The following is a 57,671-nucleotide window of genomic DNA, read 5'->3' as shown; positions in this document are numbered from 1 at the left end:
CGGCGGCGGTGCGCTGGCCGGGGATCAGGTTCGCCGCGGCGGGGGTCTCCGCGGTGGCGGCGGCGATCCACTGCACGGGCAGGGTGAAGGCGGCGACGATCCGTTCGGCCGGCATCAGCGGCGGGGGATCGCCGTCGACCATGAGGTCCTCCCACTCCATCAGGTCGAAGAGGAACTGGCCGCCCTTGTAGAAGGGCCAGGGCCTGACCGTGTCGAGGAGCAGGCGGGCGCGTTCGCCGTCGTCGCGGCGCAGCGCGACACCGTGTCGGGCCAGGGTGCACAGGCACTCGCGCAGGCAGGTGTTGACCCGGTCGAGGAAGGCGAGGGCCCGGTGGTCGGTCGTGGTCAGCGCGCCGGTGGCGGCGGGGCCGGGCGGCGGCGGTGAGGTCGTGGTGGTCACAGTGGCCTTGAGGTGACGTAGTGGGCGATCTGCCGCAGGACGGCCTTGCCTTCGTTCTCGGGGATGACCTGGAGGTCTTCCTCGAAGCGGGCGATGCCTTCGGCTGCGAGCCGGTCGGCGAGATCGGTGGCGTACTCGATGGAGCCGTGCCGCCGCATGGCGCCGAGGAGTTCCTCGGCGTGCTGCTGGGTCTTGTCGGTACGACGCCGGCACAGCACGTCGAGCAGCCGGGGGCGCTCGTAGGGCTGCGCGGTGCGGAAGAGGTGGATCAGCATCACGGTGCGCTTGCCTTCGAGCAGATCGCCGAGGGGCTCCTTGCCGTAGAGGGCCTCGTCGCCGACCAGGTTCAGGATGTCGTCCTGGATCTGGAAGGCGATGCCGATGAGGCGGAACGCCTCGTCGAACCGGCCCAGTACCGAAGGGTCGGTGACGCCTGCGCAGACCGCGCCGATGCGGCACGGGCTCATGCAGGTGTACCAGCCGGTCTTCTTGGTGCTCATGGTGAAGTAGGACGCGTCGGCCTCGGGGACGGTGTCGTGGCGGATCCAGCCCAGTTCCATGGCCTGCCCCTCGATGGACTCCCGGCACATGTGCACCGCCTCGTGGATGAGGCCGAGGGTGCGGGCCAGGCCGAGGGATTCGAGGTTGGACAGGACGGCGTCGACGGCGAGCAGGTTCAGGCCGTCGCCCACGTTCACGGCCAGGCCGAGGCCGTGTTCCTCGTGCATGGTCGGCAGGCCGCGTCGGTGCGTGGACTCGTCGGCGATGTCGTCGTGGACGAGGAAGCCGTTGTGGAACAACTCCAGCGCGGCCGCGGCGCGTACGGCGTCGTCGGGCCGTCCCCCGAGGGCGGCGCAGGCTGCGATGGTCAGGGTCGGCCGCAGGCCCTTGCCCTGCCGTGCCGGGTAGGAGCGCATGAGGTCGTACAGTTCGGCACGCGGTTCCCGGTCGGGCAGGAGCCGTTCGATCTCCTCGTTGGTACGGGCCCGGCACCGGTGCATGGTCTCCATCAGGTCCGCGTCGCGGACGGTGTACTCCAGCGACCAGTCGGTGCTGGTGCGGCCGTCCCACAGCAGGCGCGGCGCCTCGATGGTGGTGCCGCCGATCAGCGCGAGCGGCGCCGGGGCGTCGTCGGGCGTTCGTCGGGCGAGGAAGTCCAGCGCCGTCCAGTCGACCAGGTCGGCGGGGGGTTCCCCTGTGGCGGGGACCGTGGCTCCCCACAGCTGGGGCGCCTGTTCGCGGTAGGTGCCCCAGAGTTCCTGCATGCTGCGCAGGCCGGCCGCGCGCTGGGACAGCAGGGTGAAGGCTCGCCATACTGCGAGGCTGTCGTCGCGGGAGCCGCGGACGTCGAGGCTGTCGGGCAGGACCTGGTCGACCGGGGCGCGCTGGAGGTCGAAGAGCAGGTTCATGGCCCGGTCGTCGAAGGCGACCTCGACGTCCGGATCGGGGCAGCGGTCCTGGTCCACGACGATACGGCTGTGCCGGGCGGTGAGTGTGGCCTGGCTGCCGTCGTTGAAGTGCAGTCCGAGCCGGATGCCGCGCAGTTGGTCGGCCGCGGCGGCGAGGATCGCCGGTGCCCGGTCGGACAGGGCGGCGACGGTCTCGTCCAGCAGCCGGGCGCCGGTGAACGCGAGCGTGGTGTCAGTCATGGGCACCTCCGGCGAACTCCACGATGCCCTCGGTGCTGAAGCCGATACGGCGCCCGCCGACCCGGCCCTCGACGGTGCAGGGGCCGAGCGTTTCGTGCACGCTGAAGGGGTGCAGGCTGGTCTCGGAGGGGTTGGCGATCCGGCCTGCGGTGTGCGAGCGGAAGTCGAGGACGAGCCGGTCATCGCCGAGGCGGGCCGTGATCAGCAGCTGGCCGGGCACCGCGGCCATCGGCGGGGTTCCCAGTGTGTCCGCCAGCGGCGGTACGAGGGTGACCCGGTCGCGGTCCAGGCTGCCGCTGACCGCGACCCGCAGGTTGCGGCGCGGGAAGTGGCGGATCATGCGTCCGTCGCGCCACAGCATCACCGATCCGTTGGCTGCGTCCGCCGGGCGGGCGGGCTGGATCAGGGTGAAGACCACGGCCGAGGGCGGCGCGGCGTCGGCGGGCCCTGAGGGGTCGTTGACGAAGCCGAACACCCAGCCGCCGAGCGTGGGCCAGGACCACCGGCCCCGTACCCGTTCGTGATAGCCCAGCAGGTCCGTCTCCGTGGCCGTACCGTCGCTGTGCCGCAGGGTTCCGGTGCCCAGGACGCCGGGCTCTGACTGCCACCGCAGGTGTTCGTCCTCGCCGAACGGCGCGCACTGCGAGGTGCACGGCCTGCTGGTCCGGGTCAGCGTCACGTCCGCCGCGGGCACCCCTGACCCGGCCGCCACCCGGAACGCGCCGGGCTCGCCGTGCGGATGCGGCAAACGGAAGGCCGACCAGGGCAGTTCGGGCTGGTCGGCGTTGAACTGCGTCGCACTCCAGCCGTGCCCCTCCGCGTAGACCAGGAGGACGGCCATGTGCTGCCCCTCGGCGGCCGAACCGGTGCCGCTGCGGCGTCCGGTGGCCGGGGCGCCCGGATCCGCGAAGACGGTTCCGGTGGAGGACCCCAGGACGGACAGGTTGGCGATGAGGGCCTGCCGTCCGCTGCGGGACAGGAACGCGTAGTGCAACCACCTGCGGTCCAGCGGATGGGTGAGCGGAGCGCCCGGGAAGGGGCCCGGCGGACCGAGTTTCGGGAGGAGGGAAAGGGGAGGGGACACGTGACACACGGTAACTCACTGCAACTGATTGATTACAAATCGTCACGATCAGGCGGGTGACAGGGGAGTAAAGAAACGTTTAGTTACATGCTGAGGGTTTGAAAGCGCAAACAGCCGCCTATGGCGGATCATCCACATGCGGCTGGGTGGAGCCGCGCTGGTGCCGACCAGGCCGGGTCCGGCACCGCCTTAGTCGTCGTCCTCCAGAACGCTTGCCTTCAGGCGCACTTCGGGCTGCCCCGCGATGACGGCCAGTCCGTCGGTGAACCGGCCCGGCACGGCGTCCGTCAGGGCCTGGATGCCGAGCGTGTAGACCAGGGCCGCCGCCGGATGGTCCGCGGTGTTCAGGCGAGGCTCGTCCGTGACGGCCAGTTCCCTGCCACCGGCCCGTACCGCCGCCGTCGTCCTCCCGCCGGGCAGCACCGTACGATCCGCACGGTAGTACGCGCAGGTCGCCCGGCCGTCGAAGAGGAAGCCCGTCGGAGCCGTGAAACGGTGCTCCACCCGTCCCGGCACCCAGGGGTCGGTGGACGAGACGCGTACGTGGAGCAGCTCGCTGCCGCCGCGCGGTACTTCGACGCCGACCTCCTGGCGGACCAGGAGCTGTGCGGCCGCTGTGGCAGGGACGCTCGGGGCGTCGGCTTCGGGGCCCGTTTCGGGTTCCGCTTCCGGCTCTGGCTCCTGCTCTGGTTCGGGTTCCGGCCCCGCCTCCGCCTCGGGTTCCGGCCCCGTCTCAGGCTTCTGCTCCGGCTCGGCGGCCTGCGGGGTGTCGAGGGCGAGGGGCAAAGCTGCGATCCGGTGGTGGAAGTTGTCCGCCACGAGCAGCCGTCCGGCCGGGTCCACCGCCAGGCCGCAGGGATAGGCGAGCGACATGGCGGCCGCCTCGTCGCTGCCCGGGACCCCGGCTTCGTCCGTCGCCGGATCGGTCCCTGCGATGACCTCGGCGGCTCCCTCGGCCAGCCGCCACACCCGGTGTCCGTTCACATCGGCGACGTAGACGGCCCCTTGGGTGTCGACGGCGACCGCGCACGGCGCACTCCAGTCGACCCCCACCGCGCCGTCGCTCCCACCCGGCGGCCCCGCCAGCACCCGGAGCGTGCCGTCCCCGCCCAGGAGCAGCACCCGCCGGCCCGCGGGGTCGGCGATGTACAGCTGACCGGCGGCGTCGGTCGCCAGGCCTGCGGGCACGAACGTGGCGCCGGCGTCGGCCGCACCGGCGACGGCGGACGGTCCCGACGCCGCGACAACCGTACCGATGACGCCGTCGGGGCCGACTCCGCGCACCCGGGGGCTGCCCGCTTCGCCGATGTACAGCGATCCCGCGCCGTCCACGGCCAGGGCGCAGGGGGAGTTCAGCCGGGCGCGGTCGGCGGGGCCGCCGTCACCGTCGCCGCCCCTGATGCCGTCTCCCGCGACGGTGTCGATGACACCCGAGGGGTTGATCCGGCGGACCCGGTGGTTCATCTCGTCGGCGAAGTACACCGCGCCGTCCGGGCCGACCGCGAGGGCGCTCGGGAAGCCGAGCCGGGACCGTACCGCCTCCGCCCCGTCCCCGGCGAAGCCGCGCCATCCGTCCCCGGCGATCGTCGTCAGTGTGCCGTGCGCGTCGACCCGCCGGATCCGGTGGTTGGCGTGGTCGGCGACGAAGACCGACCCGCCCCCCACCGCCACGTCCGCGGGGAAGGCCAACCGTCCTTCCCGTGCGGGCCCGTCGTCCCCGGAGAACCCGGCCGCGCCGTTCCCCGCCACGGTGACAGGCCCGCCCGGCACGTCCGCGGGGACCGCCACGCGCCCCCGGAGCCGTGCGGTCGTCGCCGTCACGCGCTCACCACCCGGCGCCGCTGCGGCCGGGCTTCAGCGATGCCCGGCCCCTTCTGCTGCCACGCGCTCATCTCCCGCATGTCCGTCTCCTTCCGAGGCGTTGTCGACGTCGACGGTCCCCTGCATACCGGCCGGGTCGCCCGAGGAGGAGCAGCGCACCGCGCGCTCACCCGTACGAGGGCGGCACCGGGCGGCAGGGGTGTCGGCGCACTCAGGGCATGCGGGGCTGCCGCTTTCCGCACCCATGTGCCCCGATGCGCTTCAGTTCCACTCGAACAGGTGGTGCAGGATCGATCCCGCATTCGCATACGGGTGAATGACCGCATATCGCTCTGGATCCTGGCTCACGATGGAGAGTGAGGGCGGCCGGCGCGGGTCATGCCCCGCCCGAACGCCCCTTGCAGCCCCAGGAAGCGTCCCGCGTGCCGTTCTCCGGGCGCCGCCCCGGCGTTCGGTGACACCGCGGCCTTCTGGCGGTCGGCTTGCACGTCCGCCCCGCTTTTCGCCGCACGCCTTGCTCCCAAGCCAACAAGCGCACAGGTCCAGGAGGACATGGAGATGGCAACCGAGGTGCAGTCCAAGAAGGAAGCCTACAAACGAGGTGAGGACCAGGGGCGCGCCGACGCGCTCGCAGGGCTCCCGCACGCCGACCCGCCGCGCGACGGCAAGCGCGCCGAGAAGGACCAGTACGCGAACGGCTACGACTGGGGTTACGAGCAGGGCCGCGCGCAGAAGCTGGACCTCGTGGTGTGGCAGGAAGGTGGTGTCGAGGACGCCGCCGGCGGCCTCGGCACCACCATCAACATCTGCGTCCGGACACCGAACTGGACGGAGACCGTCGACGCGGGCGAACGCGAGCACGTCTTCGCCGCCCCTACAGGATTCCGCTGGAACGGCATGGTGGGCTCACAGTACAAGCGCATGGACCAGACGACGGGCGGCAACCTGCCTCCCGTACAGGCCAAGGTCAGCGACGACGGGCGCACCCTGACCTTCAACTACCACGTGCACCTGAACACGACCGGCGAGGACAAGGACTGCCTCGTCTACACCTGCGGCCTCGAAGCCGTCGACGGTGCCGGACCCGGCCGCTTCACCGACGGTTCCGCGCAGATCGGCACCGCGCCACCGGCCAAGCTCAAGGCCGAGGTCATCGAGGACGAGGACTGAGGGCCGGGGTCGAGGAGCCAGGACCCGAGGACTTTCGAGAGCAGGAGTAGGACATCATGACCACCGTCGTCACTTCCGGCGTCTTCCCGACCACCAACCCGAGCATCTCACCCGTCACCGGCCTGGGGGCCGCGGACGTCCGGTGGGGCAGCAGCGGTTCCCAGAGCGGGTACCAGTTCCGTGGCACGGCCGCGGACGTCGAACTCGACGGCACCGAGTTCGTCGTCGGTACCTTCATCCACCGCAACCTGCCCACGACCGTCAGCCCGAGCGAGTTCGACGTCCAACTCGCCATCAACGTCATGTTCGAGGACGGCAGCACCACCGATCTGAACTTCGCCTTCCACCACTTCGAGACGCCCAACACCACCGGCAGCAGCCCCATGGACGACGACCTGGTCGACCTGGAGACCTTCATCCACCCCCAGCCCGTCACCATCGGCGGCAAGGAGTACCGGGCGGTGCTGAGCGGGTTCAAGCGGGGCGGTCAGATCGTCCGGCAGTTCCGCAGTCCCGAGGGCGGAGTCAACTTCGCCGAGGTCGTCTGCATGTTCACCGCCGAGGAACCCGACGTGATCATCTCCGGCCTGCGCTACCTGGGCACCGGGCCGGGGCAGGCCGACGAATACGTCGAGATCTTCAACCAGGGCGGCGCGCCCCAGGACCTGACCGGCTGGATCGTGGAGTCCAAGCCCACCGGACGCGATTTCCCCTTCCCCGCCGGCACCGTCATCCAGCCCGGCCAGCGCTTCCGGATCTACACCAACGAAGCCCACCCGCAATTCGGCGGCTTCTCCTTCGGCTCCGCCCAGCAGATCTGGCGGGACAAGGGCGGCATCGCCCGCCTCGTCGCCGCCGACGGCCACGTTCCGGACCAGTACCCCTACCTCGACAGGGGGTTCAACACCACCAGCACCCCGTAAGGCGGTCTCCCCGGCCGTCAGCGACCGGTGAGGCCGCCGCGCCTCACCGGTCCGTACCTTCGATCTTCATGTGCGGGGCGCTCCTTGACAGGGGGCGAAGTCGTCGTCGGCCTCGTAGAGGTCGATGGGACGGATCGTCGGTCCATTACGGCACCAGTCTCACCGTGGCGGGGCAATGCTGGTGAGGCAGACGAGATGCATGGGCTGGTTAGGGAATGAGGTCGATAGACGCTGCGGGCCGTCGGCTCTATCGGGGGTCGCTGTCCAGCGCGGTGAGGATCCGCGGGCCGAGGTCGGAGATGTCGCCTGCGCCCATGGTGAGAACGAGATCGCCAGGCTTGGCCATGGCCGCGATCCTCTCGGTGGCACAGTCTTTGGACTCTCCGTACGTGACATCGGCGCCGGCCGCACGGGCGGCGTCGATGATGAGGGCGCTGGAGATTCCGGGGACCGGGTCCTCGCGGGCTGCGTAGATGTCCAACACCATGGAGGTGTCCGCGAGAGCTAGCGCCTGGCCCATCTCCGAACCCATTTCCTGGGTGCGGGAAAAGAGGTGGGGTTGGAACAGGACGATGATGCGGGAGTCCCTTGCGGCGGCGCGCATCGCTTCCAGATCGGCGGCCATCTCGGTGGGGTGGTGGGCGTAGGAGTCGATAACCTGGACTCCTGCGGCTTCACCCGTGAGCTGGAGACGGCGCTTGACGCCGGTGTATGAGCTCAAGGCCGTAGCCATATCGGAGGTGGGGACGCCCATGGCCACGCCCGCGGCGAGGGCGGCCACTGCGTTGTGCGCGTAATGACGGCCGGGTACCGAGATGGTGAAAGTAACGGGCTCGCCGTCGAGTAGGACAGTGATCTCGCTGGTCAGTCCTTGCGGCGTGACCATGTGAATGGGCACGTCGGCCGACTGGGCTTCGCCGTAGGTGATGACCTTCAGGGATGAGAGTGCGTTTTGCAGACGTCGTGTGAGTTCGGTAGCGCCCGACTGGTCGGCGTTGATGACCAGGGTACCGCCGGGGACGATCTTCTTGGCGAAGGCTTCGAAGGAGTCGTAAACCTCCTCCATCGACGCGTAGTTGGCGTGGTGATCCAGCTCGACGTTGAGGATGACCGCGACTTCGGGGGCGTACTTGTGGAAACTGCGGTCGGACTCGTCGGCCTCGGCGATAAAGTGCTCACCTTCGCCGTGGTGGGCATTGGAACCGGGGGCATCCAGGTCACCGCCGATGGCATACGACGGGTCGAGCCCCAGAGAGGAAAAGGACACCGCCAGCATCGAGGTGGTGGTCGTCTTGCCATGGGTGCCCGCCACCGCGACAGGGCGTAGCCCTTGCATCAGGGAGGCGAGCGCGTCGGAGCGGTGCACCACCGGAAGGCCGCGCGCGTGCGCGGCGGCCAGCTCGGGATTGTCGAGGCGGATCGCTGAGGACACCACGACCGCGGTGGTGTCCTCAGCAAGATGCGCGGCGGCGTGCCCGATGTGCACGATGGCGCCCTGAGCCCGTAGCGCCTTGGCCGTGGCAGAGTCCCGCGAGTCGCTGCCGGTGACCTTCGCTCCGCGCTGGGCGAGGATCTTGGCGATGCCGGACATTCCGGTGCCACCAATGCCGATGAAGTGCGGTCGGTCCAGGGCAGTGGGAACGCCGGGGCTCATGTCGGGTCCTTCTGTAGGGCTGAGCGGTGTGGGTGTCACAGGTCACGGGCTAGTTGTAAACACCATAGACCGCCATGTCGTTGCGGAAGCGGAGCTCGCCCAGGGGCCAGGGCTGATTCAAAGTCAATGCCGGAAAGTTAGGGCCGTGGGCAGGCTGTCAAGCGGTTCGGTGAAGTTGATGTAGAGGGACGGGGCTCCGCGTAGGACGGAAGTCGACCAAGACGCCGTACCCACGGGAGCCCCGTTGACCGCCAAGTCTGGCATGCCCATCCGCCCTGGTTCCGATCGAAGTGTCTTTGCGGCCGGGCATCTTGGCGAGCTGACCCAGCTCATCTCGCCGGACATGGTCGACGAGGTACTGCGAACCACGTGCCGGGTGGAGAGGCGGGTCCGCAAGCTGCCGTCGCGGGTGGTGGTGTACTTCGTGCTGGCGATGGCGCTGTTCCCTCGCGAGGGATATCGGGGTGTGTGGGCTTCGCTGGTCGCGGGCCTGCGGGGAACAGACGATGGCCCCTCTGTCGCCGCGTTGCGGCAGGCCCGGCGCCGGATCGGACCCGAGCCCCTCAGCTTGTTGTTCGACCGGCTCAAGGGCTGCACGGCGAGCACGGAAACTGTCGGTGCATGGTGGCGGGGACTGCGGACGGTCGCCTGGGACGGCACCACCCTTGAGGTGGCCGACAGCGCCGCCAACGCCGCGTTTTTCGGTTACTACCGGGCAGCGCGTGAGTCCACCTATCCGCTGGTACGGCTCACGGCGTTGGTGGAATGCGGGACCCGGGCCTTGGTGGACACGGTGATCGGCCCGGTGTCGGTCAGTGAGGTTTTCTCAGCGAAATGATCTTCGCGAAACGTCGTGAACCGCTCGCTCCGGGGTGGATCGGACGAACGCATCCTGGTCGTGGGCAGACGTAAAGCCCCTGGTAGGACAGGTCTCACCACAAGATCTTGTCCGAACCACCAGAGGCTTCACGTTGGTCACCTATGTTGCCACGCTCGATGTCCCGCGCCACGTCGTGGACCATCTGTCCCGTTTGCTGGCCGCCCATCGGCGGCGGCTTCGCACCCCGCGGGGATCTCGGGCGCTGGGCCCGTTCCGCCAGGCCGTGCTGGTCCTGCGCTGGTTCCGCGAGAGAGCTTGCGTGCACTGCCTGGCCCGCGGCGCGGGCATCTCCCAGGCCACCGGCTACCGCTACCTGCACGAAGGCATCGACGTCCTCGCCGACCAGGCTCCAGACCTGCCCGACGTCCTGAACCGCTGCCGACGGGACGGAATGTCGCACGTCATCCTGGACGGGACCCTCATCGAGTCCGACCGCCTCGCGGGCGTCCGCGACAACGGCAACGACCTGTGGTTCAGCCAGAAACACAAGGCATTCGGCGGCAACGTGCAGTTCCTGTCGTCCCCGGACGGCAGCCCGCTGTGGATCTCCGACGTCGAGCCCGGCTCCACCCCCGACATCACCGCCGCCCGTATCCACGCACTGCCCGCCCTCTACAAGGCCGCCACCGACGGCCTGCCGACACTCGCCGACAAGGGCTACATCGGCGCCGGCATCGGCATACACGTCCCGGTCCGCCGCCCCAAGGGCAAGTCCGAACAAGCCCTACACGCCGACACCTGCACCACGAACACCCTGATCAGAGACCTGCGGGCACTCGGCGAACGCGCAGCCGCCGAGCTCAAGGAACGCTGGCGCGCGCTCAAGCACGTCTCCCTCAGCCCCAGTCGGATCGGCGACATCGCCCGCGCCGCACTCGCCCTCAACGGAATCTGGAAATGACCTTCGATGAGAAAACGTCAGTGAGAAGAGCCAATCGCAGCAGCTCTGCGCGGCGCTGGTCCCGGGCATGCTCCACCTGGCCGACCGTGGGTCCGACGGTCTGGAACTGATGCGCCAGGCTGCCAGTACGGGCGCGGACCTGCTTTGGCGGGTCAGTACCGGCCGTCTCCTGCCGGCCGTTGAGGAGCTCGACGACGGGAGTTGGCTGTCCATGGTCTCCACTCCCACCGGTCGCAACCAGTTGGTGCGCTGGGTGCACCGTGACCGGCGCCGCGGCGTTCCTCCCCAGGTCCAGGGCGTGGCGGTGCGCGTCATCGAGGCCGACATCACCGTGACCGACCGGGCCACAGGAACCGTCCGCACGAGCAGTCTGCGCCTGGTCACCACGTTGCTGGATCCCCAGCGCTACCCGGCTCAGGAGCTGGCAGCGCTCTATCACGAGCGCTGGGCGGTGGAAACTGCCTACTACGGGCTGAAGGTCACCGCACTCGGATCGGGAACGGTCCTGCGCTCCCACCACCCCCGCGATGTCTTCCAGGAGCTGTTCGCCCTGTTCATCGTGCTCCAGGTGGCCCGGCGGATCGCCGCCGACGCAGCCACAGCGGCCTGTATCGACCCCGACCGAATCTCGCTGACCGTCACGCTCCGCACTGCCCGCCACACGGTGATCAATGCTGATCCGATGCCCTCGATTGAGCTGGGTAGGACCCCACGCATCAGCGCCGCCATCCTCAACCCTCGAGACCTGGGCCCCGAACAGCGGCGTTCCCGGATCATCCCCCGCCGCGTGAAACGCACTCTGTCCAAGTTCGCCTACCACAAGGCCCGGAACGACAAGCCACTACAGAAAGTAGCGACAACGATCACCATCCCGCCCGCAGCACTTGACAGCCTGCCCACGGCCCTAACTTCCCGGCATTGGATTCAAAGTCCTGGTGATCACTTGTCGGTGCAGGTCAAGCGAGTCCGATCGGGTCGAGCGGGTGCGTGAAGGGCACGTAGGAGGCTTGTCGTAGCCCGGCGGCGATGCTGCCGTAGCCGGCGTCGCGGAGTGTGTTGACTGCGAGGTTTCGCAGTGTGGCCATGTTCGCCGGGCCGTGCCCGGTGCGGACCTTGGAGGCGTCCTCGGCAAAGGTCGTGTCCCTCACGTGGTGGAGCGACTCGATGCCCCAGTGGCCGCGGGCGAGTTGCCCGAGACGCTGCGGAGATGCCTGATGGGAAGCCGTATCGGTGATCGCGTGGACGGTCTGCCGGGTGGTCTTGCCGCTCTTGGCGTCGGTGCGGTAGCGGTGGATCTTCACGGCCTGCGTGACGTGCGGGAAGTCCAGGCCGAGGCCGGTGACGGTCAGCACACGCACCGAGCGGGTTTCGCGTCGGCCGTGCCCCTGCTCGCGGTCGTAGCGCACCGTGGTGCACCCCTTCCACGGCAGGGCCCGCAGCGCGGCGTGCAGGCGCGGCTGGTTGCGCTTGACCACGAGGACGAAGTGGGCGTTCTTCTCCTCGACCAGGTAGCGGGCCTGTTCGCGGGTGGTGTGCAGCGCGTCGGCGGTGACCGTCACGCCGGTGAGGTCGAAGGGTGCCAGCAGCGCGGGCAGGGCGGTGACCTCGGTGGTCTTGCCGGGCACGGGCGGTCAGCAGATCAGTGGTTCGGGCCCCGTTGGCTGGTCGTGCCGGTGCCGTTCGGCGATCATCGTGACCTCGCCGTCCGCTGTGGTGACGGTGGCGCGGACCGCATCGGCGCTGCCGTCGTGCTGGTACTCAAGCCGTTCGTCGGCGGTCTGGCCCAGCAGCATGTGGAGTAGGTCCTCCAGGGTCTGCAGCGCGTCCTGGAAGCCGTCGAGGGGTTGTCCCAGCACCAGCTCCTCAGCCTCGTCCCACTCACCGCCGGTGCGGACGGCGACCATGGTGTCGGCGGTGCACAAGGCGAGCGCGATGCCGTCGACCTGGTAATACCCAAGCTCCGCTCGGGCAGCTTCTTCCCGAGCCTGCTGGAACGCCGCCGCCGGATCGACCAGGCCCTCTTCGCCGTGATCATGGAGGCCTACGTCCACGGCGTTTCCACACGCTCGGTCGACGAACTGGTCAAAGCCCTCGGAGCGGACAGTGGGATCTCCAAGAGCGAGGTCTCACGGATCTGCTCCGACCTGGACACCCAGCTCACCGCCTTCCGCGGCCGGCCCCTGGACCACCTCCGCTTCCCCTACATCTATCTGGACGCCACCTACTGCAAGGCCCGGGTCGCGCGGCGGGGCGGCCGTCGGCGGGGTCGACCAGGCGGGTGTCGGCAAGAGCGGCCTTGACCATCTTGCGGATGGTGCCGTGGCTGATTGCGCGACGCTCGGTGCGGAAGCGGCGCTGGAACGGTAGCGGAGCTGGCGGCATCCACATGCACTCGTGCCAGTCGTAGGCGGGGATCATCGGGACCGGGCCGGAGGACTCGCGGATTCTGCTGATGATCGTAGACAGCGCCTCGGCCAGTTCAGGGCTGACCACGAGCAGTCGTTCCGCATCGGTCTTGGAGGGGGCGATCTGCAACAGCGGTAGGATTTCGCCGGTGGTCGGCAGCCGGTATTGCACCAAACTGTGGTGGCTGATCTCCAGGAGTTCCTCGATGCGGACACTGGTGAGGCGGAGGACTTCCACCGTGGCCCAGGCCCAGAACGCGTACTCCTCTTCCTGCACGAGATCCCGGCGCTTTCCGCTGGCCGGTTCCTCGGCCCAGATCTTGCCCGTGGAGGTGCCCGGCCGCAGGAGGGGCCGGATCAGCGCCTGACCGTCGACGGTGAAGGCGGTTCCGGGCTCGGTCTCCCGGGCAGCCCGGAGGAGCGTCTCGGCCGTCCGGCGGCGCTGGTCGACCGTGCGGACAAGCACGGGGAGGACGGGGAGTCGCTCGCGGGTGCGGGCGTCGATGCGGGCCTTGAGCTGTCGCTTGTGCTTGCGTCGTCCGGTGTCCTCGCGGCCGACGGGGCACGGGGCGACCCAGCGCGCCCACCGCCCGGGCTCCTCGATCGCCCACTGGGACAGGTCCAGAAGGAACGCACCTTGCCCAGGCATTCGCGGAAGCTGATCCGGGGAACCGTGGCCACGGACGCCGGCCGCGACCAGGGTGGTGGCGGTGTCCTCGGCGGTGTTCCGCGACACCCCCGCCGCATCGGCCAGGCCACGCAAGGTCAGCTGGTCGGCGCCGTGCAGCGCCCTCAGCACCTCGACGGTGTTGATCCGTTGCCGCAGTAACGCATCGCCACCTGCCTCTCTCTTCGCCCCGCCCACCACCCTCTTGACAACCTTCAAGTGCGTGGGGAAACTTCAACCCAGTTAGTTCAGTCAATGACTCAAAAAAAAATCCCCAGCTCATGCTTCCATCTAGCACTGGGCTTTTCTGGCCACTGGGAGCCACGACCACAGGAGCTCGTCTTGAACCCTATAGCCAGCTCCGAGGCTGGCCCCTTCATCACCGGTGACTTGAGCGGTCCCATGCAGCGCCCGTTGACCTTGGTGATCCTGGGGGCCGGAGCCCGGGGCTCCGCCTATGCGGATTTGGCAACCAAGAGGCCGGACACGGCGCGCGTCGTCGCAGTGGCCGAGCCACGGCGCCATGTCCGGGCGGCGTTCGCGGCCAAGCACCACATCGAAACGGACCTCCAGCTCACCCATTGGCGTGACCTGCTCGACCGCCCGCGACTCGCCGACGTGGCCGTCATCCTGGACTCCGGCCATGTCGAGGCCGCCTTCGCGCTGGCCGACCGGGGGTATGAGCTGCTGCTGGAGAAGCCCATGGCCACCGACGAAGCCAGCTGCCTGGCGATCGCCGAGGCCGCGCGGCGCAACGGCACCGTGCTGGCCTTGGCGCATGTGTTGCGCTACACCCCCTACACCGTGAAGCTGAAGCAGCTGCTACTGGAAGGCGCGATCGGCGACATCGTGTCCTTGCAGCACTTGGAGCCGATCGGCTACTACCACTTCGCTCACTCCTTCGTCCGCGGCAACTGGCGCCGCGAAGCCGAGTCTTCCCCGCTGCTGCTGGCCAAGTCCTGCCATGACATCGACTGGATCGCCGATCTCGTCGAGGACGAGGTGGCCCGGGTCAGCTCCTTTGGCTCGCTGAGCCACATCCGGCCTGACGCGGCGCCGGAAGGGGCCGCTGACCGTTGCGTGAGCTGCCCGTTGCAGGACACGTGGCAGTACTCGGCGACGCGGCTGTACCGGACCGGCCTGCGCGACGACGGAACCAAGCAGTACCTCACGAAGATCATGACCGCCGGGCGTCTGACCGAAGCCGCCGTGACTGCCGAGCTGACCGACGGCCCGTACGGCAGGTGCGTCTACCACAGCGACAACGACGTCCCCGACCATCAGGTCGTGAACCTGGAGTTCGACGCCGGTGTCACCGCCTCGTTCACCCTGACCGCGTTTACGCCGTTGGAGAATCGCCACACCAAGATCTTCGGCACTCGCGGTCAGCTGGCCGGCGACGGCCAGTCCATCGAGGTGTACGACTTCTTCGGCGAGACCCGGACGTCCTGTTCGATCCCGGGGGCAAGGGGACCATGAGCACGTTCCTGGCCGCGTGGGACGACGCCGCCGCGGCGATCGACGGCGAAGGGCTGGTGGCCCTGCCGACCGCCAATCATGACTTCTCCCGCCTGACCTGCGGCCCGCGCCCCGAGACATGGTCGCCCCGGCCTGCGCCTTCCAGCTCACCTGGCCCTCGCTGCCGGTCATCCACTACGGCGACGAGATCGGCATGCGCTACGTCCCGGGGCCTACCGGACAAGGAAGGCAGGCAGCTCGACATCCAGGAGCGCCAAGGTTCACGGACTCCGATGCAGTGGAGCAGGGGTCCGAACGCCGGCTTCTCGACCGCCCCGGCAGATCGTGTCTATCTCCCGATCGACCCCGATCCCGATCGGCCAACAGTTGCGAAAGCGCAGGCAGATGAGGCCTCCCTGTTGCACCAAGTGCGAAGGCTGATCAAGCTGCGCCGACAGACTCCCGCGCTGGGAAGCGACGCCCCAGGGTGGGTCCTCCACCACGACGATCCTTCGTCTACCTGCGAGGGGACAGCCACGTCGTCGTCATCAACGGCCGACAAGACCCGGCCGACGCTCTGGTAGCCGGCCTTGACTGCGCCGTACCGCTCGTGGTTCACGGCGTCGAGCGGGCCGACGGCAAGATCCGGACCCGCGGGTTCAGCTTCGGAATCTTCGAACTTCACGGGTCCTGACCACCACCTCATCTCATCCATCACCAGCAGGAGCAGCAATGAGTTCACCAATGAGTCGTCGGGGGCACCAGAGCGACTTCGGGGCGGTGTTCGCCCTGATGTTCCTGGCCACCCTGCCGATCCTGATCTTCTATCTCGTCTTCCAGAAGCATTTCGTCAAGGGGCTCACCGGAGGGGGGGCGACCAAGGGATGAGTCACGATCTGTCAGCAGGGAGTGAGGCCCTGCCCCAGGACCTCGAACGGTACGGACCGCAGTTCACCGGCGCACAGGCCAAGGGCGACGATCCGCTTCCGCCGGCCTTGCCGTGGCGGGCCGGTGTCGAGTCGTCGGCTTGGTGGCGTGCGGCCAGGTTCGGGATGTTCGTGCACTTCGGCGTATCGTCCCGGCTCGGGTTCGAGCTGAGCTGGTCGCGCGATGTGCCGCGGCCCTCCGATCTGCAGGCGATCTTCCAGCGGGAGGGTCGTCCGGCGCAGCGAGTCCCGCACCAGGTATACGACAACCTCTACCGCGAATTCGACCCGACGGGCTTCGACGCGCAGCGCTGGGTGGATGTCGCGGCGGAGGCTGGCGCTGGCTATCTGGTGCTGACCGCCAAGCACCACGACGGATTCTGCCTGTGGGATACCGACGAGACCGACTACAAGGTCACCTCAGCTGAATGCCCGCTGGGCCGCGACATCGTGGCCGAAGTTGCGCAGGCCTGCCACCGCAGCGGGATGCGCTTCGGGATCTACTACTCGCAGCGCGACTGGCATCACCCGGAGTATCTGCGGGACGGCAACGCCGAATACCAGCGCTACATGAATGCTCAGCTGCGCGAGCTGCTCACCCGATACGGGACCGTGGACGTCCTGTGGTTCGACTCCTACGGCCAGAGCGATCTGCTCGCCGATTGGAACGCGGACGAGACCATCCGCATGGCACGTGATCTCCAGCCCGGCATCCTGATCAACAACCGGCTCGCGATCATGGCCGAGTACAACGCCGGGCCGCCGCAGCTGTGGGGCGACTTCGACACCCCGGAGGGACGTATAGGCGCCTTCCAAGACGGGCGCCCCTGGGAGAGCTGTCTCACGCTGGCCGGCGAGCAGTGGGGCTACTTGCCCGATGCCGAGATGCTGTCGCTGCGCGAATGCGTCCACGCCTTGGTGCGTTGCGCCGTCGGCGACGGCAACCTGCTGTTGAACGTCGGGCCTGACGCCCTGGGCGTCATCGACGACCGGCAGGCCGCACGGATGGCCGAGATCGGCGTGTGGCTGTCCGCTTACGGCTCCACCATCCGAGGAACCCGCGGCTACCAGGTGCCAGACGTGCGTTGGGGCGGTGCGACGCGGACCCCTGAGGCGGTCTACGTCCATGTGCTCGAGCGCTTCGAACCGCAGGTGAGCATCCCGGCCTTCGACGGTTGGGACGGCACGGCCGAGGTCCTGACCGGCGGGTCGACCTCAGTGATCGAGCGTGACAGCCATTTGCTCGTCGATATCTCGGCCATTGAGCCAGACGCGATCGACACCATCATCCGGCTCGGCCGCACCAGCTAGCCAGGCCGAGGCGATCAAGGCGTGGAGCTGAACGAGGAGCACCACATCGACCAAGGAGAGGGACACCGATGACACCGCACCTGAACGAGACAGAAGGACTGGACCGCCGGCGCTTCCTCCAAGCCGTCGGGGGCGCGACTCTGGCAGGAGCCCTGGGAGGGCCCCTGCTGAACGTCCTGAACGCTGCTCCGGCTGACGCTGCGGCGTGGGGGCCGGGCAATCCGCTGTTCGACGCCAGATGGGGGACCTTCATCCAGTTCCTGCCCAACCCCGGCGACACACTGGCCACGTGGAGCGCACGGGTGGACGCCTTCGACGTGGACGCTCACGCCGCCCAGGTCGCCACAGCCAACGTCGGATTCGTGCTGCTGATGCTGCGGCAGGGCCCGGATTACACCTGCTCCCCGAATCCGTCGTGGCCTTCGAGTACCCGCGATTTGCCGAACGACCTGTACACCGCGCTGAACGCCAAAGGGATCAAGCTCGTCCTGTATCACCCCGCCGACAAGTCCCAGAGTCTGGTGATCAACGCGCTCACCGCCTACTCGCAGCGCTACGGCACAAAGGTCTCCGGTTGGTATCTCGACGGCGCGGGTGGTGCCTCACCGTCCTACCTCGACCAGCTGGCCTCGGCGGTAAAAGCGGGCAACCCCAGCACACAGATCATGTTCAACGGCGGCGGGGGCGGCCACGGCGAGACGATCTCCCAGTTCGAGGGCTACGACCTGTTGCGTTCTGTCCACACCCAGTACCCACGCGGCGGAAACGTCAACGGCGAACAGGCCGGAGTCACGTCCTACATGTCCCAGTGGTACGGGCGCGACGGCTGGGAGCCGAACTACCCCGTGCCGGAACAGAACCAGGCCGGACCTCGCTACGCCACCGCCCAGATCGTCAAGGCCGTGACAGACTACGTCGGGGCCGGCGGTCTGGTGAACCTCGACGTCCCAGTCGACCCGAACAACGGCAAGATTCTCTCGGGCTACATTCCGCAGCTCAACACCCTCGGTGCAGCGATCGCGCAGGTCACCAACCGGAACTCGCCGGCCCGCATCGACGATGTCCTGGACGATCGGGCACCGGGCACCGTTTACTCCGGCAGTTGGACGACTTACGCGGGAACACTGCCGCTGAGCAACTACGGAACCACCGAACAGCGGTCGTCCACGGCCGGGGACACGGCGACGTACACCTTCTACGGCAACGCCATCAACCTGATCGGCCGAGTGTGGAACAACATGGGCAAAGCCGACGTGGCCATCGACGGGATCTGGGACGCCACCATCGACTTCTACTCGGCCCGTGAATATTATCAGCAGGTCGTCTACAGCAGGGCCGGCCTGGCACTGGGCAACCACACCTTGACCGTCACCGTTCGCACCGACCGCAGCCCCTCTTCGACCGGCAACTTGATCGCCGTCGATGCCTTCGAACCGGCCTCGGACCGCATCGAAGGCGAGAGCATGTGTCTGTTCGGCGGCGCGAAAGCTCAAACCTCTGCCAACGCCTCTCGCGGCATGGACGTCGGGTACATGACGGCCACCGGAGCTGGCCTGGAGTACCCCAGCCCGGCCAAGGCCACCAGCTTGACCCTCTCGTATTCCACGACGTCCAGCGGCACGTTCAGCCTGTACGTCAACGGGGTGAAGAGGGCGAGCGTCCCGGTGGCCTCGACCGGCTCGTACGCCACCTACGCGACCGTCACGGTTCCGGTCTCCATCAGTGCCGGGGACACCGTCACCCTTCAGAGGGACACCAGCGATGTGTCGATCAACGTCGACTATGTCGTGGACCGTTTGGAAGGTGAGTACGGCACGCTGCTCGGTGGAGCCCGCGTCGAGGCGCACAGCGGTGCGTCCAACGGGCAGAACGTCGGCTACATGGCAAGTACCGGCGACGGCGTCTCTTTCGCCGGTGTCGACGCGACCACCCGATTGCAGATCGGCTACGCCGCAGCCGTGGCGGGCACGTTCAGCCTCTACGTAAACGGCGGCAAATATCAGGCTGTTGCGTTTCCGGCGACGGGCGGCTGGAACAGTTTCTCCACGGCCGTTGTCAAAGTGCCCATCCCGGCCGGCGCGACCGTCACCCTGCAGCACGACGCCGGCGATACGCCGATCAACGTGGACTACATCAAGGTCACGCCGTCGGTGCGGGTGGCGGCCTACGGCACACTGCTCGGCGGCGCGCAGGTGGAGTGGCACCCCAACGCCTCCCACGGCCTTAGCGTCGGCTACCTGACCGGCATCGGCGACGGGGTCAGCCTGGGGAATATGAGTGCTTCCGGCTTCCTGCAGATCGGCTACGCCGCAGCCTCGGCAGGCACGTTCAGCCTGTACGTCAACGGCGTGAAGAACCAGGCCGCCGCGTTCCCGGCGACCGGTGGCTGGGGCAGCTTCGCCACCGTCACAGTTGCGGCCGCGATCTCGGCCGGAGCGACTGTTACTTTGCAGCACGACGCGGGCGACACGCCGATCAATATCGACTTCATCGCTCAGTAGGGGAGCCGGGGCTCTTGCAAAGTCGGGTCGATCTTGCATAGTGGCTGGTCGGAGGGTGTGTGACCGAACGACCTGAAGCTCCGTTGATGCGAGTGACCTAGGAGCGTGTCCCAGTAACGGGCATCTGTCCGGGCAGTGTGATCGGCGGGACCGGGCGTGATCGCCCGGTTCTCGCCTCCGGGTGCTCGGGAGCGTCGCGTCTTGTTGGTTCGTGGCTCGGTGGGGGCAAGGTGGTCCGGTGGTATGCCCGGTTGGTCAGCCGGTCGCCGCGGCGAGAGCGGCGGTCCCGGTGTGTCGGAAGATCTTGAGGAGGTTGTGGCAGGCGGCCAGTAGCTGCCATTCGCGGCGGGCGCCATCGTGGCCCCGCAGCAGGAGCTGGCGGCCGTTCTGGCAGGTCATGATCTGACCGAAGACGGGTTCGACGATGGCCTTGCGGCGGCTGTAGGTGGCATTGCCGGGCTTGGTCCGCAGCTTTCGGGCCATGCGTCCCTTCAGCGTGGCGTCCTTGGGGACGCGTCCGCGGGGTGCAGGCGGGACCTGTTCGTCGTGGCCGAGGCGGCCGGTGGCCATGAAAGTGTCGTTGCCGCAAACCAGTTGGCGTTCCTTCGCGGCCTCAAGGTTGGTCTCGGAGCAGTACCCGGCGTCGACCAGCGCCTGCTTGGGGTGGCAGCCGGTGTTCTGTGTGGACTGCGGCGGTGATGACCTGGTGTTCTTCGTCCACGACGGCTTGGGCGTTGTATGCCGGGATGGAGGCGCCGTCGCTGTTCTTCATGATCCGCGAGTCGGAGTCGGTGAAGTTGGCCTGAGCCTTCGGCTTGGGCCCGGCCTTGGCGGCAGCCTTCTGGCCGGTGTCGGTGACAGCCTGCTCTTTGCTGGCCCGGCACGTTCCTGGCGGCGTCTGAGTGGCGACGGGCCTTGTCGGCGGCCTCGGCTTCGATCTGCGCGCGGGCGGCCTGCACCTTCGCGAGCCGCTTCTCGCGGCGGTCCAGCTCGGCGGGCAGATCGGTGTCCTTGCCGTCGGGGCCGAAGGTCTGGGGCTTCGTCGGAGCCTGGTGGGAAGCTCCGCCATTGTCTTGTCCACCCGCTCGACCGGCGCGTGCCGTGGTTTGTGCCGTTGGCGGTGGCCCCACCGGTCACGTCCAGGCCACCGGAGGCCGCGCCGCTGATTTTGCCGGGGGATGCGTGCGTCTACCGCTGGGTTGAGGCTCCGGTGCAGGTCCACAAGATGACCGGCGTCCCGGCCGAGCTCCCGCCGCCACCGGCGTCCAGGCACAGTCCTGCGGTACGCAGGCTCTGCGTCGACGGGGTGTAGATCCATTTCTGATTGGCACGGCGCCGCCGCAGTCCCAGATGGTGACGCAGATGCCGGCGGTGGTGCTGCCTCCCGGGTCTTCCATGCACGGTTCGGAGGCCGCGCTAACCAGGGGGCCAGTGTCGGGCAGGCCGCTCGAGTCCGGCGCGAGCGGACGCGGCGTTGCCTGTCACCTGAGAGTAGCTCTCCGCGGAGACCCGACACGGACACCGGGTGAACCAGGTAGGTTCCGCCGCTGACCGTGGGGACTGTGAATGTGGCTGAGCTGGTGGGGGGTACCACGACGGCGCTCTCGTCACCGCCGTCGACACTTCGACTTGCTGGGCGGGCCAGGGGTTGCCTACGGCGATGCCGCCGGTGGAACCGGCGGTGATGCCCATAGTGGTGATCGTGCCGCCGTACGCCTGCACCGATACCTTGCTGCCGCCGTGGATGAATGCGGTGCTGCTGGCGTCCCAGCCCGGCGGGAGTGCCGCGGCGATGCGCAGTACCCCGTCGTAGTCCTGGACCAGTGCTTTGCTCAGCGCGGCCGCCGTTACGCCCTGCTGCTCGACGTAGGGTTCGTTGCCGAAGAAGGTCGCCAGTCCCGAGCGCAGCGTCTGGTGCTTCTCGATGAGTGGGGTGAGGGTCGAAGCGACCTCGCCGCCCAAGCCCAGGCGCACGGCCTGCAGCGGGTCGTTGTTCCAGTCGTTGATGTCCCTGTGCGGGTGGTTGGCGTAGGTGCGCTTGGCCAGGGCGTAGCGGGCGCTGGCATCGCCGATCTGTCCATAGGGCCACACCGGTTCCAGACCGATGTTCTCGGCGTTGCGCTTGGTGGAGGCCGGGTCGTACGAGGAAGCGATGACGCCAGCGCCGGCGGAGTCGGAGGCGGCCGTGAGCAGTTGCTGCCGTGGAGCGGTGGCAGTGCGCGAAGTCGGGCTGTTCGGCGGCGGCCGTGGTGAGCTGGGCGCTCAGAGCGGCGTCCTGGCCGAGGATGATCGCGGCCTGCGCGGTGGCGGGGGAAAGCTCCTTCATCGCAGCCAGGCACCGGCTCCGGAACCTTCGTCACAAAGTCGTCCTCGAGGTGTCTACGCAGGCAGGCTCTGTGCTGGTGATGGGTCTTCATCCACCGCGGCGGACCAATTGGGTCGTGCAGGATTTCTGCAAGGCCGGTGCAGGGCTTTTGTCATGAATCCCGGACACACCTGTCTGCGGGGCGGAACCGCTCCGATGGGCAGAGGTAGATCATTCGGGGGTTCGCATGTCACCGTTGGAGGCCGGGATGTCGTCGCCTGCGCTTGAGCGGCGGGAGTGGCAGACGTTACTCGGCTGCAAGAAGATCCTCGTCGTGGTGCACACGGTTGCCTACGGCAAGCGGCTCGTGGACGTGATTGCGTTGCTGGAGTCCGACTTTCGTGTCCAGGTGAGTTTCACGGCGCCTCCTCACGTGTTCGGGGACGGGGTTGCGGCGTTCCTGGCGCGCCTGGGTGCGACGGTGATCGCGTGGGACGAGGCCATACGGAGCCGTTTCGATCTGGTGCTGGCTGCAGGTCCCCGGGGTGTGGAGTTGCTGGATGCGCCGATTGTGACTCTTCCGCATGGGGCCAATTTCCTCAAGTGCGTGATCGGGACGGCGGACGATGGTGTTGCCGGGTTGCGTCGCCGCGACGTGGCTCCCGGGGGGAAGTCTCCGGCCGCCGTGGTGCTAGCCCACAGCGACGACTTGGCCGCGCTGAAGCGCAGTTGTCCGGAGGTGGGTTCCGTGGGGCACGTGGTGGGGGATCCGGTGTTCGACCGGATGACAGCCAGCCTTTCCGGCCGGCCCGAGTATCGGCGGGCGCTGGGGGTCGCCGAGGGGGAGAAGTTGGTGGCGGTTGTCTCGACGTGGGGGCCGCAGTCGTTGTTCGCGCAGTTCGAGTGGCTGATGCCCCGGCTGGCTCGTGAGCTCCCGGGTGAGTTCAAGGTCGCGGTGCTGCTGCACCCCAACATCTGGGCGATGCACGGTGTGCGGCAGGTGCGTGCCTGGTTGGCGCGGTGCCGTCAGATGGGGATGTATGTGATCGCGCCGGAGGGGGACTGGCGCAGTGTTCTCATCTCGGCGGACTGGATCCTTGGTGATCACGGTTCGGTGACCGTGTATGGGACGCTGACGGGTGCGCCGATCGTTCTGACGGGCGCGCCGCGGCAAGAGGTTGCCCCGGGCTCTCCGGCTGCGGATCTTTCCGTGGTTGCACCGGTGTTGTCGGCGATGCACGGGGTGGTGGAGCAGTTGGAGTACGCGGCTGCGCAGTACCGGCGCGTGGACTACCAGGCGATCGCGGCGCGGATTACCTCGTATCCGGGTGAGTTCGCCGGCCGGATGCGTCATCTGATGTACCGGATTCTAGGCGTGGGGCAGCCTGCCCATCCGCCGGCCACGTTGCGGTTGCCCTTGCCGCCTGCGTTGGCTTCGTGGGGTGCGGCTTGGGATGGGGTGTCGGCGTGATGGGGTGGATGATCGTTGAGGTTCGCCCGCTGAATGCGCCTGGCCTGCCACCTGTGCTGCGGGCGTCGCTGTTTGTGCGATCGCAGCGGTGTCAGGTCTCGGCTTACCCGAGCGGTGTGCGCGGTTGGGGTGAGGTCGTCGATGAGCATTTCGCGGTGGACGTCGACCAGTGCCGCCGGGAGCGGTTGCTGCAGTGTGCGGATGTGCTCTACGGGAACCGACCCCGGTCGTGGGATGAGGCTGTCGGGTGGCTGGGCCAGGTCACGGCGGAGTTTGAGGCATGCCGGGTGGTTGCGACCCCCGTGAGCGGGGGCTGGTGGGCGGCCCAATGCGGCACGGGTGGTCCGCCAGTTGGTATTGCGGCGGGGCCGGAGGACGTGGCGGTGGTCTCCTGCGTTCACGGCTGGATTACGTCGGGTGGTTTGCTGGACGAACTGGCACTGGATACATGTCCGCCGGTGCGAGGGGGACGCCCCGAATTCATCAGGGCGGCGGGTCCTCCTGGCCTTCCTCCAGTGTGGGGTTGAGCCTGCGGGCATCGCGGGGGCTGGTGACCGCGTAGCAGGCGATGGCGGCCGCGCGGAAGCGGGAGGCGTCGGCTGTGTCGCCGTGCGCCTGGGCGCTGTCGGCGAGCATTTCCAGGGTACGTGCCTGCCAGTGCGTCGCGCCGGAGGCGGTGAACGCGCTCAGGGCCGCTTCCATGGTGGCGCGACCCTGCCGGTAGCGGCCCTGCAAGGCTTGCGCGCTGCCGAGGAAGGCCAGGGCGCGGGTGGCGTCGTGCGGGTCGTTGGCCCGCACGAGTGCTTGGTGGGCTTGTTCGAATTGGGCTTCGGCCTGGTGCGGTTGGTGCTGGGCAAGGGCGATCTCGCCCAGCACGATGCGGGAGAGTGCGATGCCGCGGGGGTAGTGGCATCGCTGCCAGATGTCGATGGCCTGCAAAAGAAACCCGGCGGCCTGGGCGAGATCCCCGGTCTGCTGGTAGCAGGTGCCCAGGCCGTGGAGGGCTTGCCCTTCGTCGCGTGCGTCGCCGGCGTCCCGGGCAGCTTGGAGGGACCGGGCGTACCATCGTGCAGCTTCGGCGGGCTGTCCGGCGGCGACAAGACCGATGGCGCCGGAGTTGAGCATCTGTCGCTGCGCTGAAGGTTGTGCGATGTGTTCGGCGCTGCGCAGTCCGATGGTGTGGGCGGTGATCCACAGGTCGTAGTGGCGAAGTCGCAGGAAAAGTGGCCACATGGCGTCGACGAGTTGCCAGGCCGTGTCGTGCCAGGAGTTGTCAGCGGCGCACCGCAGCACGGCCATCAGGTCTTCGCGCCGTTCGTCCAGCCACCGCAGCGCACTGGTGTCGTCGTCGAACGGCAGCGGCAGATCCGGGGGGTAGGCGTAGGTGCGGTCCAGGGTGTATTGGACTGGGGTGATGCGTTGTTGGGCTGCGGTGGCGGTGTGCAGATGCCAGTCGCACATCCTGCGGAGGGCCTCCTGGCGTGAGGCGGGCGGGTCGTCGCTGTCGGCGCGTGCGCGGGCGTGGACGCGCACGAGATCATGGAACCGTACGGTGGTCGGCCCTGCCTCCTCCAGCAGGTTGGCGTCCCGCAGCTCGTCCAGGTATTGCTGCGCCCATGGCAGGGGACGGGCGCAGACCGCCGCGGCGCGGTGGGTGTCGAAGACCCGAAGCGGGAGCAGGCCGAGTGTGCGGTAGAGGGTCTTGGCCGGGTCGGACAGGACGTCGTAGGAGGCGTTGAGGGCGTGGCTCACCGTGGTCTCGCCTTCGATGTCGAGTGCGGTCAGGCGGCGGGAGTCGTCGGCCAGCGCGCGGGCCAGGGTCTGCAGGGGCTGGGCCGGTCGGGCGGCGAGCCGGGCGGAGGCGAGCGCGACTGCCAGCGGTAGGCCTGCGCAGAGGGTCACGATTTCGTTGGCCGAACTGCGCTGTGCGGAGATCCGGTCGCGTCCAATGGCATGGGCCAGGAGGGCGATGCTGTCGTCACTGTCGAGGGGCTGCACTTGGTGGAAGCGGCCTCCGTCCATGACGAGGCCGGTGAGGGAGCGGCGGCTGGTGATGACCACCAGACTTGACGGGTCGCCGGGAAGCATCGGGCGCACTTGCGCTGCGGTGAAGGCGTTGTCGAGCATCAGGGTGACTTTCCGCCCGGCGGCGTAGGTGCGCCACATCGCTGTTTGCTCGGCTCGGTCCACGGGCACGGTGGTGGCGCCCAGGCCGCGCAGGAAGTGGCCTAGTGCTTCGGAGGGCAGGGCGGGCCCGTCGGGTGTGTGCCCGCGTAAGTCGGCGTACAGGTGCCCGCCGGGGAAGCGGGAGCCGAGCCCGCGCAGCCACTTGGACACCAGGCTGGTCTTCCCCACACCTGCGGGGCCGGTGACGACGATCAGCGGCTGCGCTGACTGGTTCTCGGCGGCCTGCGTCAGCAGCGCATCCAATGCGGCTAAATCCTGGGTGCGGTTGACGAACGAGGACGGCACCGCGAGCAGTTGGCGTGGAGGCGGCAGGGCAGATGGTGGGGGAGCGGTGTGGAGATGGACGCCGCCGTGAACGTCGCGGGCCTGGATGGTCGGGCCGTGCAACTGCGCAGCACCGGAAATGATGTTGTCATGGCGCCGGTCTGATTCCGCCACTCTTCCGCCCCCAGTCGGTGGTTTTCGCTCGCGAACCCCTTTCGTCCTACCCCAGAGCTGGCGGTTGGGATGTGTCGCGGCGTCGACCGATGGTGTGACGTGCCTCATTTTGAGCCAGCCTCAGGAGGAGCTCTGGCAAGGAGGCTGAAAGTGCTGTCATCCTCAAAGAAATTGGACCGACCAGCGGGGAGGGGCGCTGGTGGAGATCCTCATACTGGGCCCGGTACGGTTGCGCATAAATGCACAACTTGTGGAGCTCGGATCTGACAAAGAGCGGACTATCCTTGCCGCTCTCGCCGTTGATGCCGGCCGTCCGGTATCGATCGAGAATCTGATCGTCCGCTTATGGGACGACGCGCCGCCTGATCATGCGCGTGACAGCGTCCACTCCTATATCTCCCGGCTGCGCGGCCGCCTGCGCCAAGCGGAACCTGACGCGCCGATCATCGACCGTCGCGCCCACACCTATGTCCTGCACGGCGCTGAGGAGCGCACCGACTGGCACCGGTTCCAGCAGCTGATGCGTTCGCGGCCCGTCGAGAACGACGCGGCGACGGTGCAGACTCTCCAGAACGCTGAGAGTCTCTGGCACGGCGAGCCTCTGGCGGGGCTCGGCGGGGCGTGGGCGGCCAGTACCCGCCACGCCATGCTGGAGCAGCGGTTGCGGTCGGCCGTGCTGCGGATCACCGCCACTATGCGCATGGGCAACTTCAGCGACGTCATCAGCGAGCTGTCGGGCCTGGCAGACCAGCGGCCGACCGACGAGACCGTGCAGAGCCTGCTGATGCTCGCCTACCACGGCAGCAATCGCTCGACCGAGGCACTGCACGTCCACCAGCGGCTACGGCAAACCCTGACAGTGGAATACGGCACCCGCCCGGGCACCGAGATCAGCCGCCTCCACCAGGGCATCCTCGCCCGCACCCCCGCAGCGGATCTCCTGCACATCCGCACCGCCAACAACGTCCCCGTCACCGCTGTGACCACCGTGATCACACCAAGGAATCTCCCGCACCAGCCTCCGCTGGTCGGACGCACCAGCGAACTGCGTGCCCTCACCGAAGAATCGGCCTTCAGCGAGACGGCGTCCGTCATCTCCCTGGAATCCGTGACCGGCATGGCCGGAGTAGGGAAGACCGCGCTGGCGGTACACACCGCCCACCGCCTGGCCGCCCGCTATCCCGACGCACAGCTCTACCTCAACCTTCGAGCCCACGCCGCCGGACAAGCGCCGCTCACTCCCACCGAGGCCCTCGCAGCACTCCTGCGCCTCCTGGGCGCCGCGGCCGACCAGATTCCCACCGACCTCGATGAGCAGACGTCCCTGTGGCGCCACATGCTCACCGGACGCAGGGCAGTGATCGTCCTGGACGACGCCGCCCACGCCAACCAGATTTCTCCCTTGGTGCCCGACAGCGCGTCGTGCCTTGTCATCATCACCAGCCGGCGCCACCTCGCCGGCATCCCGCACGCTAGGACCATCCCGCTCGACCAGATGCCCACACCTGACGCCATCGCGCTATTCCGCAGCTTCGCCGGACACCAGCGCACGGCGGACATCAGAGCCGTGCGCACCATCGTCCACCTCGTCGCCCGCCTGCCACTGGCTATCGAAGTGGTCGCCACCCGCTTCAAAGCACACACGTCGTGGACCTTGACCACCATGGCCGACCGCCTGTCCCGGGAGCCCGGACGACTGGCCGAACTGCACACCGCCGACAAGAGCGTCCAGCGGGCATTCGATCTGTCCTACCGAGCACTCGCCCCCCAGCAGCGCCGCGCCTTCCGCGTACTGAGCCTGCACCCCGGTGGTGACTTCACCGCAGCGGCTGCCGCGGCCATGCTCGACCTGCCCGGCCCCGACACCGAACAGGTCCTCGAGGAACTTCTGTCGTACCACCTGATCACCGAACCTACGGCAGACCGCTTTCGCTATCACGACCTGTTGCGCGAGTACGCCCGATCACTGGCGGCCGCAGACCACGACAGCAGCCATGCCCTGCACCGCATGATGGTCTACTACCACCGCACCGCGGCCGCCGCCGACCGTTGCGCCTACCCCCACCGCCTGCGCCCCGCCCCGCCTGTCCAGCAACCGCCGCACGAGCCGTTCATCGACCCGGCACAGGCAAAGGCGTGGCTCCAGGCCGAACGCGACAACCTCCTGGCCGCCATCGACCATGCGCACACCGCCCGCGACACCGAGCTGGCGGCACAACTTGCCTACAACCTGACAGGATTCCTCGAAGCAGACTGCCACTGGCAAGAAGCAGAAACCCTCCTGCAGCGCATCACTGCCCACTTGCATCACAGCCCCCCGCAAGACCCTGACTTCCCAGGCCTTGCCCAACTGGCCCTCAGCGCCGTTCAGTCGAGCACCGGCGCATACACCGAAGCCGCGGCCAACCTTCAGCACGTCCTGGCCTACTCGCGCTCGGCCCACCGGCGGCACATTGAAGCCGAGGCACTGCGCGTTGAGGGAATGCGACGGTGGCACCTGGGGGAGCACCACAACGCACTCGCTGCATTCCGCGGCTGCCTGCTGATCCACCAAGAAAACAAGGACTACTGGAATCAGGCGAGGGTGACCAACAACATTGCCGTCGTTAACCTTTTTCGTCAGCGTCCCGACGAGGCCATGAGGGACTTCCAAGCCGCGCTGGCAGGATTCGCGGCCACTGGCGACGAACTGTCGTCCGCGCGGATTCTCAACAATATGGGGGACATGTATCTGAGGAAGGGAGAACTCCATGCGGCCAAGCAGTCATTCGAGGACTCGCTCGCGTTCCTCACCGAGGTGGGCAACCGCTTCGACCAGGCGACAGCCCGCTCAGGCCTCGCAGACACCCTCACCGCAATGGGAAACCCGGCAGGCGCACTGACACTGTATGACCAGTCACTCCTGGAATTCACGTCACTCAACGACGACAAGAGTTGCGCCCAAACGCTCATCGGCCTGGGCGAGGCCCGCCACAAACTCGGTGACCCTGAGGAAGCCATACGTTGCCAGACCGAGGGCCTGCAGTTCGCCAACCGCATCGGTGCCCTGCCCCTCGTCGCGGAGGCCCACCTCAGGCTCGGCTACTATCACCGAACACGCGACTCCCTCGAACTAGCAGCCCAGCACTGGGTATCGGCGACGGATGCAGCAGCGCGCGCCCACGATGTCGAGCGAGTCATCGCCGCCCAAACCGCCCTGCTGACCCTGCAGGCCACCATCACGACCCGAGGCGACCTCACCACGCTGCCGAACGCAGCGCACGCTAGCCTGATGCGGCTCGATCCGGACGAGAGGGCAACAGTCAAGGAAAAGCTGCGCATATGCGCGAAAGACATCCAAAATACCTCGGGCTGATAGGCTCCAGGGTGCCGGGCGGTACCCGGTCCCGATGGTGAGGGCAAGTGAATTTGGGAGAAGATCGTTAGGTCAGTAGGATCTTGAGGGTGAACCTTCGTGGCCTACTACTGCTACGCCGCCCTGTTATGGTGGGCGTCTTTGCCGTCTGCGTGCTCGCAATCGGCCCAGTTGTGCAGGCGGCAACCCCGCCTGAGAATGTCATGTCCACGGGTGTGGCTGTCGTGGCAGGGATATCCGCAACTACTGACAGCGGGGGCGCGTTCATGATCCCCGCGCACTGCATCATGTTGCTTACGCCTGTCCGTGAGACGGGGGGTACGGTCTCCATCTAGGATCGCCGATTCAAACTGCCATTGCGGCTGGCGGTCTGCGAGCGCGGCACGAGGTGCCAGCGAGAATCCTATTTGGTCGAACACTACTAACTTTGTCTTTTTCGATTCTGGTGGCGGCTGGCCGCGCTGCTGCCATCAGACTCACCTCCGCTGAGGGCTGCACGCCGTACGCACCAGCGTCCCGCTGGCGAGCAATCCTCGAAAGCTGTGGATCACAGCCAGGGGGGCGCACCTTCCGGGTGATCGATTGAAGGTCATCGAGTGGGCCGATCGTTTCCGCGTCGGTCGGGAAGGTGCGCCCGTGCTCACCGTAGTCAACGCCGACGGGATCACCGACAACGATGCCGCGCTCATCGACGAGATCGTCGGTGGGGGCTGGTCGGATGCTGGCCGCCGCGCTGGAAGCCGAAGCCAACGCCTACCTGGCCGAGTTGGATGGCCCAGCAAGGGCAGCCCGACCATGCCGCGTTTGTGGACCGTGATCTGTCCGGCGTCCCACGTTGGCCTGATCTGCTCCTGCCAGGTGGTGCATGTCTGCGCCGAGTGGTGTATTAGGCGGCGGCAATCACCAGGTTGTTGGCAGATCCTGTTTCGGCATCGGGAGCGCTGTGGATCCGGTTTCCATGGAGGCACTGGCGGCCTTGGCCGGCGGTGCAGGCGGGGAGTTGGGCCGGGAGGCATGGGCGGCTCTCATCGCTCTCGTGCGGCGCCCTCGCAATCGTACAGGAGTCGATCATTCTGGACCGTCAGGCGGCGGCGAGTCGGAGCTGCTCCGCTTGGCCGACGCTCCTGGCGACCAGGCTGCTGCGGAAGCTCTCAGCGCGGCGCTTACACAGCGGGCGCGTTCTGACCCTGCTTTTGGGGTCGACCTTGCTCAGTGGGGCCAGCGGATTGCTCCGCTGACCGCAGAGTGGGGGGCAGTGCACAACAGCGTCAGCGGAGGGACCTTCCATGGTCCTGTGATCCAGACCCGGGACATATCAGGTCTGACCTTCAACGGCCCGTCAACTGCGGATGCGCAACCGCGGAATGACCCGCGGGAGGAGAACGGGACGTAGCAACCGCGCCCTGCCAGGCCCCCCGGCGGACGCCCGGTGCAAGATCCGGTCGCACACCAGGTGGTGATCGACCGATCTGGCGGTCAAATAAGAGGCCCATGGACGGCTTGTGGGAGAAGCACCCAAGAGAACCTCAGCTGCGGGGGGGCGTCAGAAGAGCGCATTCGGTAGATCAATATATGTTAAATCGGTCACATATTAGCTAGTGTGTCCTGTTGTTGGAGGGCGGTGACGGCGCGGCGGAGTTGTTCGAGTTTGGGTGGGAGGAGGTGGGCGGGGTCGTAGCGGTGGCGTCCGTCGGCGTAGCTGCGGAGCAGTCCGCGTAGTTCTAGTGGCATCCCGGCTGGCCGGGCGAAGCCGGGGCTGTCGGTGGTGGGTTGGCCGGAGTGGTTGGGGCGCAGCGAGACCCATAGTCGGCTGGTGCCGTGCGCGTTCTGCAGCAGTTGCTCGCGGACCGGGAGCCAGTCGGCCAGGGCCGCCAGCGACATCGCCGTGAGGGGGGCGTGCTCAGGCGTGGCTGGGGTGGCGCTGCCGTGCTGGGGCTGGCGGACCAGGCGAAGTGTCCGGCGGTGTAGGTCGAGGTCGGTGATGCGGCACTGGTGGAGTTCACCGGCCCGGGCTGCCGTGTCGAGGACGAGGGCGATCAGTGCGTTGAACCGGGCATGCCCGGCACTTCGTACCCGCCCGCACTGGTCAGTGACCTGTTTGCGCAGCGCGGCGACCGTTCCGGCGTGCGGTATCGCACGGGCTTCGACGGTGATCGTGCCGTTCGTGGCCGGGGAGTGGACTCCTTTGGCCTGGCGCAGGGCTTCCAGGCAGGACAGCCGTGCTGCGTTCGTTGCGAGGGAGGTGTGGGGGCGGTGTCCGTCGACCATCCGTGCGCGCAGGGCTCCGCTGGCCGCGAGTGTGACGTAGGAGTCGAGGACCTCCGGCTGCAGGAGACCGTGCAGGGACGTTTCGGAGCCGGCTGGCAATGCGCCGTTGTCCAGGGCTTGGGCTAGTTCGGAGCGAACCATGCCGAACTGGAACCTGCGAGACCGGCTCACTTGGAGTCGCTCCAGCACGGCGTCGAGTTCCAGGAGAGCGGGAAACGCCGGCACGGTCATACCCCCGATTCTTCACCAACAGGCCGTACGCCGTCATGGGACCGGGCTGCGGGGGACCAACCCCCGCTCGCGTGGGACGACTCGGGGCGCACCGCGGTGCGTAGGATTTAGCCTGGACCACCGCCGCTTGCGCGGCGTGGAACGCGGCCAAACGGTGCTGTATCCCGGCTCTACGTGGGCCTGCCCCCCGCGGGTGCGGGGAGCAGCAACCTCACCTTCTGCACCTACCGAACTACCGGCGAAGTCCGGGTCGCGAGGCGACGTTGGTCGTGAGCCAGCGGTGCGGAGTGCCAGCCCGACTTCGCGACAGGGCACGGTTGTGCAACCCCGGCTCCTGGCATCTGAGTGCCAGCGCTATGACGGCGGCCGGGCAGCAAGCGCACACCGGAGCCCAACGGGGACGTCTTGCTGGCATGCCCGTTTCTCGCATCCTTGCTGAAACAAGCATTGTCGTTTGACGAAACTGCAGGTCGATCAGTCCGCTCCCCGCGCCTGCGGGGATGAGCCCTCGCAGTCGCAGGGAGACCGGTGGGCAGTCGTCGTGCGTGCCCGGGAACAGAACGTCTCCGTTCGAGATGGTCACGCCCAATAGCCTCCAGCGCTAGAGGCGGGCCCTGCTGCAGCCTGACCCGGGAAACTGCCCCGGTCGGCGGGTGTGTCAGCGGTTGCGGACTCGCTTCGCGGCGTACATCTGCTCGGTGGTGGTGCGGAGGATCTCGTCGGCGCCGATGCCGCAGCTCGCCCAGCTGATGCCGAAGCTGACCCCGACCCGGAGGGCGCGGCCCTCGAAGCGGATTGGGGAGATGACGGCATTGCGCAGGTGTTTCATCATGTCCTGGGCTTGCCGGAGGCTGAGGCCGTCGGCGAGGACGGCGAATTCGTCGCCCCGCAGCCGGGCGACGGTGTCGCCGTCGCGGACGGCACTGGTGAGGCGGCGGGCGACCTCGATGAGGGCGGCGTCTCCGGTCCGTGTGCCGAACCGGTCGTTGATCGACTTGAAGGTGTCTAGGCCCAGGATGATGACGGCGAGCCCCTTCCGGCGCGCCGGGTGGTTCTCCTCGGGCGCGGCGGTGTGGACATGGGTGTCGTAGCCGATGGCGTCGAGCGGCGAGGCCAGTTCCTCGGGGCCGTAGCCGTAGCTGAAGGCGAACTCGTCGGGCCCTTCGGCCTCGGCGGCGAGCGCGGCGTCGCGGTCCTGGGGGCGGGCGCACAGCCGGGCGGAGAGCCGGGCGCGCAGCTCGGTGCTGTTGGGCAGGCCGGTGAGCGGATCGTGGCTGGCGCGGTGGGCGAGCTGCAACTCGCGGTTCTTGCGCTCCTCGATGTCCTCGACGTGGGTGAGCAGGTAGCGCGGCCCGTCGGGGTTGTCGGCGACGACGGAGTTGCGCAGCGAGGTCCACACGTAGGTGCCGTCCCTGCGGGCGAGTCGCAGTTCCGCGCGGCCGCCCTCGGCGGAGGTGCGCAGCAGCAGTCCGATGTGCTCGGGGTGGACCAGGTCGGAGAAGGAGTAGCGGCGCATCGTGGAGGCGGATCTGCCCAGCAGGCGGCAGAGCGCGTCGTTGGCGCGCAGCAGCTTGCCGTGCTGGTCGCCGCCCATCTCGGCGATGGCCATGCCGCTGGGCGCGTAGTCGAACGCCTGCCGGAAGCTCTCCTCGCTGGCCCGTAGCGTCGATTGGTCGCGTTCCAGGCGGACCAGGGCGTGCTGCATGTTGGCGCGCAGCCGGGTGTGGTGGATCGCGATCGCGGCATGGAGAGCGTAGGCCTCCAGGTTCTCCCGCTCCTTCGCCCCGAGGGCAGGGCCGTATGGAGGCAGGCCTAGGCACAGGACCCCCGCCAGCAGATGGCCGGGAAGGTTCAAGGGTTCGCCGGGAGGGTTCAGGGGAGCCAGCACACAGTTCGCCGGCATGGGAAGTTTCTGGGCGGGGTTGTCGGCACGGATATCCCTCTGTGGCAGCGTTTCGCCTGGATCAATCGGTCGCAGCAATAGGCCGAATGGTTCGCTGGCGGCCAGGCACTCCTCCCAGGCAGAGCGCGGGCTTACCTCGCCGGGGTCGATGGTCACGGGGTTGGTCGGGCCGGCGACGGCGGCGACAACGAGATCGCCGTCCGGCCGGACCAGATGAAGCTGACACGACAGCGCCCCCAGATGGAGGGCGCCCTCGGCGATGGCTTGCGACGCCTCGGCGAGGTTGTGTGCCCTGTGGAGGTCGTTCACTACCCTCTGAGCCGAGCCTCCCGCGTCGGTCGGGGCTCGGTATGCCGGGTTGCGGGTGAAGGCCGTCCTGCCGACCTGGTTGCGGTCCAGACTCTGCGGGTCAGGTCGGCCCTGCCGCCTGAGCAGGGACTGGACGTTGAGATAGACGGTCTCCAAGTCGAGCATTTCGGCGGCGTCGGGGACTCCGTCCTGGAGCAGTTTCACCAATGCGCCGGTGAAGGCGGTGTAGGGCTCGCCGGGAGGAGCCAGTGCCACCGCGGTTTCGGCGGCTGCGGCCAGGACGTACGTCCCTTCGACCTCGGCCAGATCGACGATGCTCGAGGATTGCGTTCCCATGGCACGGGCGCTGTAACAGCAGTCGAGCACGATGATCCGCCGAGCGGCGGGGCTCGACTCGACTGCACGCCGTACCCAGTCGTAGGGGACGGCGGTGTCGTAGACGGAGCGTTGATCACTGTCCTGCACAGCCAGGTGCAGAAACCCCTTGTTGTCGAGAAGGCCGTGGCCGGCGTAGTAGACGAGCAGGGTGTCCGTCGCCTCTTCCGCTGCCTGCCGGATCTCCTGTGACGCAACGCGTGGCGAGATCGGATCCAGCAGCTGCCTGCAGTGCCCCGGAGGCAGGTCCCACAGGCTGCCCGTCAGCAAGTCCGTGAGCGTGGACAGGTTGTTGGCCACTGAAGGCAGGTCGTCCAGACTGTCGAACCTGCTTGCCCCGACCAGCACCGCACGGGATGCCGCAGGCGACGGAAGTCCTGTCATGACGGCCGCTACGGCTGCTGGTCCAACAGGTGTTGCACCAGTTGTCGTACCTCTTCTGGCGACGCGTCGGAGATCGTCACCTTCACTCCGTCCGGCCGCTGCACCGTCACTGACGGCCGGTTGGGGCGGGTCAAGCGCCATTGGACGACCGCCACGGCCAGAGAGGCGGCGCTGAAACCGCTGCCGAGGACCAGGGAGACGATGTCGACAGCGGAGCCCTGCGCCCCCTGCTCAGGCGGATGAGCGGCGGACAGTTCTATACGGGCACTTCGCAGGATAGCGCGGTCGGCCCGCAGCCACTCACTGAGCGATCGTGCTTCCTCCTCAGCGGCTGTACCGCTGACGCCGAGCGTTAATTGCATGCTTCCCCCGGTCCGGATTCCTCGGTGTCACTCTAACGAGTTCGCGCCGCGCACGCGCGGGAACCGGTCCGCGTCGGAGAGGAGCCGCCAGGCTGGTCCATCACGCCGAAGAAACGCGGCAGGCTGCGGCTCGCACAGTGCCCGCCCCGCACTCGGCTGATGGTCCGAATCACCGGACGTGCTGTTCGGAGCGGCTAGTTGATGACCACCGAGTGCACGGCCATCGACCGGGCCGCGCTGTGCGCTTGAGCACGCACAATGGGCGTATGAGGCCGCTGCGGCGATTGCGTCGACGCAGGCGTCGTCGGCGAGCCAGCTCCGCGAGGCCGGAAGGACCTCGGCGGTCCTGGGGGTGAGGTTCAGCCGCAGTCTTCGTACTCCTCGTCCCATTCGTACGGGTCGCGGCCGGACCAGGTGGATAGGGCCGGTGTTGTGGTGAAACCCTGTCGTGTCCCAGGGCCCAGCGGAGTGATGCGGCGGGTGCGTCGGGGAGCGCTGCGGGGACGTTGCCGGCTGACTCGCGCACGACACTGTGATAGCCGACGGCTCGCTTGGGTGGTCGAGTGATCAGGGAGTCGGCCAACGGTCCGCGACCGTAACATGCGAGGCAACGGTCCGCGTTCAGCGAGCCCAGGAGCACTGTCAGTCGGTTGTGCGGATCCTGCGGGTGGGGCAGGGCAGCTGGCTCTATCGTGGTTGTCGCGCCGCAGATGGGGAGGGACCTATGGGCGGCGGGCATAGGGCCGATCGGGTGGGGACGGTACGTGGATCAGCAGTACGTCGTCGGTGTGCACGGCATCAAGCAGGGCAATGTCTCGCAAGCGAGACTGCACAGAGATTGGGACAGGGCACTTGCCCGCGGCGTCGATGCGTTGAGGAAGACAGCCAGTCCAGGGGCGGGCCCCCCCATTATGGCTCCCGTCCTTTCGGTGCCGCACTGGTCTCGGCTGCTATCGCGTGGGGTGAATCGGCTGGGGCCCGTCGATCGGCCATTGGACGACGCCGTGCCGTTCGACGCGGATGAGGAAGCCTTCGTCGTGGAGGCCATGGACGAACTCCTGCGACCCGAAGACCTCGCCTACGCACAGCAATTGGACCTCTCGACGCTCGGCCCCCCGAAGCTGTGGCCCGTCAGCGTCACCCGACGCGTTGTCGCCTACGACCGGCGTTCGCCGCAGGGAGTTGGTAGCAAGCTCGTCACGTTCCTGCGCGAGGTGCGCTACTACCTCAGGGAGCCGGGCCTCGCCGCCGAGGTGCGCAAGGTGGTGGGCGGCGCGTTCACCGACACGACCTCCGTCGTTATCGGCCACTCCCTGGGGAGCGTGATCGCCTACGACCTGCTGCGGGGGGAGCTGAGCGAAAGTACTTCGGCTGGCAACTCGATTCACACCTTCGTCACCTGCGGATCACCCCTCGGCATCGCCGCCATACGGCGGGCCATGGGCATTCCCGACCGGGAACTGCTCGCGATGCCAGCCGGGATCCGGTGGATCAACATCTTCGATCCGGACGACATCGTCACCGGGGCCGCAGGACTTTCCCTGACGGCACGCAACATCACTGACATCGAGGTGGACACCGGCAACTTCGACCCGCACAGTGCCCTGAAGTACCTGCGGACCGTGCCGGTGGCCCGTGCGGCTACCAACTGCTGGATATGAACGACTACCGCGCGCCGGTGACGTGCACGCGCCGGCTGGTGCTGATCGCCGTCGGCGACTACGAGGATGGCACGGCCAAGGACCAGGCGAGGTTTCGTGACGGCATTGCCGCCCAGGTCGCCGTAGTCGAGGACTGGTGGGCGGGCGCAGATCTGGAAGGCGAGCGGCGCTTCGCCGTCTGTGCTGCGCCCAAGCCCCTGCGCAGCGTCCACGACCTGCGGACCTTCCTGATCGACGAGGACCTTGCCGAGGCGTGCGACGATGAGGCGCTGGTCATCTATATCACCGGCCACGGCCTTGACCCTGGTTCGGGCCAGCACTTCCTGCGGCTGACGGACACCGACGAGGATCGGCCTTTGGGCACCGCGTTCCCGACGGCGGAGGTCATCGTCACAGCACTGGACTCCCGAGCCGGGCACGTCCTGGTCATGGTTGACTCGTGCTTCTCCGGACTGCTCAAGCAGGAACTGGGGAAGAGCCTCAAGGCATTGGGGCCCGAGCGCCGGGCGTTGCTGTCGCTGGTCGTACTCACCGCAGGCCACGATGAGAGCAGGCCGCGCGTTGGCGCGTTCGCATCGTTGCTAGCCGCCATTCGCGCCCACTGCGAGGATGAGGCCAACGGCTTTGCCCGTCCTCACCTGAACTGGGAGGAGTGGCTTGCCATCGCGGGGAGGGTATGGGACAGCAGCACCATGGCCAATGCCCAACGGATTTGGCCTGACCACTCCCTGACTCAGTACCAGGCCGATCAGGAACCGAGCCCATGCCTGCCCAACCCGGGCTACCGGGACACGCCTCTGGTCGAGGACGCCCGGGCCCAGGTCGGATGGAGCCGGGCCGACTTTGACGGACACTGGGTTGCTCGGGCCACCGGTCAGATGTCGCCGCAGGACACGGGTTGGTACTTCACCGGCCGCGCCGACCTCATCCGGCGCATGATCGGCTTCCTCAACGGAGACGGCGGCGCGCTGATCGTCACCGGGCAGGCTGGGTCAGGTAAATCCGCTCTCCTCGCCCGGCTGGTCACCCTCAGTGATCCGCGTTTCTGCGCCGACGAAGTCTACCGACCCGTCCTGGAGCGCATACCGCAGGAACTGCAAGTCCCGCAGGCCGCGGTCGACGCGGCGGTCCTCGCGCGCAACACCGATTCCCAGGAGCTGTCCGCTGCTCTGTACGAAGCCCTCACCGGCGCCACCGCTGCCCCCGGCCTGGACATCATCCCAATGCTGCGGGCTGAGGCACTCGAGATCGCCCGCCGTTTGTCGCGACCGCTCATGCTGGTTGTGGACGGGATCGACGAAGCCAGAACCCCCCGGCGGATCATTACCGACGTCCTACGGCCGCTGGCTGATCTGCGAACTGATGGCGGGCGAGCGGTGCGACTCGTTCTGGGCATCCGCAGCTCCCTCGACCGCGAGGACACCAGTAACTCGCCCGAGGCCGCGGACAACAGCCTCGTGTCCTTGCTGCAGCGTGCCACAAATGCTGGCCCGCTGCTGCGCACTGACGACAGCACAGCCCGTCAAGATGTCGCCGCCTACGCCGCTGCGCTGCTGCGCGCCGAACCTGACGGCGGCACACGTCTCCTGAGCCGGAGCGATGCCGACGTCAGGCGCATCGCGGCGGTCGTGGCTGAGGAAGTGTCGCCGTCCTTCCTTGAGGCACGCCTTGCCGTTCAGCAACTGCACAGCCAGTACTTCCTCCCGGACTCCGGTGGGCACGTGTGGCGGCGGCGGCTTCGGCAGGGCGCTCAGGAGCTCTTGCGGCAGGATCTGCTCGATGTCGCCGAGCACACCGCGCAGCGCGTCGAGGACCTGCTTGCCGTACTGCGGGCGACCGCCTTCGCGCAAGGCGCGGGACTTGCCTGGGGCGAGGTGTGGCCTGCAGCCGTGCGCGCTGTGGCCATGACCGCGGGCGGCGCTGCACGCGGCGACATCGATGGTGAGGCGCTGATCGGCTACGTGCGCGACAGCAGACTGATCGGCTACCTCACCACTGCCGTCGAAGACGGCAGGACTGTCTATCGCCCCGTCCACGAGCGCATCAGCGAGGCCTTGCGAGCGGAGCCTGAGGTCCTTATGTCGGCGCAGGCCGACGACGCCGAGGATGACATCTACGAGGCGTACGAGACATACGACTCTGATGACTCCATCTTCTTGTTTGGCCGCCCGGCTGAACCGGGCCCGGACGAGAGCGACGTCAAGGGTGTCCATGCTGCGCTGGCCAGAGCATTCGCCGCGCTGCTGGAGGACGCACCCGACCGGACCCCCCACCCCTACCTCCGCCGTCATCTGATCGCCCACGCTGCCATCGGGGGCGTGCTGGACGATAGGCACATTCCTGCGTCGTTCCTGCCCTTCGAAGCCCGAGGTGATGTCCGTAGCCGCCTCGGGCTGCCGCCCGACCTCACCGCTGGCCGGCAGCGGCTCGCCGCATGGGCCCGTATCGAACCCTTCTTCGCCGATGCGCCGCCCTCAACACGCTCCGACAGCCTAGCTCTGGCACAAACCCGCGGCAGTGCTTCGCCCCCTCCCGGCCAGGCGGTGAGTCGACCATCGGGCTTGGAGCCGCTATGGAACCTGCTCGACTTGCCTGCGAACATCCTGGGCAGCACCACCAGCGACATCTACCAGCTGGTTGCCTTCCATACCTCAGATGGAGCTGTCGCCTTGGCGGCGGGAGACGCTGGGGGGACGGTCACCATGTGGGACCCGGTTGCGGGAACCCAGTTCGGACTTCCCTTCTCAGGGCTGGGCCGTCATCTGCGCGCGATGACCGCGACCGCTATCGGTTGGGGGACCGATCCCGTCCTCGCCGTGGGCAGCGACGCGGGCTTGTGGCTCTGCGATCCCCAGACGGGTGCCACTGGTCGTGAACTGGGCGACGGGGTACGGGCCTTGGCCGGCTTCACAGCTCCCGATGGCTCAGCACGCCTCGCCGTCGGCACGTCCTCGGCCTTGCTGGTATTCGACCCCCGCACTCATGAAGTTTGCGGGGAATGGGCAGGGGACGAGACGTCAAGCCCACGGCATTCCAGTGGCATGCAGCGCCGGGACCCAGTAGTCAATGCACTGGCGGCGATCCCCCTGCCCGACGGTCGCACCCTGCTCGCTGTGGGCCGGGAGAGCAATTACGTGCAGCTGCTGGACGCCGAGACACTCCAGCCCATCGGCGTTCTACACGGCCAGGGCCGGGGCGTATCCGCCCTTCACGCCTTCACCCACCACGATGGCGAAGTCCGACTGGTGACCGCTTCTCGTTCCCTCGCCCGCGTGCGGATCTGGGACCCTCTCACGTGCACCGAAGTAGACAGTGCCAGGCCCATCCGTGAACCGGCCGCCGCCATCACCAGCTACCAGGGGAGGAACGACCAAACCCTGCTCGTCACCGGAAGCAGCCGCGACGGATCCATCAAAGTCTGGGATGCCCGCGACGGTGGCCTGGAGTATCAGCTGCCCGCAGAGCACACCAAGAGGGTACGCGGCCTGGCCGTCTTTGACGGGCCAGCATGGGTGCCCATTGTCGCCTCCGGATCGTTTGACCGCACCGTCCGACTGTGGAACCCCGCCGACTTCCCTGCAGATCATCGAGCGGATGGCCGCACTCGTGCGGTAGGTGAAAGCAGCATGCGGTCGGCGGTGCCCGCGACGTCGCACCTGGCGGTACTGCCCGGACCCTCCCAATCTCCCGCACTGATCACAGCGGGCAGCAACGGACAACTCGACCTACGTTCCGCAAGCACAGGCGAGGTCCTCCGCACGTTCACCGACGCAACAGACAACCATGGCACGCAGGTGACAGCGCTGGCCCTTCCCCCGACATGGCCCACACCCGACGTCCCCGTCATCGTCGGATACAGCGACGGCCGCGTGCTGAAGGTTTCCCAGGACGGTCGGACGCAGGAGCTACCCGGACGTGAGTGGCGCAGCGGACGAGCACGCGCCCTGGCGTTTATATCTCACGCCGATCCTGAACAAACCGTCCTGGTAGCGGGATTCAGCAGCTCGCTGGTGGCTTACAGGGCGTTCGGTAACCGGCGCGATGCCACGCTTGCTGTCCCTGCCGACGGGTATGCCGACGGACCCGTGCGGGCTCTTGCGGTACTGCCGCAGTCCCACGGGCCGCTGCTAGCCGTGGCAACGCATGCTGTCCGGCTCCAACGCCCTGGGTACGATCCGCACACGAGGCTGCCCCAACGCATCAAGGGCATCACGACACTGGCCTGCTTCACCCCTTCCCCAGGCGAGGAACCCCTGCTGGCCACCGGCGGCGCCGACGGTACGGTGCGACTGTGGGACCCGCAGGCCCCCCGGCGCGAGGCGTACCCGCCGCTGACAGGACATCGCGGCCGCGTCACGGCCATCGCTACCCTCAACACCCGGGAACTGGCACACCCACTATTGGTAACAGCGTCCTCCGACGACACCACCATTCGGCTCTGGCACCATGAGACGGGAGAGGAAGTGCTGCGCCTGGTTACCGCAGCACCCGTGACATCATTGGCCGTCTTCCCGCCGCGCTCCCCGTCCGATACCACGGCGCCGCTCATCGCCTTCGGCAGCCTCAGAGGTCTGGCCGCAGTCACCGTGCACCTGTGAGGCATGCGCATTTCCCTCAAACAGCCTTGCCTGGCAGCAGCTCGCGCTTCCGCTCCGGCAGTTCCGGCTGGGCGATTGTTACGGGGCCGTCCACAACACCGGAGCGGTCGGTTCAGGGACTACCTGTCAACGGACGCGCCCAAGACGAACAGCGGCAGCAACAACCACGCCTCAGACGCGCAGGCGGTTTCGCGGCTTCTCCTCCGCTGCCATGAGGGCAGCACCGCGCTGACCGCCGCGCCGAACTGCTCCAGCGCCGTGCTCAGGCCGGGTGCTCCGGCGGCCTCCCTCCTCGGATGACTGCTTTGATTACCGAAGGTGGTCGCGCGGATACTGACGTTCGGGGGCCTCAGCAGTGGCACGGCGGCGGTCGCCAGGCCGGCGAGGTCCGTGGTCAGTCCGGCCCTCGCGCTCTTCGCTGCGGTTCGATCCTGGGCCGTGATCTGGCTGGCGCCAGCGCGAGTTGGTCCCGCAGCCCGGACACCGCGCGGCCTCGCACCGCCGTCAATGTGGGCCCAATCGCCTGCAGCCAGACCTCGGTACCTACAACTCGTACCTGTCGAATTCTGGTACCCCGACCAGCGACTTCGACGGCATCAACTCGGGTGTCACCGGAAGTCGTCGGCATCGTTCCTCTGCCTGCGGCAAGCGCTGACCGTGGCGGTGGCCGTGCATGTCGCAAAGTGTTCGTCTGCCGCAGAGCCTGCGCATGCGCGCTTCGCCGTCGGAGAAGGAAACGGGAAACACTATCGATCGCCTTGTCCGTCCGGAGGGATCTGCCGCACTCTTTCGTGCAGGGCTCCTCAATCCTGGACGGACGGTCTTGGGAGGTTTTTCGTGCCGCAACCGTCCGCGCGTTTCGGTGAAGAGCTGAGGAAACGACGTCTCGATGCCGGGATGAGCCTCACGGCATTGTCCCGGGTCGTGCATTACAGCAAGGCACAGCTCAGCAAGGTCGAACGAGGCATCAAGACGCCGAGCGGTGACCTCGCCCGTCTGTGCGACGCCTCCCTCGGTGCCGACGGATCCCTGATCGCCCTGATCGCTACGAACTCGTCGAGCCCATCGGGTGAACCGGCCTCGGGCGAGGTGAACGAGGAGGAGTGGATCATGAATTTGTCGCCGCACGGCCCCAGCTCGTTCCACCCGGGCCGACGGACAGTGATGGGCGCTGGCGTTGCGTCTTTGGTGACGTGGCGGTCCGACGACAGCCAAGCTCTCGCCCCCAATGCGGCGGCCGGGATGTTGGAGGCGTCCAGCTCGCTGTTCACGCACTACCGTAGACTCGGGCAGAGTGTGGAGCCCGGTCTGCTCCTCCCAGCCCTGATCGCCCAGACGCACACGTTGCGGGAGCTGTCAGTTCATGCCGCTGGCGGTACACGCCAGGAGTTGCTGGCGCTCGGCTCCCGCTATGCCGAGTATGTGGGCTGGCTGGTGCAGGAAACCGGGAACGACCAAGCAGCCCTGTGGTGGACCCAACGGGCGGTCGAGCTTGCGGCCGCCGGCGGTGACCGTGCGCTGGCCGGGTATGCCTTGGTTCGGCGGGCTCTGGTGACGCTGTATCAAGAGGATGCCGCGCAGACCATTGCGCTGTCTGCCCGGGCGCAGAGCAGTAGCCTGCCTGCGCGGATACGCGGCTTGGCCGCGCAGCGTGAAGCGCAGGGGCATGCGCTCGCGGGCGACGGTAGTGCCTGCATGCGAGCTCTGGACCGGGCACGGGAGCTTCTGGACCAGGAGAACGCTTCGGACGGGCCGGTTATCGGCAGCATGCACCTTCCTGATCCCGTCGGCATGGTGACGGGGTGGTGTCTGGTCGACCTCGGTCGGCCGGGGGAGGCGAGCGAGCGCCTGGACCAGCAACTGGCGCTGGTGAGTCAGGACGCGGTACGTACTCAGGTGAGGTACGGGGTGCGCCGGGCGCTGGCGTATGCCGCGCACGGCGAGATCGATCACGCCTGCGCGCTGGCGACCCCGCTGCTCGACGGCGTCGCGGCGGTTCGCTCGGCAACCGTCACCACTGACCTTCGGCGTTTGGCTCGAGTCCTGTCCCGCTATGGCGATCACCCCTCGGTGCGCCGTCTGGCTCCCCGGCTCGGCACGTTGGCCCGTTCACCCATGCCTGGAGAAGAGGGATGACTGTGGAAGAGATATTCATCAACTACCGTACCGGCGACGGGGAGAAGACCGCTGCCCTGATCGATCAGGAGCTGGTGCGCCGCTTCGGCCGAGACCACGTGTTTCGCGCATCGCGGTCCATCGCGCCAGGTCAAGCCTATCCGGCCGCTTTGCTGAGGGCGCTGCGGGGCAGCTGCGTGCTCCTGGCCGTGATCGGTCCGGAGTGGGTGAACTCGCAGACCCGGTTGCGCGACCCGCAGGACTGGGTCCGCAAGGAAATCGAGGAGGCGTTCGCCTGCGCCCTGCCGGTCGTGCCCGTCCTGGACGGCCGCAGGATGGGCCGGTTGAACAAGGCCCAACTGCCGCCGGAACTTGCCCTCTTAGCTGATATTCAGTCGATTCCCTTCGATACGGCCGACCCCGAGTCGGGCTTTGGCCGCATCGTTGACGCGGTGGCCGACATCGTCCCGGTCCTGACAGACCTGACACGAGCCGAGCCACAGGATCCCGCACCGGACTCGGTGAACAACTCCATCGATGACGTGTCGGGAACAGCCGTCCAGGCCCGGGACTTCGCCGGGGACGTCGGGCGCTTCGTTATCAAGGACACCCGAGCAAGCACCATCCACACGGGCACGGGTGACATCTACCAGCACTCTCGCCATGTATCGGGCGACCGTCACTTCTCCGGCAATGGGATGACGTACTTCGAAGGAGACAACCACGGCGGTGTCCGGAACCAGTTCGGCGAGGCAGACCCGCACAAGGACGAGGGTCGGTGACTGAATCCTTCCGCACCCGCGTGGAGAACCCGGGCGGCCCCACCCACACCGGAAGCGGCAACATCTACATCAACGCCGATTCCCGACCGCACGGTTCCAGCGGGTCGGCCTTCCGCGGCATCGCCGAGGACCAACTCCGCTGGCATCGCCGGGTACTGGTCCCTCCGGTGAACTTGGGACAGGCCCGTAGCCTGCTGGCGGACACCGGCACCGTCATCCTGGACGGCCCACCAGGTTCCGGCCGCTCCTGCGCCGCCCGCGTCCTGCTGCGCGAGCACCACCAGGACACAGGCGCCCTCCACGAGCTGCAGCCAGATGAGGAGGAGGAACTCCCTCTGCACGACCCGGACCTGGTCGGAGCAGGCGACCAGCTCCTGTTGGACCTGTCCACGGCCGACGACGCCCAATGGGCCCGGGCCTGCAAGGACTTACCCGCGCTGCGGAAGACCGTGCACGACCAGCAGGCCCACCTGGTGGTCGTCATGCCACACGACCGCCCACTCGATTCGGACCTCCAGCACTATCGCGTGGTGGTCAGCGCACCGGGGGCCCTGACCGTCCTCCACCGGCACCTGCGCGTCCACGGCCTGCCGTACGGGGACTACCTGCAGGCTGACGGCGCGATCACCGAGTTTCTGCAGGAACGACCGATGAGGGAGATCGCAGCCTTCGCCGACCTGGTACGCCGCGCGCGCGAGGCCGCACCGGACCAAGGATTCGCGCAGTGGTGCGAGCAAGCAAAGAACGCGCGCGGCGATCACCGGAAGGACGTCGCACAATCGGTCGCCCGATTGCGCGAGGTGCAGCAGCGGGCCCTGCTGGTCACGGTGGCCATGCTGCACGGCGCCCACGCGGACGTCATCCACCGCGCCGCCCAGGTCCTGCTGCGCATCATCGGCTCTGCATCGGAGCAGCTGCCGGTACTTGAGGACAAGGACCTCTCCGAACGCTTCACGGAGATCGCGGCCGCGAGCGATACCGGCGGTCGCGTGCGGTTCACCGACCTCGATTACGACGCGGCCGTCCGAGCCCACTTTTGGGACCACGTCCCCGATCTGCGTCCGCACCTGGGCATCTGGACTGCCCAGCTCATGGATCTGAGCGACCCTCACATGACCGCTGATGTCCGCAGCGACCTGGTGGCACGGCTGGCTGGCCAATACCTGCGGACGGGGCGCGGGGAGGGCCTGGTGCTTCTGGCTGAGGGCTGGAGTTCAACCTCAGCGAGCAACCTGTCACGGCAAGCCGCTGTTCAGGCACTCGCCTGGGGTCTGAGCGACCCCCGCCAGGGCGCCCGTCTGCGGAACCTGATCCGCCACTGGTGTGCGGAGCGGCGACTCAAAGGCGAGTTCGCACAGGTCCTTGTCCAGATCTGCGCCGAAGTCATCGCCGCCAGCCACCCCGACCAGGCGCTGATCCGGTTGTACCACCTGGCACGGCGTGAGCCTGACACCGATGCCCTGCACGCGTTGAGCGAACTGGTGTCGGGCAGCCGCCGCTTACGGCGCCGGCTCTTCGACCGCCTCGCACGATACGAACTCACGCCGGCCACCCTCACCATTTTTCTACGGACCTGCGACCCGCAAGCCCTGACAGGCCCCAGCCAGGCTCCTGGGCCGCTCGTGCGCGAGGAGGACGTCCAGCGTTCCCTGACCGTCTGCTGGCACGCGGTCCTGTCCGCTCTTCCGCGGACGCAATGGCATCCGCAGGTCGAACACTGGCTCCACAGCGCCGCAAGCGAAGAACAGGTGAGCGGTGAGCTGCTCCTTGACATTCTCGTCGTCGCGGCGCAGCGATGCGGCAGCCGGCGCGGGAGCGTGTTCGCCGCCCTATACGCCAGCGCACGCGAGGCCGAGCGCTCCACCGACGCCGACCCCAAGCGCGCGGTCGCCACCACCGAACTGCTGCTCAGCAAGATCCGTGCCGTCCAGGGCCTCGGCCCGACCGCCTCAGCGACAGCCAGGGGGACTCGACAGTGACCACCGGACGCAAGACGACCACCGTCTTCCTCACGGTTTTGAGCGGCTTGCTGCTGACCATCCTCGGCCTCACGCAACGATGGCCCGCGTGGGCATGGCCCCCTCTGGCCGTGCTGCTCGTCGCCATCCCGGCCCTGACATTCAAAGCCGCCTCGCGGCGCCGCGGCTCCATGCCCGTCAGCTTCGAAGAGCAGCTCACCACCGCCCCCGTGCAGCGCAACGAACACTGTGTCCGCCAAGTAGCGCTCCCCAGCCAATGGGCCGACTACGACTTCGTGTTCTCGGCAACTGTGCGGTGGTATCTCCTGTCGCCTTCGGGAGGCGATCCCGTTCTCAACCCCGCGGGCCTGGCCGTCGAAGCCGTCCTCGACCGTGCCCGTGCCATCACTGAGAAACGCGAGCCGAGCCGGGCGTCACTCGTCCAGCACGAACTCAGCGGAGCGCTCAGCATCATGCTCCCGGACCTCACCAGCCATCTCCAGGCCATGGCCGACAACGTCACCATCACCCTGCTCCAGCCGGACCAGGAGCGCCTGGACAAGCTCGCCGACGTACGCAAGGACAAGGCGGTGTGGGAGCACCAACGCAAATACGAGCAGAGCAAGCGGCAGTACCTTGGCGAGGACGTGTTGAAGGACACCGGCAGCGCCGTGGTCTGGTGGCTCGCCAAGCACGACGAGCACGTGGAGAAAGCGGTGACCGACCTGGGCCTGCTCGCGCAACTCACGTCAGCCGCCAACGACAGCGACATCCCCGAACGACTCCAGCACCTCTTGGCGCAGCCACCGGGCCAGGTAGATCCGCTCCCACGGGTCATATCCCCGCCCACCGAACCGGAACGACAGCCTGCCGACCACATCGCAGACTTCTTCGACTCGATGGGCTTCACACAAGGCGACGTCCGACGATCGTTCCTGGCCAAGCAGTTCGCCGACATCATCAGAGCCCAGGACCGGCACGAGGCGGCCGACAACGTGCTGCACCGATTCGACCAGCCGGCGGCATTCGCCGCTGATGATCCCGAACGGACGCACGGCAGCAACGACGAGCCTGACCACGGGTCCGAATCCTGATCGAGGAGAGCGCAATGGACACCCAGCTCACCGCCCTCGCGGTGTCGGGAGCAACCACACTGGTCTCCCTCATGGCCACAGACTCCTGGGCCTACGCACGGGAGCTTGCCGCCCGGATTCTCACGCACAGCAACTCGGGCCACACCACGCTCGCGGACTTGGACCACGCGCAAAGACAACTGGTCGGTTCGGACGCCGCCCACGCTCACGAGACCGCCAGTCAACTCATTGGTCATTGGGCCGCCCAACTGCAGCACATGCTGGCATCAGACCCTGTCACCAGCAACGAAATCCGCGCTCTCCTGCGCGCGTTCGAGCAACTCGCCAGCACAGCACCCACGTCTGCGGTCACTGTGCACAACGAAGTCAACGGCGGCGTCCACAACGCGCCCGTCGTCCAAGCCGGGCGTATCAGCGGGCTCACCTTCCACACCCACCCGCAGGCCCCCCAATCTGATACCTGTTGAACCCCGGAATTCGCGCGTAGTGCTGCTAAAGGGCCTGACAACAGCCTGCACCTGGGCCACTTTCGGATCGATGCCTGGCAGTGCGGATGTGCAGGCGCCGCCGTCCGCGGGAGGACTCCGATCGACCCGGGTGACCCGCTGCTGATCGACCCGCGGGTACGGACAGCCGTACTGGTCGGGCCGGTTGCATTCCTGCCCGTGGGGAACAGCCCCGCGGATGCGGGGAGCAGGAGGCCGGGGACATCACCACGGCTACTGGCGTAGGAACAGCCCCGCGGGCGCGGGGATGAGCCCCTGACGGCAACGTCGATAGTCTTGCAAGGTGACCACTCCCCGCACCCCGCGGGGATGAGCCCATGATGCGCTTCTCGAAATAGTCGTAGATGCCTCGCTCCCCGCGCCTGCGGGGATGAGCCCTCCACCCGGATCCGCGTGGAGTACCAGGACCGCTGCTCCCCGCGCCTGTAAGGGGGGTCTTCAAAGTTGAGCGGTGCGGAGGTGTCCTCGGGCTCGGCGGGTGGTGACGCAGCGTGTGCGTAGGCGTTGGTTGTCTGCGTTGCGGAAGCCGAACGCGGCGCGGGCGACGAGCTTGATGACACGGTTGATGCCCTCGCTCTTGGCGTTGCTGTGACCGGTGTCGATGAACGCCTCGATCTCGGGCCACCAGCGGTCGACGGTGGTGGCGAGCTGTCGCACCTCGGGGATGTCGGAGTCCGCGCACCAGGTGAGGAACTTCCAGCGGGCGTGGCCGATGCGGTGGCGGTCGGCGCCGGTGCGGGCCAGGCCGAGCAGGGTGCGCAGGTTCTCCTTGGCGATCCACGAGACCAGCAGCGTCTGACCGATCTTCCCCTCGCCCAGCAGTGGGTTCCACATACCCGCGAACTGTTCGTCGGTGAGGTCTTCGCGGTTGCGCAGTAGCCGGCGGCGGGCCTTCCACTCCGGGTCGGTGGCGCGGCCGCGCCGTCCGCGCAGCTCGGCGGTGGTGCGGCGCCGCACCAGGGACAGCATCTTGTTCGCAAGCTGCACGACGTGGAAGTGGTCGACCAGGACGATGGCGTGTGGGAGGCCGGTGCGGATCGCGGCGCGATAGGTGGCCGACATGTCGATGGCGACGTGGCGGATGCTCTTCCTCCAGGTCGGCTCGGTGGTGGACAGCCAGGCCAGCACGTCGGCGACGGTGCGGCCCTCGACCTGGCCGAGGAGTCCGCCGGTGCCGAGGGCGTCGACGAACCCGGTGTGCCACCGGTCGCGCGTCAGGTGCCACTTGCCGGTGTCGGGGTCTTGTTCCCAGCGGGGGCGGCCCCGGCGGGTCTCGTCGATCTCGAGCACACTTACCTCGGGCAGCGGCGCCCCGGTGACCTCCCGGGCCTGGACGCGGAAAGCGTCCATCACGGTCGGCCAGGACAGATGCAGATCGCGGGCGGCCTGGACGACGGTGGACCCGGCGTCGCGTACCCGCCGCCCGGCCGCGGACCGCAGCCGGGCGGTGAGCCGGGCACCGGCCGGTATCTGCGGTATCTGCTCGGTGAAGGACTTCCGGGGACAGGCCGGCTCCCGGCACCACCAGCGACGCTTGTGCCAGAGGAACTCCAGCCCCCGCTCTCCGTAGGGGAGATCGCGCGGCCGCGTGGTCGCGGTCCCTTTCACACGGGATGCGAAGGCCCCGCAGACCGGGCAGGCCCTGGCCGAGGCGTCCGCCGTGACCAGATGGACCCGGCGCATGCCATCCGTGAACCGCTCGACCCGCACGACGGACACCCCGTCGAGGTCGAGCAGCAACGTCGTATCGTTGACCAAGCCCGTGGCTCCCCAGTGATCCTTCTGCGTAGAGAACAGAAATGATCACTCAGGACCACGGGCATCCTGCGTCCAGGGCCAGCAACAAGTCAGTTGCACACAGAGAGTGACTGCAAGTCAGGACCGCGAAGGACGCACCGCTCAAGTTCGAAGACCCTGTAAGGCGGATATCTGGGGTGACATTCAATCGGGCAGGCCCCCGGTGCAGTAGAAAGCTACCCACCAGTGCGCCTTGCTGCCATTGTCGCCAGCGGCTCGTACGGTGGAGTGATCGTCTCCACAGGTCAGCCAACATCGGGTGGGCTGACATTGTGGGAGTACGTCGGAGAGAGGGCATCGCCATGAAGGTCCCCGTATGCTACGCAGTGGCGATTCTGGCGGGCGCTGGTCTGTCCGTCGTCGGCTTGACCGCTTGCGGCGGAAACTCCACTCCCCACCTGAATGCGACGACCAGCCCTCCCACCACTACGTCGGCCGTCGCCACAGCCAGAATCAGGCAGCCGTTCGACCTGCAGCTGCCCGCCTTGGATACGCCGGAGTCCTTCAAGGTCACTGTAGTGAGCGTGCAGGCAACAGAGTCCCTCGATCCCAAAGTCCTGCACGCGTTTAGTACCGCGTACCCGAAGCCTCCCGGCAACAAGTGGATCGTGGTCCGGTTCAGCGTCACCAACACAGGCCATGCCAAGGCGTATTGGAACCCCGGAGTCACCGCCGTCATTGTCGGACCAAACGCCTACAGCCAGACCTCGGCAGACAGTGATGCGATGAACACCTACAACTCGTACCTGTCGAATTCCGGTACCCCGACCAGCGACTTCGACGGCATCAACCCGGGTGTCACCGGAACTACGTATGGCATCTGGGACGTCCCTACGCGGGCGACCCCGGATCATCTGCGTGTCCCCGAAGCGCTCGGCACGGCCAACGTCACACCTGACACGCCCTCGATCCTTGTCAACCTTCACTGACTCGTAACCGCACAGTCCTCACCCTGCGCAACCGCGTCCGGCCGGGGAGTGTCTAATAACCGGCGGATCTGTTGATCATGGAGACGCCAAGTGAGTGAGATGACGATCGAGCACGAGTCCGTGGCTGAGCCGGTCGGTGGTGCCACGTCGGACGAGCAGTTGATCGCGATGCTGGTGGACCGGGCCCGGAGTGAGGGCATGCAGTTGACCGGTGCGGGTGGGTTGCTGCAGCAGTTGACCAAGCGGGTGCTGGAGTCCGCCCTGGAGGGCGAGATCACCGACCACCTCGGCTATGACAAGCACGATCCGGCGGGGAAGAACAGCGGCAACAGCCGCAACGGCACCCGGTCCAAGACCGTGCTGACCGACGTCGGACCGGTCGAGGTCAAGGTGCCCAGGGACGTGGCCGGCAGCTTCGAGCCGCAGATCGTGCGCAAGCGGCAGCGGCGGCTGACCGGCGTGGACGAGATGGTGCTGTCGCTGTCCGCGAAGGGCCTCACCCACGGGGAGATCTCCGCGCACCTGGCCGAGATCTACGGCGCCGAGGTCTCCAAGCAGACCATCTCCACCATCACCGACCAGGTGATGGAGGGCATGGCCGAATGGCAGAACAGGCCGCTCGACCGCGTCTACCCGGTCCTGTTCGTGGATGCCATCAACGTCAAGATCAGGGACGGGAAGGTCGCGAACCGGCCCGTCTACGTCGTTATGGCCGTCACCGTCGAGGGCACCCGGGACATCCTGGGCATCTGGGCCGGCGACGGCGGCGAGGGCGCGAAGTACTGGCTGCAGGTGTTCACCGAGTTGAAGAACCGCGGCCTGGACGATGTGCTGATGCTGGTCTGCGACGGGCTCCAGGGCCTGCCCGACGCGGTCGAGACCGTCTGGCCCCGCACGATTGTGCAAACATGCATCGTTCACCTCCTGCGCAACAGCTTCCGATACGCCTCGCGCGCGGACTGGGACAAGATCGCCAAGGCGCTCAAGCCCGTCTACACCGCGCCGAGCGAGAGCGCGGCGGCCGAACGCTTCGGAGAGTTCCAGGACGCCTGGGGGAAGAAGTACCCGGCGATCATCAGGCTGTGGGAGAACGCCTGGGCCGAGTTCGTACCCTTCCTCTCCTTCGACGTCGAGATCCGCACCGTCATCTGCTCGACGAACGCCATCGAGTCCGTCAACGCGCGGATACGCAAGGCCGTCCGGGCCCGCGGTCACTTCCCCACCGAGGCCGCAGCTCTGAAGTGCGTCTACCTGGCACTGATGAGCCTCGACCCGACAGGCAAGGGCCGCAAGCGCTGGACCATGCGCTGGAAGGCGCCCCTGAACGCCTTCCAGATCGCCTTCGAGGGCCGGCTCACGCCGGCCAACAACTGAACCTCAACCGCCAGGATCAGCCGTTAAATTGACACACCCTCCGGCCGCGGGCCTGGTCGTCGTCGGCGACTGTGTCCGCGCGTATGTGAGTTTCTGGCTGTACGGGATCTCGGAACTCGCAAGGGCCGCACTCGTCCTGTACGACGACGGGCGGATGTCTACGGTCCATCAGGGCGGCGAGGGTTGCCAAGCTTGACCAAGGCCCGTCCGGGCTGTTGAGCGACGCTGTAGGTGTGCATGAAGGCGACGTGCTGGTTGTTGACGGGGTGGTGTGAATTGACCCCGGTGGCCGTCAGGCCGCTGGGGTCTTCGTGGTCACGGTGTCGCTTTCGTGGTCACTCTGTCGCGTGGGTCTCGGTGATGGCGAGGCGGGTGGAGGATTCGTCGACGATGCTCTTCTCGTCGGCGAACGCGGCGATGAGGGATTGCAGGGCGATGTTGTTGACCGAGCGGGGCAGGCCGCGGCTGGTGAGGTGGATCAGGTCGATGGCGTCGTCGGAGAACAGCGGGTCGGATCGGCCGGCGATCGTCAGGTGCTTGATGTAGCTGGCGGTCTCCTCCTTGTTCATGGTGGGCATCTGGTAGCTGATCGCGATGCGCTGGTCCAGGGCCGCCAGGACGCCGTGCTTCATCCGTTTGCGCAAGGTGGGCTGCCCGATGAGCAACACCGCGAACGGCGTCGTGGTTTCCATGTCGTAGTTGGTGAGCATGCGGATCGCGTCCAGTTCGTGGTGGTCCAGGAGGTGCGACTCGTCGATGACGACCGCGGGGGTGCGGCCCCGCTCGTCGACTTCGGCGGCCAGCGCGGCGGACGCCTGAGCTGCGAGAGCGGCGGACTGGTATTTCGGGGTGCCGCCCAGGCTGGTGACGATGCGGTCATAGAGGCCGCGCATGCCGACCTCCGGGTTGGGCTGGTAGATCACGGTGAAGCGGGCCGGGTCGAGCGAGGCGACGGCGCCCTTGAGGGCGACGGTCTTGCCCGCGCCGACCTCGCCGGTCACCACGCCGATCGCCTTGTTGTTGATGCACCAGGCGATGCGGGCGGCGGCCTCCCGGTGGGAGTTGTGCTGGTGGAGCATCGAGGGGGCCAGGTCGCGGCCGAAGGGGACGCGGGTGAATCCGTAGTAGCTCTGGACGCGGTCGATCATGGAACCTCCTGGGACAGGGGCACAACTCCGCCTGGGTGGCGGTCAGTTCGGCTGATTCTTCGGCCGCGGCCCGCTGTCCGGTCCGGACGGCGAGACGGACCGCGCGGAAAGCGGTGCGGACGGCGGGAGTGTCGAGGGGGCCGGCGTTGTGTTCGGCCCGGCGGCAGCAGACCTCCGCCAGGGACAGGGCCCGGTCGGCCAGCTCGCGGGGCGTGAGCATGAACAGGTCGGGTTCGGGGTCGAAGTAGAACTCCTCGGCCCGGGACGGGTTCACCGCCGGCCCCGCGAATCGTCCATCAGAGACGAGTAGTTGACGCCCTTGGCGGTGTTCGCGGTGTGCGCCTGTTCGAGGATCTTGAGGTAGTCGATCCCGGTCGGTGCCGCCGGCTCGGCCGGTGTCTCCGGGCTCGCCTTGGGGTGGGCATGGCGGCCGACGTGGTGCGGGACCGCCTTGCCCAGGGTCTTGCCGGAGGCCCTCACCTCGATGTCGGTCAGGTTGAACGGGTCGAAGACCAGCTCGATCCTCATCCCGGCCAGCGACGGGTCGACTCCGTAGGAGTTGCCGTGCAGGCTGACCGTCGCGGTCTTCGTCACGGTGCGGAACTCCGACCACAGGAACGCTTCGCGGAGATCCGTCGTGGAGGGCAGCGGCAGCGGCTTGGGAATCGAACCCAGCCAGCGTTCGATCGGCGGCTGCCCGGTCTCGGAGTGCACCGCGCGGTGATAGACCGTCTCCACCCAGGCGGTGAGCAGCCTGTTCAGCTCGGTGAGATGCTCGATCTGGCCGACACGTTCCTCGTCGAGTTCGACGAGGAACTGATCGCTCACGGTCCTAAAAAATCGTTCGATTTTGCCCCGGCCCTGCGGCCGTCCCGGGCGGGAATGGGTCAGCCGGATCGCCAACGACGCGCAGGCCCGCAGTAACCATGTGTCGACGAAGGCACTTCCGTTGCCAACGTAGATCGACTCCGGGACCCCCCGGGCCGACAGCGCCGGCCGCAGCGCGGCCGCGAGGCGGACGGTGTCCTCGGCGAACCCGAACCGGTGCCCCACGGTTGCCCGGGAATGGTCGTCGATGAAGGCGAACAGATACGTCTTCCGGCCTCCGATCTTCGGCCCGTGCAGGGCGTCGCCCGTCCACAACGCGTTGGCGCGGGTCGCCTCGAACCGGCCGAACACGCTTCGATCGCCCCCGCCGGTGCCGGTCAGCCCGGCGCTGACGAAGTGTCGCTGCAGCGTGCGCTCGGTTGCAGCACTTCCGCGGCTGGTTCGTCCGTACCCGCCATCCGGTTTTCGACCCCTCGGTCGTGGAACTGATGGACTTCCGCACCCCGCAGCCCCGCCGCGGTCTGTCGTTCGGCTACGTGCTGCCGACCGGCCCTCACGAAGCCCTCGTCGAGTACACGGAGTTCTCCCGGCACCTCCTCGATCCGGAGGAGTACGACCAGGCGCTCCGGCACTACACGGCGGAGATCCTCGATCTCGGCGTGCACGAGGTGGTCGCGGTCGAGCAGGGCGTGATCCCGATGACGGACGCCCGCTTTCCCCGTCGGACCGCCTCCTCGGTGTTCCCCCTCGGCGCGGCCGCCGGGGCCACCGGGCCCGCCACCGGTTACACCTTCAGCGCCGTGCAACGCCTGACCCGCGGCGTGGCGGCCGCCCTGCACGCCGGACGGCGTCCCCTGCCCCCGCGTGCCCACTCCGCGCGCTCGCTGATGATGGACGCCGTCCTGCTCCACGCCGCCCTCGACCGGGGACGGATCGACGGGCCGGCGTTCTTCGCCCAGCTGTCCAAGGGCGTGCCAGCGGCCCGGCTGCTGCGTTTCCTCGACGGACGCATCAACCTCCTCGAGGACCTGTCCGTCGGGCTGCGCGTGCCCGTCGCGGCGATGCTCCGTTCCGCCGGCACCCTGCCCTTCACTCCGCGGCGGAACCACCCCGGTTCCTGAGCACCCGACCTCACCCTTCATGGAGACGGCATGACCTTGCTGCGCGCCGCCGACCTGGCAGCCGCGTTCGACCACGCGGCGCCCAGATACGACGCTCTGGTGGCCGCCAACCCCGGCTACCACGCCCACTTGCGCCGCTGCGCCCGGCGCCTGGGCCTGGCGGGCGACGGCCGCCGTCTGCGCGTCCTCGACCTGGGGTGCGGCACCGGAGCCTCGACGGCGGCCCTGGCGACCGCGATGCCCGAAGCGGACATCACCGCCGTCGACGCCTCGGGCGGAATGCTGCGGCGGGCGTCATGGCGCGCCTGGCGGCGACCGGTCCGCTTCGTGCACGCCCCCGCCGAGCGGCTGGCCGAGGCAGGGGTGCACGGCCCGTTCGACGCGGTCTTCGCCGCCTACCTGCTGCGCAACCTCGCCGATCCCGATGCCGTGCTCGCCTCGGCGTTCGCACTCCTCGCGCCGCACGGACGGCTGGCGCTGCACGAGTACGCTCTCAGCGGCATGGCGGCACATCGCGCGGTGTGGAACGTGGTGAGCGGCGGTCTCGTCCTGCCGGCGGCCACGCTGCTCGGCGACGGACCGCTGTACCGGCACCTGCGGCGCAGCGTCGTGGCGTTCGACACCCCTCACGCACTCGGAGAGCGCGTGCGCCGTGCCGGCTTCGAGCACGTCAGAGTGCTGCCCCTTCCGGGCTGGCAGACCGGAATCACCCACACGATCGTGGCCCGCCGCCCGGTCGCAGACACGGAGGCCGTGAAGTGACCGCCATTCTCCGTCCACCGGCGCTCCCGACGCGCACGCCCCGCCCCGGCCGTGACCGGATGGCGCGACTGCTTCCCGGGCATCCGGGTGCCGAGCGCACCGCGCCTTCCGACACTCCGCGGGTGGCGGTCGTCGGGGGAGGCATCGCGGGCCTGACCGCTGCGACCGCACTGGCGGAGCGCGGCGTTCGGGTCACCGTGTACGAGCGTGAGGCACAGCTCGGCGGACGCCTGCGAGGGTGGCCGACCCAGTTGGCCGACGGCACGCCGGTGACGATGAGCCGTGGCTTCCACGCGTTCTTCCGGCAGTACTACAACCTGCGTGCCCTGATGCGCCGCACCGACGCCGACCTGGGGGGCTCACCGGCCCTGCCCGACTACCCGCTGCGCCACGGCAGCGGCCGTCAGGACAGCTTCCGTCGTGTCCCCCGCACTCCACCGCTGAGCGCGCTCGGCTTCGCGGCGCTGAGCCCCTCCTTCGGCTGGCGTGAGATGACGAAAACGCACCCCCGGGCTGCCCTGCCTCTGCTGGACGTCCGGGTACCCGATGTGTACGGCCGGTTCGACCACGTCAGCGCGCACGACTTCCTCGAAGCGATCCATTTTCCCGAAGCGGCACGGCACCTGGCGTTCGAGGTGTTCTCCCGCAGCTTCTTCGCCGATCCCCGGGAGCTGTCCGCCGCTGAGATGGTGCTGATGTTCCACATCTACTTCCTCGGATCGGCCGAGGGCCTGCTGTTCGACGTGCCCAATGAGCCGTTCCTGCAGGCACTGTGGACTCCGCTCGCCGAACATCTGGACCGGCTCGGTGCCCGGATCCACACCGGCACCGCGGTCGAAGCCGTTTCCGTGCGGCCTGCGGGCGGCTTCACCGTAGGGACGGCGGACAGCGAGGAGCGGTGCGACGCCGTAGTGCTCGCCCTCGACCCGGGCGCCCTGCGCTCGCTCGTCGGCGCCTGCGCCGACCTGGGCGACACGCCGTGGCGTGAGCGTATGGCCAGAATGGCCACCGCTCCGCCGTTCCTCGTCTCGCGGCTGTGGCTGGACCGGCCCGTGCGCCCGGAGCGGGCCGGCTTCCTGGGCACGAGCGGATACGGAACCCTCGACAATGTCAGCGTCCTCAGCGCCTGGGAGGGCGAGGCCGCACGCTGGGCCGCGCGCACGGGCGGTTCGGTGGTGGAACTGCACGCCTACGTGCTCGCCGCGGACGCCGACCGGACCCGGACGCAGGAGGAGCTGCTGGGCGAACTGCACCGCCTGTACCCGGAGACGGGCCCGGCCCGCGTCATCGACGCGCGCCACGAATGGCGGGCCGACTGTCCCTCGTTCCCCGTCGGCAGCTACGCCGACCGGCCGACCGTGGACACTCCCACGCCCGGCCTGGTCGTCGTCGGCGACACTGGCCGCACCGGTCTCCCGGTCGCCCTAATGGAAAGAGCGGCCACCAGCGGTTTCCTCGCCGCCAACACCCTTCTGCGGGACTGGGGGCTGCGCGGCCACGATCTGTGGACGATCCCCCCCACCGGCCGCAGCAGGCTCCTGCGCGCGGCGGCGCGGCTGGCGTAGCGGCGTCGGCGCGGCGCTGCGTCGCTTGCCAGCGACCCTTCGCTGCCGCGCTGCCGCGCTGCCGCGCTGCCGCGCTGCCGCGCTGCCGCGCTGCC

Annotated in this window: 38 protein-coding genes and 5 pseudogenes (1 of these 43 running past the window's edge); 24 read left to right on the top strand and 19 right to left on the bottom strand. The window is 67.9% G+C overall.

Annotated features, from left to right (window positions below):
* From AB0M29_RS31265 to AB0M29_RS31250, 4 genes are all read right to left on the bottom strand, one after another.
* Positions 1-400 carry the 5' portion of a hypothetical protein gene (locus tag AB0M29_RS31265; protein ID WP_365388742.1) on the bottom strand. The gene continues 380 nt to the left of window position 1, outside the view, so the window shows 400 of its 780 coding nt (coding positions 1-400); the start codon lies at positions 398-400; its stop codon lies off the left edge, out of view.
* The gene (locus AB0M29_RS31260) at positions 397-2,049 is read right to left on the bottom strand and encodes a polyprenyl synthetase family protein (protein WP_365388740.1); all 1,653 of its coding nucleotides are present in this window, start codon (positions 2,047-2,049) and stop codon (positions 397-399) included. Before AB0M29_RS31260 ends, AB0M29_RS31265 begins: the two co-directional genes overlap by 4 nt.
* A complete protein-coding gene (locus tag AB0M29_RS31255) occupies positions 2,042-3,133 on the bottom strand; it encodes a hypothetical protein (RefSeq protein ID WP_365388738.1) in 1,092 nt (363 codons plus the stop codon). The genes AB0M29_RS31260 and AB0M29_RS31255 overlap by 8 nt, the downstream gene beginning before the upstream one ends.
* A gap of 189 nt (positions 3,134-3,322) precedes the next feature.
* Complete coding sequence (locus AB0M29_RS31250; RefSeq protein ID WP_365388736.1) at positions 3,323-4,954, bottom strand: serine/threonine protein kinase; 1,632 nt, start codon at positions 4,952-4,954, stop codon at positions 3,323-3,325.
* A gap of 558 nt (positions 4,955-5,512) precedes the next feature.
* Between AB0M29_RS31250 and AB0M29_RS31245 the strand changes: the two genes are divergently transcribed.
* Both AB0M29_RS31245 and AB0M29_RS31240 read left to right on the top strand, forming a co-directional pair.
* A complete protein-coding gene (locus AB0M29_RS31245; protein ID WP_365388735.1) occupies positions 5,513-6,124 on the top strand; it encodes a hypothetical protein in 612 nt (203 codons plus the stop codon).
* Positions 6,125-6,180: 56 nt separating this feature from the next.
* Positions 6,181-7,047 carry a lamin tail domain-containing protein gene (locus AB0M29_RS31240; protein ID WP_365388733.1) on the top strand — a complete coding sequence of 289 codons (867 nt, stop codon included), beginning with the start codon at positions 6,181-6,183 and terminating at the stop codon, positions 7,045-7,047.
* A 247-nt stretch (positions 7,048-7,294) separates the two neighbouring features.
* Here the strand turns inward: AB0M29_RS31240 and murC are convergent, their stop codons facing one another.
* Positions 7,295-8,701, bottom strand: coding sequence for a UDP-N-acetylmuramate--L-alanine ligase (gene murC / locus AB0M29_RS31235; protein WP_365388731.1), 1,407 nt, complete (start codon positions 8,699-8,701; stop codon positions 7,295-7,297).
* Positions 8,702-8,945: 244 nt separating this feature from the next.
* Here murC and AB0M29_RS31230 point away from each other — a divergent pair, with 244 nt between their 5' ends.
* The 3 genes from AB0M29_RS31230 to AB0M29_RS31220 all read left to right on the top strand — a co-directional run bounded on the left by AB0M29_RS31230 (position 8,946) and on the right by AB0M29_RS31220 (position 11,473).
* Positions 8,946-9,539: a transposase domain-containing protein gene (locus tag AB0M29_RS31230; RefSeq protein ID WP_365388730.1), complete on the top strand. Its 594-nt coding sequence runs from the start codon at positions 8,946-8,948 to the stop codon at positions 9,537-9,539.
* Between the two features lie 133 nt (positions 9,540-9,672).
* Positions 9,673-10,482, top strand: coding sequence for a transposase family protein (locus AB0M29_RS31225; RefSeq protein WP_365388728.1), 810 nt, complete (start codon positions 9,673-9,675; stop codon positions 10,480-10,482).
* Between the two features lie 67 nt (positions 10,483-10,549).
* Positions 10,550-11,473, top strand: a complete 924-nt coding sequence (locus tag AB0M29_RS31220) for a transposase (protein WP_365388727.1) — start codon at positions 10,550-10,552, stop codon at positions 11,471-11,473.
* Here the strand turns inward: AB0M29_RS31220 and AB0M29_RS31215 are convergent.
* On the bottom strand, positions 11,439-12,107 hold the full coding sequence (locus AB0M29_RS31215; protein WP_365388725.1) for an ISAs1 family transposase: 669 nt from the start codon (positions 12,105-12,107) through the stop codon (positions 11,439-11,441). The genes AB0M29_RS31220 and AB0M29_RS31215 overlap by 35 nt on opposite strands.
* 6 nt (positions 12,108-12,113) lie before the next feature.
* Positions 12,114-12,533: a hypothetical protein gene (locus AB0M29_RS31210; protein ID WP_365388810.1), complete on the bottom strand. Its 420-nt coding sequence runs from the start codon at positions 12,531-12,533 to the stop codon at positions 12,114-12,116.
* On the opposite strand from AB0M29_RS31210, the pseudogene AB0M29_RS31205 reads away from it, so the two are divergent.
* Positions 12,420-12,707 (top strand): annotated as a pseudogene (locus AB0M29_RS31205) (transposase); the annotation flags it as partial. The gene AB0M29_RS31210 and the pseudogene AB0M29_RS31205 sit on opposite strands and share 114 nt — an antisense overlap.
* Here the strand turns inward: AB0M29_RS31205 and AB0M29_RS31200 are convergent.
* On the bottom strand, positions 12,640-13,773 hold the full coding sequence (locus tag AB0M29_RS31200) for a hypothetical protein (RefSeq protein ID WP_365388722.1): 1,134 nt from the start codon (positions 13,771-13,773) through the stop codon (positions 12,640-12,642). The pseudogene AB0M29_RS31205 and the gene AB0M29_RS31200 overlap by 68 nt on opposite strands.
* A 123-nt stretch (positions 13,774-13,896) precedes the next feature.
* Here AB0M29_RS31200 and AB0M29_RS31195 point away from each other — a divergent pair, with 123 nt between their 5' ends.
* The 4 genes and pseudogenes from AB0M29_RS31195 to AB0M29_RS31180 all read left to right on the top strand — a co-directional run bounded on the left by AB0M29_RS31195 (position 13,897) and on the right by AB0M29_RS31180 (position 19,750).
* Complete coding sequence (locus AB0M29_RS31195; RefSeq protein ID WP_365388721.1) at positions 13,897-15,033, top strand: Gfo/Idh/MocA family oxidoreductase; 1,137 nt, start codon at positions 13,897-13,899, stop codon at positions 15,031-15,033.
* A 738-nt stretch (positions 15,034-15,771) separates the two neighbouring features.
* Positions 15,772-15,900: pseudogene (locus tag AB0M29_RS31190) on the top strand (carbohydrate ABC transporter permease); the annotation flags it as partial.
* Positions 15,897-17,249, top strand: a complete 1,353-nt coding sequence (locus tag AB0M29_RS31185) for an alpha-L-fucosidase (RefSeq protein ID WP_365388718.1) — start codon at positions 15,897-15,899, stop codon at positions 17,247-17,249. The pseudogene AB0M29_RS31190 and the gene AB0M29_RS31185, both read left to right, overlap by 4 nt.
* A gap of 68 nt (positions 17,250-17,317) precedes the next feature.
* A complete protein-coding gene (locus tag AB0M29_RS31180) occupies positions 17,318-19,750 on the top strand; it encodes a carbohydrate-binding protein (protein ID WP_365388715.1) in 2,433 nt (810 codons plus the stop codon).
* Between the two features lie 255 nt (positions 19,751-20,005).
* On the opposite strand, the pseudogene AB0M29_RS31175 reads toward AB0M29_RS31180, so the two are convergent.
* From AB0M29_RS31175 to AB0M29_RS31165, 3 genes and pseudogenes are all read right to left on the bottom strand, one after another.
* Positions 20,006-20,778, bottom strand: a pseudogene (locus AB0M29_RS31175) (transposase); the annotation flags it as partial.
* Positions 20,779-20,938: 160 nt separating this feature from the next.
* A complete protein-coding gene (locus AB0M29_RS31170; RefSeq protein WP_365388713.1) occupies positions 20,939-21,151 on the bottom strand; it encodes a ricin-type beta-trefoil lectin domain protein in 213 nt (70 codons plus the stop codon).
* Between the two features lie 15 nt (positions 21,152-21,166).
* Entirely contained in the window at positions 21,167-21,841 is a 675-nt protein-coding gene (locus AB0M29_RS31165) for a hypothetical protein (RefSeq protein ID WP_365388711.1), read from the bottom strand.
* A gap of 482 nt (positions 21,842-22,323) precedes the next feature.
* Here AB0M29_RS31165 and AB0M29_RS31160 point away from each other — a divergent pair, with 482 nt between their 5' ends.
* Complete coding sequence (locus AB0M29_RS31160) at positions 22,324-23,526, top strand: hypothetical protein (RefSeq protein ID WP_365388709.1); 1,203 nt, start codon at positions 22,324-22,326, stop codon at positions 23,524-23,526.
* A gap of 483 nt (positions 23,527-24,009) precedes the next feature.
* On the opposite strand, the gene AB0M29_RS31155 is transcribed toward AB0M29_RS31160, so the two are convergent.
* Positions 24,010-26,100, bottom strand: coding sequence for a tetratricopeptide repeat protein (locus AB0M29_RS31155; RefSeq protein WP_365388708.1), 2,091 nt, complete (start codon positions 26,098-26,100; stop codon positions 24,010-24,012).
* 250 nt (positions 26,101-26,350) lie between these two features.
* Between AB0M29_RS31155 and AB0M29_RS31150 the strand changes: the two genes are divergently transcribed.
* Positions 26,351-29,506 carry a BTAD domain-containing putative transcriptional regulator gene (locus tag AB0M29_RS31150; protein ID WP_365388706.1) on the top strand — a complete coding sequence of 1,052 codons (3,156 nt, stop codon included), beginning with the start codon at positions 26,351-26,353 and terminating at the stop codon, positions 29,504-29,506.
* Positions 29,507-31,090: 1,584 nt separating this feature from the next.
* Here AB0M29_RS31150 and AB0M29_RS31145 read toward each other — a convergent pair.
* The 4 genes and pseudogenes from AB0M29_RS31145 to AB0M29_RS31130 all read right to left on the bottom strand — a co-directional run bounded on the left by AB0M29_RS31145 (position 31,091) and on the right by AB0M29_RS31130 (position 35,338).
* On the bottom strand, positions 31,091-32,005 hold the full coding sequence (locus AB0M29_RS31145; protein ID WP_365388704.1) for a hypothetical protein: 915 nt from the start codon (positions 32,003-32,005) through the stop codon (positions 31,091-31,093).
* A gap of 658 nt (positions 32,006-32,663) precedes the next feature.
* On the bottom strand, positions 32,664-34,217 hold the full coding sequence (locus tag AB0M29_RS31140; protein ID WP_365388795.1) for a diguanylate cyclase: 1,554 nt from the start codon (positions 34,215-34,217) through the stop codon (positions 32,664-32,666).
* A 126-nt stretch (positions 34,218-34,343) separates the two neighbouring features.
* Positions 34,344-34,976, bottom strand: a pseudogene (locus tag AB0M29_RS31135) (caspase family protein); the annotation flags it as partial.
* An 8-nt stretch (positions 34,977-34,984) separates the two neighbouring features.
* Positions 34,985-35,338 (bottom strand): hypothetical protein, encoded by a 354-nt coding sequence (locus AB0M29_RS31130; protein WP_365388703.1) that lies wholly within the window; start codon positions 35,336-35,338, stop codon positions 34,985-34,987.
* Between the two features lie 992 nt (positions 35,339-36,330).
* Between AB0M29_RS31130 and AB0M29_RS31125 the strand changes: the two genes are divergently transcribed.
* From AB0M29_RS31125 to AB0M29_RS31095, 7 genes are all read left to right on the top strand, one after another.
* On the top strand, positions 36,331-36,999 hold the full coding sequence (locus AB0M29_RS31125; protein WP_365388701.1) for a hypothetical protein: 669 nt from the start codon (positions 36,331-36,333) through the stop codon (positions 36,997-36,999).
* A complete protein-coding gene (locus tag AB0M29_RS31120; RefSeq protein ID WP_365388699.1) occupies positions 36,996-41,597 on the top strand; it encodes an AAA family ATPase in 4,602 nt (1,533 codons plus the stop codon). The genes AB0M29_RS31125 and AB0M29_RS31120 overlap by 4 nt, the downstream gene beginning before the upstream one ends.
* 837 nt (positions 41,598-42,434) lie before the next feature.
* Positions 42,435-43,733 carry a helix-turn-helix transcriptional regulator gene (locus tag AB0M29_RS31115; protein ID WP_365388698.1) on the top strand — a complete coding sequence of 433 codons (1,299 nt, stop codon included), beginning with the start codon at positions 42,435-42,437 and terminating at the stop codon, positions 43,731-43,733.
* Positions 43,730-44,494 (top strand): toll/interleukin-1 receptor domain-containing protein, encoded by a 765-nt coding sequence (locus tag AB0M29_RS31110; protein ID WP_365388696.1) that lies wholly within the window; start codon positions 43,730-43,732, stop codon positions 44,492-44,494. Before AB0M29_RS31115 ends, AB0M29_RS31110 begins: the two co-directional genes overlap by 4 nt.
* The gene (locus AB0M29_RS31105; RefSeq protein WP_365388693.1) at positions 44,491-46,473 is read left to right on the top strand and encodes a hypothetical protein; all 1,983 of its coding nucleotides are present in this window, start codon (positions 44,491-44,493) and stop codon (positions 46,471-46,473) included. The genes AB0M29_RS31110 and AB0M29_RS31105 overlap by 4 nt, the downstream gene beginning before the upstream one ends.
* On the top strand, positions 46,470-47,546 hold the full coding sequence (locus AB0M29_RS31100) for a hypothetical protein (RefSeq protein ID WP_365388691.1): 1,077 nt from the start codon (positions 46,470-46,472) through the stop codon (positions 47,544-47,546). The genes AB0M29_RS31105 and AB0M29_RS31100 overlap by 4 nt, the downstream gene beginning before the upstream one ends.
* A 14-nt stretch (positions 47,547-47,560) precedes the next feature.
* A complete protein-coding gene (locus AB0M29_RS31095; RefSeq protein WP_365388689.1) occupies positions 47,561-48,013 on the top strand; it encodes a hypothetical protein in 453 nt (150 codons plus the stop codon).
* A 477-nt stretch (positions 48,014-48,490) separates the two neighbouring features.
* Here AB0M29_RS31095 and AB0M29_RS31090 read toward each other — a convergent pair whose 3' ends face one another.
* Positions 48,491-49,810 carry an ISL3 family transposase gene (locus AB0M29_RS31090; RefSeq protein WP_365388687.1) on the bottom strand — a complete coding sequence of 440 codons (1,320 nt, stop codon included), beginning with the start codon at positions 49,808-49,810 and terminating at the stop codon, positions 48,491-48,493.
* Between the two features lie 365 nt (positions 49,811-50,175).
* On the opposite strand from AB0M29_RS31090, the gene AB0M29_RS31085 reads away from it, so the two are divergent.
* Positions 50,176-50,778, top strand: a complete 603-nt coding sequence (locus AB0M29_RS31085; RefSeq protein ID WP_365388685.1) for a hypothetical protein — start codon at positions 50,176-50,178, stop codon at positions 50,776-50,778.
* Positions 50,779-50,946: 168 nt separating this feature from the next.
* The gene (locus tag AB0M29_RS31080) at positions 50,947-52,152 is read left to right on the top strand and encodes an IS256 family transposase (RefSeq protein WP_365388793.1); all 1,206 of its coding nucleotides are present in this window, start codon (positions 50,947-50,949) and stop codon (positions 52,150-52,152) included.
* 335 nt (positions 52,153-52,487) lie between these two features.
* On the opposite strand, the gene AB0M29_RS31075 is transcribed toward AB0M29_RS31080, so the two are convergent.
* Together AB0M29_RS31075 and AB0M29_RS31070 are read right to left on the bottom strand one after the other, a co-directional pair.
* Entirely contained in the window at positions 52,488-53,300 is an 813-nt protein-coding gene (locus tag AB0M29_RS31075) for an AAA family ATPase (protein ID WP_365388683.1), read from the bottom strand.
* A gap of 270 nt (positions 53,301-53,570) precedes the next feature.
* On the bottom strand, positions 53,571-54,479 hold the full coding sequence (locus tag AB0M29_RS31070) for a DDE-type integrase/transposase/recombinase (RefSeq protein ID WP_365388681.1): 909 nt from the start codon (positions 54,477-54,479) through the stop codon (positions 53,571-53,573).
* A gap of 68 nt (positions 54,480-54,547) precedes the next feature.
* Between AB0M29_RS31070 and AB0M29_RS31065 the strand changes: the two are divergent.
* From AB0M29_RS31065 to AB0M29_RS31055, 3 genes and pseudogenes are all read left to right on the top strand, one after another.
* A pseudogene (locus AB0M29_RS31065) lies at positions 54,548-55,249 on the top strand (lycopene cyclase family protein); the annotation flags it as partial.
* Between the two features lie 30 nt (positions 55,250-55,279).
* On the top strand, positions 55,280-56,011 hold the full coding sequence (locus tag AB0M29_RS31060) for a methyltransferase domain-containing protein (RefSeq protein ID WP_365388679.1): 732 nt from the start codon (positions 55,280-55,282) through the stop codon (positions 56,009-56,011).
* Between the two features lie 59 nt (positions 56,012-56,070).
* On the top strand, positions 56,071-57,576 hold the full coding sequence (locus tag AB0M29_RS31055) for an NAD(P)/FAD-dependent oxidoreductase (RefSeq protein ID WP_365388677.1): 1,506 nt from the start codon (positions 56,071-56,073) through the stop codon (positions 57,574-57,576).
* Positions 57,577-57,671 lie beyond the last annotated feature (95 nt).

It is taken from the genome of Streptomyces sp. NPDC051976 (assembly GCF_040680795.1).
In the GTDB taxonomy this organism is placed as follows: domain Bacteria; phylum Actinomycetota; class Actinomycetes; order Streptomycetales; family Streptomycetaceae; genus Actinacidiphila.
The sequence above is the reverse complement of the archived record's forward strand: the minus strand, read 5'-3'. Positions and strand labels throughout refer to the sequence as shown.

Excerpts from the sequence above, each read along its gene's own strand:
- AB0M29_RS31260 (WP_365388740.1), bottom strand. The coding sequence starts at position 2,049 with ATGACTGACACCACGCTCGCGTTCACCGGCGCCCGGCTGCTGGACGAG.
- AB0M29_RS31245 (WP_365388735.1), top strand. The coding sequence starts at position 5,513 with ATGGCAACCGAGGTGCAGTCCAAGAAGGAAGCCTACAAACGAGGTGAG.
- AB0M29_RS31240 (WP_365388733.1), top strand. The coding sequence starts at position 6,181 with ATGACCACCGTCGTCACTTCCGGCGTCTTCCCGACCACCAACCCGAGC.
- murC (WP_365388731.1), bottom strand. The coding sequence starts at position 8,701 with ATGAGCCCCGGCGTTCCCACTGCCCTGGACCGACCGCACTTCATCGGC.
- AB0M29_RS31220 (WP_365388727.1), top strand. The coding sequence starts at position 10,550 with ATGCTCCACCTGGCCGACCGTGGGTCCGACGGTCTGGAACTGATGCGC.
- AB0M29_RS31185 (WP_365388718.1), top strand. The coding sequence starts at position 15,897 with ATGAGTCACGATCTGTCAGCAGGGAGTGAGGCCCTGCCCCAGGACCTC.
- AB0M29_RS31180 (WP_365388715.1), top strand. The coding sequence starts at position 17,318 with ATGACACCGCACCTGAACGAGACAGAAGGACTGGACCGCCGGCGCTTC.
- AB0M29_RS31160 (WP_365388709.1), top strand. The coding sequence starts at position 22,324 with ATGTCGTCGCCTGCGCTTGAGCGGCGGGAGTGGCAGACGTTACTCGGC.
- AB0M29_RS31145 (WP_365388704.1), bottom strand. The coding sequence starts at position 32,005 with ATGACCGTGCCGGCGTTTCCCGCTCTCCTGGAACTCGACGCCGTGCTG.
- AB0M29_RS31130 (WP_365388703.1), bottom strand. The coding sequence starts at position 35,338 with ATGCAATTAACGCTCGGCGTCAGCGGTACAGCCGCTGAGGAGGAAGCA.
- AB0M29_RS31120 (WP_365388699.1), top strand. The coding sequence starts at position 36,996 with ATGAACGACTACCGCGCGCCGGTGACGTGCACGCGCCGGCTGGTGCTG.
- AB0M29_RS31110 (WP_365388696.1), top strand. The coding sequence starts at position 43,730 with ATGACTGTGGAAGAGATATTCATCAACTACCGTACCGGCGACGGGGAG.
- AB0M29_RS31095 (WP_365388689.1), top strand. The coding sequence starts at position 47,561 with ATGGACACCCAGCTCACCGCCCTCGCGGTGTCGGGAGCAACCACACTG.
- AB0M29_RS31080 (WP_365388793.1), top strand. The coding sequence starts at position 50,947 with ATGCTGGTGGACCGGGCCCGGAGTGAGGGCATGCAGTTGACCGGTGCG.
- AB0M29_RS31075 (WP_365388683.1), bottom strand. The coding sequence starts at position 53,300 with ATGATCGACCGCGTCCAGAGCTACTACGGATTCACCCGCGTCCCCTTC.
- AB0M29_RS31060 (WP_365388679.1), top strand. The coding sequence starts at position 55,280 with ATGACCTTGCTGCGCGCCGCCGACCTGGCAGCCGCGTTCGACCACGCG.
- AB0M29_RS31055 (WP_365388677.1), top strand. The coding sequence starts at position 56,071 with ATGGCGCGACTGCTTCCCGGGCATCCGGGTGCCGAGCGCACCGCGCCT.